Genomic DNA, 57,671 nt, shown 5'->3' on the forward strand with positions numbered 1-57,671 from the left:
CTGCTTTTGTCCGAATGGACTGGGCTTTTGAAGCGACTCCCTGAGTTTACATGGCCCGAACAGTGCTCGAACCGCGTGATCCAGAGAAGAGATTGTGTCGCCCGTCGCGGACCGGTGCCGAGTCTTCCCAGTGGAAGCTCGCCGTGCCGCAGCGACTTTTTCGAGTATAGGGAGGGTGGGGGCGGACGTCAAGTCAGAGCCCGGAGCCGATGTGGAACCGGCGCTCCGGGACCCTGTCGCCCCGTCCCGGGCGGCTTCTGAAGGCCCCTGACGTGCCCGGTTCCTGTTCCGGAACCGCGTGTCACGTCGCCTGTTGTGCCAGACAACGACGATCGTGCCCGGGAGATTCCCGGCCGAAACCCCCATGTGGCCGCAAAGTTTCGTGGACGGCCCGCCCCGGACACAGCCGTGGGCCGGCGCCCCTGGGGGCGCCGGCCCACGGCCACAGCACGTCGTCAGCCGTCGAGGACGACACCGCCGATGTTGCGCTTGCCCTTGCGCAGCACCACGTAGCGCCCCTGGAGGACGTCGGCGGTCCCGAGCCTGGCCTCGACGTCGGTGACCTTCACGTTGTTCACGTAGGCGCCGCCCTCCTGGATGGCGCGGCGGGCGGCGGACTTGCTCGGCGTCAGACCGCTCTGCGCGAACAGGTCCGCGACGAGCAGGCCGTCGACCGGTCCCGCGACCTCGGCCCTGGGCACCTCGGCCAGCGCCGCATCGAGCGTCCGGCCGTCCAGCTCGGACAGGTCCGCCCGGCCGAACAGCGCCAGGCTCGCCTCCCGGACCTTGCGGCACTCCTCCTCGCCGTGGACCAGCGCGGTGAGGCCCTCGGCCAGGGTGCGCTGGGCGGCGCGGGCCTGGGGCCGCTCCTCCGTCTGGCGCTCCAGCTCGGCGATCTCGTCCTCCGAGAGGAAGCTGAAGGTCTTCAGGTAACGGACCACGTCCCGGTCGTCCGCGTTGAACCAGAACTGGTAGAAGGCGTACGGCGAGGTCAGTTCGGGATCGAGCCAGATGGTGCCGGACTCGGTCTTGCCGAACTTGGAGCCGTCGGCCTTGGTGAGCAGGTTCGTGGTCATCCCGTGCGCCTGGCCGTGCGGCTCGTTGCCGTCCATCCGGCGGACCAGGTCCAGGCCCGCGGTGATGTTGCCCCACTGGTCGGAGCCGCCGGTCTGGAGGGTGCAGCCGTAGCGCCGGTAGAGCTGGACGTAGTCGTAGGACTGGAGCAGCACGTAGCTGAACTCGGTGTAGCTCATGCCCTCCCCGTCGAGCCGGCTCTTGACCGTCTCCCGGGCCAGCATCTGGTTGACGCTGAAGTGCTTGCCCACGTCGCGCAGCAGCTCGATGGCGTTGATCTCGCGGAGCCAGTCCCCGTTGTTGGCGAGCACCGCGTCGGTGGGCCCCGCCTGCTCGCCCTCGGGGGTGAAGCGCAGGAACGCGGAAAGCTGCCCGGCGAGGTTGTCCACCCAGCCCCGGACGGTGTCCACCGAGTTGAGCCGGCGCTCCGCACTGGGCTTCGGGTCGCCGATGAGCCCTGTGCCCCCGCCGACGAGCGCGATCGGACGGTGCCCGGCCTGCTGGAAGCGCGCGAGGGTGAGGATCTGGGTGAGGTGGCCCACGTGCAGGCTGCCCGCCGTCGGGTCGAAGCCGCAATACAGGGTGATCGGACCATCGGCGAGGGCCTTGCGGAGTGCGTCAAGGTCGGTCGTCTGCGCGAGCAGGCCGCGCCACTGGAGTTCGTCGATGATGTCGGTCACTGTGTTGCTCTCTGTTGTGTAGGCGGGCCCCGGGGCCCGATCTGCCTCGGAGTCTAGGCGGAATGCCGCTGGGCATCACGTGGATTTCCCCCTCCCCCACGCTATCGGCTGCGCCGGCGCCCCTGGTCGCACGGTCCGGCCGCCCCGGAGCGGGCCTCCCGGTGGGCCCGCACTCCCCGTTGACACCTTTGGCTAATGCCATTAGCTTTCTGGCTATGAAGATAAGCCATATTGGGAGGACCGTGCGCGGCCTTCAGCGCCCCCTCGGCGGGACCGCCTGCGGCATCCGCGGAGCCGGGAGCCTCAGTTCCCCCGTGGCCTTCGTGCCCGGCGTGTTCGACCACCGCCCCTCCGTCCGCCTCGTCGGTGCGGGCGCCGCCGTCGCGGCCTGGGAACGGCCCGGCCCGGTCGTGCCCGCCGTGGAGGCGCTGGCCGAGGGGGGCGTCGCCGGTGCCTAGGGCTGGGCTGACCCCGGCGGTGGTGGCCGAGGAGGCGGCGCGGCTCAGCGACGAGGAGGGTTTCGACTCCCTGTCACTGGCCGCGGTGGCCAAACGGCTCGGGGTGGCCACGCCCAGCCTGTACAAGCACGTCGACGGGCTGCGGGGACTGAGGCGGGAAGTGGCGCTGCTGGGCGCGAACGGCATCGGCGAGGAGGTGCAGCGCGCCACCGTGGGCCGGGCCGGTCCGGAGGCCCTTCGGGCGACGGCCGACGCCTACCGCCGCTACGCGCACGCCCACCCCGGGCGCTACGTCGCCCTCCAGCAGCTGCCGGTGCTGGCCGGGGCCGGGGCCGAGCCGGCCACCGACCCCGTACGGGTCCTGGCCGCGGTCCTGAGCGGGTTCGGTATCGCCGAGAACCAGGCCGTGCACGCGATCCGGGCGCTGCGCAGTGCGCTGCACGGGTTCGTGGACCTGGAGACGCGCGGCGGTTTCGGTCTGCCCGAGGACGTGGACCAGTCCTACGCGCTGCTGGTGGAGGGGTTCGTGCGCGCCTTCCAGGAGTGGCCGGCCACCTCGCCCGGCACGGGTGCGGTGCCCGAGGACACGAGGAGGGGGTAGGCGATGCTGGCCGGACACTTCGGAGTCGCGGGCATCGTCAGGGCGTTGCGCCCGGAGCTGCCCATGGGGGCGCTCCTGGTCGCAACGCAGCTACCGGACCTGGTCTTCCTTCCGCTGGCGGTGCTGGGGGTGGAGAGCGGAGAACCGGCCGGGCCCGGTATGAGCGGCTACGGGTCCCTTCTCATCTCGGCCCCCTACACGCACTCCCTGGTCGGCACCCTGGTGTTGGCCCTCCTGACGGGGGTGCTGGTGCACGTGTTCCTACGAGAACGCTGGGGGCGGTACGCCGGCCCGGTCCTGGGCGGGGTGGTGTTCAGCCACTGGGCGCTGGACCTCCTCGTGCACCGGCCGGACATGCCGTTCCTGCCCGGCGGCGCCGGAGACCTGCCCCTCCTCGGCCTGGGCCTGTGGGAACTACCCGCGGCGGCCGCGGCGGTGGAGGGCGCGCTGGTCCTGGCCGGGACCGTCCTGTACGCGTGGCGCACGCTCCGGGACCATCCGAACCGCACGCGGGCCCTGCTCTACAGCATCGGCACCGGTCTCCTCCTGGTGGGCTCGTTCGTGTACGACCTCACCGCCTCCTGAGTCCTGGGCCCCGGAACCGTCCCGGGTGAGGGATTCCTGACCCCGGACGGAGTTCCCGCAGGGTGGGGGCATGGGCCAAGCTGGTGGACACGACCGTTTCGCCCCCGTGTGGCGCCCGACCCGTTGTGGAGTCCCCTGATGCCCAAGAAGTCGTCGAAGATCGGCGGCGCACTGTCCGCCGTGGTCGGCGTGCTCGCCGTCGCCGCGTTCGTCCTGTACCAGCTGGGCGTGATCGACCTGGCGCCCGAGGGCGCCGCCGAGCCGCAGGGCGGCGACGCCACGGCCTCGGAGCCGTCCGTGGAGCAGGCCCGCTCCCAGCTGGAGGAGCTGCGGATCGAGGAGGAGAACGACCCGCCCGGGTACGACCGCGCGCTGTTCCCCCACTGGGACACCGGTGTCCAGGAGAACTGCACGACCCGCCAGGCGGTCCTGATCCGCGACGGCGACGCCGTGGAGACCGACGAGGACTGCAGGCCGGTGTCCGGGTCCTGGTACAGCGCCTACGACGGTGAGACCTTCACCGACCCGCAGGACATCGACATCGACCACATGGTCGCCCTGAAGGAGGGCTGGCGCTCCGGCGCCCACGCGTGGACGACCGAGGAGCGCGGCCGGTTCGCCAACGACATGGACTCCACCCAGCTGTGGGCGGTGAGTGCCTCGACCAACCGGTCCAAGGGGGATGCCGACCCCGCCGAGTGGATGCCCCCGCTGGAGTCCTCGCACTGCGACTACGCGGTGTCCTGGATCGAGGTCAAGCACGTGTGGGACCTGACGGTGGACCCGGACGAGGAGTCCGCTCTGCGCGACATCCTCTCCGGTTGCTGATCCGCCCGGACGAGGGCGCGGGGCCCCGGTCGACCGGGGCCCCGCCCGGTCAGCCGGAGTCCGTGCTCGGCGCGATGCCCCCGGCCGTGGCGAGGAGCTCCTCCTGGCCGACGAGGCCGGAGGAGTCGCGGACCTCCACCGCCACGCCCTTCGCGGGCGCCCAGAACACCTCGGTCTCGCCGCGCAGGGCGGTGTGGCCGTTGTTGTCGAACTCCTCGAGCGCCCAGTCGGGCGAGCGCTCGTGGTACTCGGTGAGGAAGTCGCGGACGGCGGACAGGTCGGAGAGCGCGGAGCCGCGCATGACCAGGACCTGGAGGAGGACCCTGACCCCTCCCCCCTCCATCGTCCTCTCCCAGACCCGGGTGGAGAAGGACACGTCGCCCCACTCGTAGTCGAAGTCCGAGACCGAGGTCCGGTCGTCGATCTGTGCGGGCAGGTGCCCGATGCTGAAACCGTCCAACTCTCCCCCTCGTGGGCTGGTGGCGGCCGGGGCCGCCGTGAGTGCGAGCGCGAGCGAGGTGGCGAGTGCCACCGCGATCCACCTGGCAACGGACATGTTCACCTCCGGCGACGGTCGTGGGACCGTCCCGGACCACCGCTGTCTCTCATGGTGGGGCGCTGCGGAAGCCGCTGCCAGAGCGTTCTCCGGCCTGTGGACAACCCGGGCCCGGCGCTCGCGGGAGCGGCGCCGGACCGGGTCGTGTCCTACCCGCGGGGCGGGTGCACGAACGTGTCCGTGAGGAACTCGGCGATCGCCAGTGAGGAGGTCGCCGCGGGCGAGGGGGCGTTGCGCACGCACACGACCCGGCCGTGCGTGTCCACCCGGAAGTCGTCGAGCAGGGCGCCGTCCCGGCCCAGCGCCTGGGCGCGCACCCCCGCCGGCGCCGGGCGCAGGTCGGCCGCCACCAGCTCGGGGAGGAGCTTCCTGGCCTGGGAGGCGAAGGCGGCGCGCGAGGCCGACACGAGGGTCTCCCTGGCCCCGACCGCCCAGTGGCGGCGCGCCAGCCGCCAGAACCCCGGCCACGACAGGGTGTTCGCGAGGTCGCCGGTGCTCAGGTCGCGGGCGCTGTAGCCCTCCAGTGCGGTGGCGAGGATGGCGTTGGGGCCCGCCATGACCTCGCCGTGGACGTGGCGGGTGAGGTGCACGCCGAGGAAGGGGTACCGCGGGTCGGGGACCGGGTAGAGCAGTCCGTTGACCAGGTGGCGGCGTTCGGGGACGAGTTCGTGGTACTGGCCGCGGAAGGGCACGACCCGCGGGTCGTCCGCCGCGCCGGCCATGCGTGCGAGACGGGCGCTGTGCAGTCCGCCGCAGGCCACGAGCCGGTCGAACCGGTGGACGGACCGCTCCCCGCGGGGGTCTCCCGTGAGGGCGCGGACCCCGTCGTGGTCCTGCCGCAGGTCGATGACGGGGGTGTTCAGCAGGACCCTGCCGCCGGAGCGGCGGACGTCGTCGGCGAGCTGTTCGGCGACGGCCACGAAGTCGGTGACGGCCGTGTGCGGTGAGTGCAGCGCACCGGTCCCCGCCGCGTGGGGCTCGATCTCGCGCAGGCCCCCGGGGCCGAGCCGCGTGACGCCCGGGACCCCGTTCTCCCGGGCCCGGCGCCCGATGTCGTCCAGGCGGGCCTCGTCCTCGGCGTCCACGGCGACGAGGACCTTGCCGACCTCCTCGTAGGGCAGGCCGTGCTCGGCGCAGTAGTCCTTGAGCAGCCCGACCCCGCGGCGGCAGAGTGTGGCCTTGAGGGAGCCGGGGCGGTAGTAGAGCCCGGCGTGGACCACCCCGCTGTTGTGTCCGGTCTGGTGCGCGGCCACCCGGTCCTCCTTCTCCAGGACGGTGACCCGGGTGCCGGGGCGGTGGAGGACGAGTCGTCGTGCCAGGGCGAGTCCGACGATCCCCGCTCCGATGATGCCGATGTGTTCGGTGCTGCGCATGGCGGCACGCTAGCAACCCCGGCCGGGGCCCGCGCGGGCGGGGACTGCCGCGCGGCGGCCCGCGAACTGGACGAGTCGGCCCTCCGGGGCCCGCGCGGGCGGGGACGGCCGGTGAACGCGTCCCCGCCGGGGACCGCGGGGCCTCCCGGAGGCCTCGCCGGCGGAGACCCCTCCGAGGGCCCGTGGTCAGAGCGAGCGCAGGCCGACGAGGACGGCGTGCAGGATCTCCCCGCTGCCGAGCGGCCGGGAGGGACCGCACCGCTGGAGCGCCCCCTCGGCGACCATGGCGGAGACCATGCACCTCACCTGGCCGACCGGCAGTCCCACCTCGGCGGCGAGCTCGACCACGGTGCGGGCGCGCAGGGCGTGTTCGAGGACGGCCTCGCGCTCGGGCCGCAGCCACTCGCGCCGACCGGGGGTGCGGGCCGCCATGACCAGTGTGAGCAGGTCGATCCCGTGCGCGCCCGGGTCCTCGAGGTCCCCGCCCCCGGGGTCCCCCGCCGCCACCGCGAACGGGCGCAGGAAGCGCTCCCCTCCGGGTTCGGTCACGCGGTCGGCGCACCCCGGCGACCGCGCCGGGCCCGGCCCCGGCCCGGGGGTCCGTTCGGCGGGGTGGCGGGCGCGGGTTCCTTCAGTGCTCACCGTGTCCCCCCGGCGGTGTCGGCACGGACATGCGGGGGTCGCCGGCGCCGTGGGGGCCTTCCTCCCGGCGCGGGGCCGACCGCTTGGGCAGCGCGGGCTGCCGGGGGCCGCCCGTCTGCGCCGGTTCGGGGCGCCTCTGCGGGAGGGGGCCCTGCGGCCCCGTCCGGACGCCGGGACCGTTCGGCCGCAGGCCGTGCTGGGGGCCGGTGGTCAGCGTCGGCGGAGCGGGGTCTCGGGGGGCTCCCCGGTCGGGGGCGGCGGCGGGGGCGCCCCCGCCGCCGCCCCCGGGCGCGGCGTACCCGGGGGCGCGGTCGGGGCCTCCCGGCGCGGACACCGGCAGGGCCGTCCGGGGGATCCCCCTTCCGCCGGGGTCGACCGGGTCCCACGGCCCGTCGGCGCGGTGGGCGCTCGGCGCCCCCCTCGGTCCGCGGTACCCGTAGGCGGGGTCGGCGTCCCTCATGCCGTCCGGGGGCGAGGGGACGACGCTCTGCGGACCGCTCCGGCCGGGGTCGGGGACGACACTCTGGGCGCCGGTCTGCCAGGGTGCGGGCACGGTGCTCTGCGGGCCGCTCGGCCCTGGCGGCCCGAAGCCGGCCGAGGGGTGTGCGCCGGTGTCACGGACCGCCTGCTGCGAGCCCGTGACCGTCACCGGGTTCTCGACCGGCTCCAGCAGCGACTCGGGGAGGAGCGCCGTGGCCCGGGTGCCCCCGTAGGGGGACGGCCTGAGCCACACCCGCACCCCGTGCCGCTCGGCGAGGCGGGCGACGACGAAGAGTCCCAGGCGGGGGTCGTCCGGAAGCGCCATCACGTCGAACTCGGGAGGACGGCTGAGCGTCCGCTCGGCCGCGGCATAGCCGTGGTCGGACATGCCCAGGCCGCGGTCCTCGACCTCGACCACCAGCCCCTCGGCGGTCGGGGTGCAGCTGACGTCCACGGGGGTGCCCGCCGGGGAGAACTGGGTGGCGTTCTCCACCAGCTCGGCGAGCAGGTGGACCACGTCGGCGACCACCTGGCCGTGCATGAGCACACGGGGGGCGGACGTCAGGCGAACGCGCTCGAAGTCCTCGGTCTCGGCGATGGCGGCGCGCAGCACGTCGACGAGCGGGTGCGGCTGCCGCCAGCGCCGAGCCGACTGCCCTCCGCCGAGGATGATGAGGTTGTCGGCGTAGCGCCGGGCCCGGGTGGCCATGTGGTCCAGGCGGAACAGGCGGCGCAGCGCCTCGGGGTCCTGCTCGTGGTACTCGATCTCGTCGAGGAGGCGCAGCTGCCGCTGGACCAGGTTCTGGTTGCGGAAGGCGATGCCGAGGAAGGCCCGGTTGGCGCCCCGCCTGATCTCCGCCTGGCGCACCGCGGCCTCCACCGCCGTGAGCTGGGCGCTGTCGAAGGCCTCCGCGACCTGTCCGATCTCGTCGTCGCCGCACTCGTCGAGCGGCGGCAGCTCCTCGTGGACGTCGACCTTCTGGCCGCGCTGGGCCCTGTCGACGATGTCGGGCAGGTCCTCGTCCCGCTCCAGGATCTGTCCGCGCAGGCGGAGCAGGCGCACGGTCAGGCGCCGCGAGGACCTGCTCACCACGGCGATGGCCACCACCCCGCCGGCGAGGACCGTCCCGGCCGCCGCGATGCCCAGCGACACGCGGAACAGGGCCGCGCTCCACGCCATGTCGACGGTGCGCTCCGCCTGGGCGAGGGCCAGGCCGTCCAGGGCGGCCACGGTCCGGGGGGACGCCTCGTCCCACTCCTCCGCGCCGACGTCGACGGAGGTGTTCAGTTCGGAGGACGCGGACTCCGCCTCCGGCACGTCGGGGTCCGACACGGTCTCCCTGAGCGGGGACCGTGTGACCACCTGGCGGCTGAGGTCCTCTGTGCGGGTCCAGGCCTCCGAGGCGGTCATGTCCTCGTAGTGCTCCCGCACGCTCGGGTGCATGACGGGCGCGGCCGACTCCAGGGTGTCCCGGTAGGAGGCGGTCAGGTAGGTGAAGTGCGCCGTCTCCTCGTAGCCCATCTCCCCCCGGGCGATGCTCCCGGCGAGCAGGGCGTCGGCGGTGGCGCTCTCGGCCCTCGCGCCGAGGAGCTCGCTGGTCAGGACCGCGTCGGTGAGGTTCGCACCGCCGTCGGTGGTGTGCACCAGGGCGGTGGTCGCGTCGGTGGTGACGTCGAGGATCTCGCCGAAGCGGAGAAGGGTCTCCTCCCGCACGGCGGCGTGCTCGTCGATGCGCGTGCGGATCCCGGCGAGGGACTCGGGGCTCTCCGTGACCGCGGACGCGCTGCGCCGGACCTCGTCGTCGCGGGTGCCGCGCAGGCGCTCGGCCAGTTCGACGGCGGAGGACAGTGCGGCGTCGGTGGCCGCCCTCTGCTCGTCGAGCGCGGCGGAGGCCTCCTCGTCGGGCCCGCTGTTCTCGAAGCGCCCCTGGTAGACGAGGGAGAGCCTGCGTTCGAGGCGCAGCTCCTCGGCCGCGCGCGAGAAGACCTCGGTTCCCTCGCGGGCCTGGTGGACCGCCCCCATCAGCTGGACCGCCTGGACCGTGCCCACTGCGGCCACGACGAGCCAGAGCGCCAGGAAGCACAGGCTCGGGATGAGCACGATGCGGGTGAGCTGCCCTCGGATCGTGGAAGCGTTGTCGCGGTTTCTGCGCATGGCCCCCTCCGGCCTGTGCGGATGCCGGGGCCCGGGAGGGCGCCTCGGCGGCTTTCGGCCCTGCCGAGGCTATCGAAAAATCGTTGCCGTATGCTGTCAAATGATCACTAGCAGTTGCCTTTTCTCTCGCGCGACATCCCGTCGGCTGTGCTAGCACAGCCGCCCGGGCTCGGCGAACCCGCAGGTGGGAACGGCGAAGGGGCCGCCCGTGGCAACGGGCGACCCCTTCGCGACCCTCTCCGGTGCCCGCGGGGGCACGGCGTGTCGCGCCCCTCAGGACTCCGGGCGGTGCCGGGAGCCCACGGGGGCGGGCAGCTCCTCGGCCGTCGGCGGCTGCTCCACGCCCAGCGAGTTGAGGACCTCGGCGTAGCGCAGGGCCGCGATCTTGCCGAGGAGGCTGTCCGCGCCGAGAGACGCGCCGAGCCGGGCACCGAAGCGCGCCGCGATCGCCTCCATCCTCTCGACGGACAGCTCGGGGCCGAGCGCGCTGGGGGCGATCACCGGGCGGCGGCAGCCCCCCTGGCGCAGCTGGCCGACGATCTGCTCCACCGAGGCCTCGTTCTCCAGGTCCGCGGGCAGCACGGTCAGGCCCAGCCGGGCGGCGAGCAGGACCGCGGTCACCCCCGCGGCCCCGACGGCGCCCTCGCCTCCGACGGCTCCCACCACGACGCCGTCCGCCATGGTGGTGTTGCGGGCGACCACGCTGATCAGCCTCATGCGGTCGGCCCGGACGTATCCGGCCTCGGCCAGGCGCAGGTGCAGGACCTCGGCGAGCATCGGGTGCGGCCCGAGCCCCTCGGTGACGCGCACGTCGGCGCCGGTCCGGACGGCCGCGTCCTCGATCGCGGCCGAGACCCTCCGGTGCGGAGCGGTCACCAGGGGGACGACGACGCCGCCCAGGGGCCTTTCGTCCGAGGGGCCGAGGTCGGCGAGCGCCTCGGCCAGGGTCTGTTCGTCGCCCTCGACGTGCCCGTAGCGGATGGTCACCTCGGGGCGGTAGGCGCGCACGAGGTCTGCCATCCGGGCACCGATCGACTCGCCGTCGGCGCCCCTGGCCTGTTCGGCCGTGCCCGGGACCGCCATGATCAGCGCGGGAGTGCCGAACCAGTTGTCGAAGGACAGCGGGTTGCGGTGGCGGCCGGAACGCCGCTTGGGCAGTTCGCGTGGGGGAAGTCGGTCAGAGTTTCGCATACCAGGATTCAGATGAGAGGCGGATTGGGGTGCCCAGTCGGAAGAGTGGTCGTCGGACGCGACATTGTAGCGTTCAACACCATATTCACGGGCGTGTCTCCTGAACGTATACCGAGGCGTCCCCCAGGTGGGGGGCCGGGGGGACGCCTCGCCCGGATCAGCCGCTCATGGCGGGGCTTCGGCCCTGGATCACGTGGGTGACCAGCTCCACCAGCACCTCCTTGCAGGATTCCCGGTCACGCGCGTCGGCCATGACGATCGGCACCTCCCCGGAGATGTCCAGCGCCTCGCGGACCTCTTCCCGGCAGTAGTCGGCGGACGCGTCGAAGCGGTTCACCGCCACCACGAAGGGCACGCCCCTGCGCTCGAAGAAGTCCACCGCGTGGAAGCAGGTGTGCAGGCGGCGGGTGTCGGCCAGGACGATCGCCCCCAGGGCCCCCTCCGCCAGTTCGTCCCACATGAACCAGAACCGGTCCTGGCCGGGGGCGCCGAACAGGTACAGGACGATGTCGGGGTTGATCGTGATCCGGCCGAAGTCCAGCGCGACCGTGGTGGTGGTCTTCTCCTCCACCCCGCCGAGGTCGTCCACCCCGTAGCTGGCCTCGGTCATCACCTCCTCGGTACTGAGCGGGGTGATCTCGCTGACGGAGGAGACCAGGGTGGTCTTCCCCGCGCCGAAACCCCCGGCGACGATGATCTTGACGGCCTGCGGGATCGCCTCCGGCGGCCGGTTCTCAGAGTCTGCGGATGCCATCGAGTACCGCCTGAAGTACTTTCTTCTCGGGAAGCCGTGTGACCGGCGCGGACGCGCGGGTGCGCACGTCGCCGGCGGCGACGAGGTCCCCCAGGAGCACCCTCACCACCGTCAGGGGAATGTCGAGCCTGGCGGAGATCTCCGCCAGCGATATGGGTCTGCGGCACAGACGCATGATCGCCTGGTACTCGGGTTCCAGGGCCCGCTCCTCCCGGTCCCGGGCGGCCACCACGATGGTGATCATGTCCAGTCGCGGCCCCGTGGGCGGCCGGGTGCGGCCCCTGGTCATGGTGTAGGGGCGCACCAGGGACCCGGCGGGGGCGTCTCCGACGCCCGCCGAGGGCCCCTCCGATGTCGGGTGCCCCCTCCCCCGGTTCCACGACGGCGCGGGTCGCCGGGGGAACGGACCGGTCGTCGGCCTGCCGGGGGCGGGACCGGTCCACCCCGTCCCGCGCTGTTCCTCGGAGGTGTTCACGAACCGGTACCTCCCATGAAGCTGAGCCGCCCCGGCCTGCGCGGCGCGGCGGTGAGGAACTGGCCCACCCTCTTGATCCGCAGGTTCATCTCGTAGGCCACCAGGCCCACATCGGCGTCCTCCCTGGCCAGTACGGCCAGGCACGCGCCCGCCCCCGCTGCGGTGACGAAGAGGTAGGAGTGCTCCATCTCGACCACGGTCTGACGGACGTCGCCGCCGCCGAAGTGCCGTCCCGTGCCCCGTGCCAGGCTCTGGAAGGCCGATGCCAGCGCCGACAGGTGCTCGGCGTCGTCAGAGGCCAACCCCCGCGAGCGTCCGAGCAGCAGCCCGTCGGCGGACAGCACGATCGCGTGCTCGGCGCCGACGACGCGGTCGACCAGGTCGTCGAGGAGCCAGTCCAGGTTGTCCGCGGCGTTGCTCTTGCCCACCATCTCAGTCGCTCTCTCCCGTGTGATCGTCGGCTCTGCCGCCGACCTGACCGTCACTGTCGTGTTCGCGGCCGTCGGCATCGACGTCCGCCTCCCGTCCTCGCCGGGTCCCGGCGCTGAAGGCGTCCATCATCCGGCGCGCCTGTTCGGGGCTCCTCTGTGTGGGGCCTGGGGCATCCGGGGTCTCCCGCTCCGGTTCGATCTCCTGTCTGAGCTGGGGCGCGAGACTGGCCTGGCGCCTGCGTCTGGGAAGCCCCTCCCGCTCGGGCCCGGCGCCCACGAGGCCGCCGTACGCGGCTCCCGGGGCCGGATCGGCGGCGGTCGCGGGCCGCACCGCCACGGGGCCGGACGGGTCCGGGTCGGCCACGGGCTCCGGGACCCGGCGCAGGGGCGGCGGGTTCCGCGTCCCCTGCTCGTCGGTGTCGCCGGCCCCGTCCCGGTGCGGGGGGACCGGCCGCAGGACGGGCCTGGCCCGGCGGGGCGCGTAGCCGGTGTCGAGCAGGTCGGAGTCCGCCTCCGACTCCTCCTGCCGGCGGCGCTCCCGGGCCGCCTGGCGCGCGGCGACCGGGGGCCGCTCCGGAGCGGCGGAGGAGGCGGCGACCAGCGTCCCCGGGATGAGCACCACGGCCCTGGTCCCCCCGTAGGGCGAGGGGCGCAGCTGGGCCTTGATGTCGTGCTTGACGGCGAGGCGCGCGACGACGAACAGGCCCAGGCGCGAGTCCGCGCCCGGGGCCATCACGTCGAACTCGGGTGCTTCGCTGAGTGTCCTGTTGGACGTGTTCAGCACGTCCTCGGGCATGCCGAGTCCCCGGTCCTCGATCTCGATGGCCACGCCCTTGGGCACCGACTCGGTGGCGATGGTGACCTCGGTGTGCGGCGGCGAGTAGGCGGTGGCGTTCTCCACGAGCTCGGCGAGCATGTGGATGACGTCGGCGACGGCCGCGCCCGCGAGCGCCAGGTCCGGCACGGACGTCAGCCTGACCCTGGCGTACTCGTCGGTCTCGGATATGGCGCCCCGCAGGATGTCGATGAGCGGCACGGGGTGGCGCCAGCGCCGTCCGGGCTGGGCCCCGCCCAGGATGATGAGGTTCTCGGCGTGGCGGCGGCCCCGGGTCGCCAGGTGGTCGAGCTGGAAGAGGCTCTCCAGCAGGTCGGGGTCCTCCTCCTCGCGTTCGACCCGGTCCAGCAGCTGGATCTGGCGTTGGAGCAGGGACTGGTGGCGGTGGGCGATGCCGAGGAAGACCCGGTTGACCCCCGCACGGATGTCGGCCTGCTTGACGGCCGCGCCGACGGCGGTGCGCTGGGCGATGTTGAAGGCGTCGGCGACCTGGCCGACCTCGTCGTCGCCGTGGTCCAGCTGCTTCAACTCGGTGTCGATGTCGACCTGGTCGCCCGCCTCCAGGCGGCGCACGATGCGGGGCAGGTCGCTGCGGGCGGATCCGAGGGTGTCGGCCCTCAGCTTGGCGAGCCGGTGGGTGAGGCGGCCCGCCGAGCGGGCGGCGACCCCGTAGGCGACGGTGCCCGCGAACAGGGAGGTGATGCCTCCGCCGAGGGCGAGCGTGAGCATCCAGGTGCTGGCGTCCTCGGTGGCCGTGACGACGGAGGCCGTCCGGGCGGCGGTGATGCCGGCCAGGTCCGCGTTGACCTGGTCCGCGACCTGGCGCCAGTCCTCGAGCCCCGCGGGGGGCTCGGGATCGCGGACCACCTCCGCGGTGAGGGGGTCGACGCTGACGGGCGCCTCGTGGAGGGCGAGGGTGTCGGCGATGCCGAGGGCGTCCTGCCACGCGCCGCTCCCGGCCAGGGCCGCCAGGGCCGGCGGTTCGCGGTCGTCGGGCGCGGCGCCCGGGTGGACGGTCTCGACGCGGTGGCGGGCGTCGGCGGTGAGCTCGGCGACCCGGGTCTGCTGGTCGCGGTCGAGGTCCCCGCGGGCGATGACGGCGCTGACGAGGGCGTCGGCGTGGCTGAAGCTCTCCTGGGCCCACATCAGGTCGGTGGCGGCCGAGGCCTCCGAGGAGGCCGGTCCGTTGTCGAGGGCGCGCGCCGTCCCGGCGTAGAGGCGGATGCCCTGCTCGATCGCCCCGGTGTAGGCGCCGACGGTGCTGTCGGCCCGCCCCGGGGCGGCGAGGGTGTCGGCGCGCAGTTCCTGGACGCGCGTCAGCGAGTCGAAGAAGTCCGCGGTGAGCGACTCGGTCGCCGGGTCGTCCAGGTCGCCGAGGGTGTCGCGCAGGTCCCGGACCCCTTCGAGGGCCTCGTCGGTCAGCTCGGCCTCCTCGACGAGGGCCGCCCGCGTGTCGGCCCCGGGCGCCGCGATGTACTCCGCGGTCAGGCGGCGCTCCTCCTGGAGGAGGCCCAGGGCCGCGGCCAGCTGGATCCCGGCGCGTCCCTCGCCGACGGCGGCTCTCAGGGAGACGGCCTGGGCGAGTGTGGCAGTGCTGAGCACCACGAACAGCACCAGGAAGGTGATGCTGGGGATCAGCACGATCTTGTTGATCTGCGCCCTGATACCGCGGCCGGCGCCTCCCGACTGCCCCATTGCGTTCCTCCCACGGACTGGTCGCGGGCACCGGTCGGGTGTGGCTGCGCCGCGTCCCCCGAGGCGTGCCCAGGGCCGCGTCATTCGGGGGTCGGTCACGGTGCGCGCAGGGGGGACCACGCATGGTGCCCGCAGACTCAGGACGCTACAGCACCCGGGCGGCGGGCGCGGGGGGAATGCCGAAATGGATATCCCGCGGTGGGAGGGATCGCGGAGGCGGTCGTGGAACGGGGACGCGCGAACGCGCGGGGGCGCGCACCGGGCGGGGAGGGGCAGCCGCCCCGGGGCGCCGAGGGCCGCGAACGCGCGCGGGCGCGCACCCCGGGGGGTGCGCGCCCGCCGGGACCCGGGGAGGCCGGGGGCGTGGTCCGTGGGTGCTCTCGGCGGGCTCGGCGCTCGCGCCGACCACCGCGAGCCCGGAACGCCCCGCGGACCGCGGCCTAGGGCCGGAAGGCCTTGCGGTGCTCCTCGACGCCGGCGCGCAGCTTCTCCAGCTGCTCGGCGACCCGGACCGGGGCGGTTCCGCCGCGCCCCGAGCGGGAGGCCAGCGATCCGCTGACGGTGAGGACCTCGCGCACCGCCGGCGTCAGGTGCGGGGAGATCGCGGCGAAGTCCTCGTCCGCCAGGTCGGGCAGGTCGATGCCGCGCTCCTCGCACACCCGCACGCAGGTGCCCGCGATCTCGTGCGCCTCGCGGAACGGCACCCGCTCGCGCACCAGCCACTCCGCGATGTCGGTGGCCAGGGAGAAGCCCTGCGGCGCCAGCTCGGCCATCCGGTCGGTGTGGAAGGTCAGGGTGGCGACCATGCCCGTCATCGCGGGCAGCAGCAGGTGGAGGGTGTCGACCGCGTCGAACACCGGCTCCTTGTCCTCCTGGAGGTCCCGGTTGTAGGCGAGCGGCAGGCCCTTGAGGGTGGTCAGCAGGCCGGTGAGGTCGCCGACGAGCCGGCCCGCCTTGCCGCGCGCGAGCTCGGCGACGTCGGGGTTCTTCTTCTGCGGCATGATCGACGAGCCGGTGGAGAAGGCGTCGTCCAGCGTGACGAAGGAGAACTCCTTCGTCGCCCACAGGATGACCTCCTCCGAGAGGCGGGACAGGTCGACGCCGATCATCGCGGTGACGAAGGCGAACTCGGCGACGACGTCGCGGGCGGCGGTGCCGTCGATCGAGTTCTCCACCGAGTCGGGGAACCCCAGCTCCTCGGCGACGGCGCGCGGGTCCAGGCCCAGGGACGAGCCCGCGAGCGCGCCGGAGCCGTAGGGGGACACCGCGGCGCGGCGGTCCCAGTCGCGCAGCCGCTCGATGTCGCGCAGCAGCGGCCAGGCGTGGGCCATCAGGTGGTGGGCGAGCAGGACCGGCTGGGCGTGCTGGAGGTGGGTGCGGCCGGGCATGGCCGCGCCGGGGTGGGCGCCGGCCTGGTCGGCCAGGGCCTGGACCAGGTCCAGCAGCTGGTCGGCGATCTCGCGGGCCTCCTCGCGCAGGTACATGCGCACGAGGGTGGCGATCTGGTCGTTGCGGGAGCGCCCGGCGCGCAGGCGGCCCCCGAGCTCGGCGCCGACCCGCTCGATGAAGCCGCGCTCCAGGGCGGTGTGCACGTCCTCGTCCTCCAGGACGGGCGTGAACTCCCCGGAGGCCACGTCGGCCTCCAACCGGTCCAGGCCGGCGATCATGCGGTCCAGCTCGTCCTCGTCGAGCAGGCCCGCGCGGTGCAGGGCCCGGGCGTGGGCACGCGAGCCGGCGATGTCGTGGCGGGCGAGCCGCCAGTCGAAGTGGGTGCTCAGCGACAGCCGTGCCAGGGCCTGGTCGGGGCCGCCCTCGAAGCGGCCTCCCCACAGGCGCAGCGCCTCGGGCTGGTCGGCCATGGTGGTCTCCTTGACGTGTGTGGGCGGGGGTGCGGGGCCGGGGCTCCGCACCGCCGGGGTGTCTCCTGCCGGGACGCGCGGTCCCGTCCGCGCGGTCGCGGCTACGGTCTGCGGTCCGCCAGCCGCAGGAGGGCGGCGGCCAGCTCCTCGCCCCCCTGGGGGTCGCGGGAGATCACCATGATGGTGTCGTCCCCCGCGATGGTGCCCAGGATGGCGTGGAAGTCGGTGTGGTCGATGGCCGACGCCAGGTACTGCGCCGCACCGGGCGGGGTGCGGACGATCACCATGTTGGCGGAGGCCTCCGCCGAGACCAGCAGGTCCTCGGCCAGACGGGTGAGCCGCGCGCCGGAGACCTGTTCGAGGTCGAGGCTGTCGGGGCGGGTGCGCTGGAGGCGTTCGCCCCCCTCGCCGGGGAGCACGTACGCGAGGTGGCCCGCGGCCGTGCGGAGCTTGACCGCGCCCAGCTCGTCCAGGTCCCTGGACAGCGTGGCCTGGGTGACCTGGACCCCGGCCTCGGCGAGGCGCCGGGCCAGCTCGCCCTGGGACCGGACGTCCTCCCGGGTGAGGACGTCGGTGATCCGCGCGTGCCTGGCCGCCTTGGTCATCGGCGCGCTGCCGCCGATCTCCCCCGTCATCGCTGTTCGGGGCCGGGCGCGTCACTGGATTCGAGCAGGAAGGCGAGGAGCGCCTTCTGGGCGTGGCGGCGGTTCTCGGCCTCGTCCCACACGACGCTGCGGGGGCCGTCGATGACCTCGGCCGAGATCTCCTTGCCCCGGTAGGCGGGCAGGCAGTGCAGGACGATCGCCTCGGGTGCGGCGGCGGACAGCAGAGCGGTGTCGACGATGTAGGGGCGGAAGGGCGCCTCGCGGTCGCCCGCCTCGTCCTCCTGTCCCATGGAGACCCAGGTGTCGGTGGCCAGGACGTCGGCGCCGTCCGCGGCCTCCCGGGGGTCGGTCGTGACCGCGACCGACCCACCGGTCCGCTCCGCGATCCGGGCGGCACGGGCGAGCACCCCGGGGTCGGGACGGTAGCCGTCGGGGGCGCCGACGCGGACGTGGAGTCCGGCGGTCGCGCCGCCCAGCAGGTAGGAGTGGGCCATGTTGTTGGCGCCGTCGCCGAGGTAGGCGAGGGTGAGCCCGGCCAGGCTCCCCTTGTGCTCGCGGATCGTCTGGAGGTCGGCGAGGATCTGGCAGGGGTGGAACTCGTCGGTGAGCGAGTTGACCACCGGGACGGAGATGTGGGCCGCCAGGGTCTCCAGGTCCTTCTGGGCGAAGGTGCGCCAGACGACGGCGGCGACCTGGCGCTCCAGGACCCGGGCGGTGTCCTCCAGGGGTTCGCCGCGGCCCATCTGGGTGCTGCCGGAGTCCAGGACGAGCGGGCTGCCGCCGAGGTCGGCGACGCCGACGCTGAAGGACAGGCGGGTCCGTGTGGACGGCTTGTCGAAGATCAGGGCGACGGTGCGCGGGCCGGCGAGCGGCCGGTGGCCGAAGCGGTCCTTCTTCATGTCGTCGGCGAGGTCGAGGACCCTGGCCTGCTCGTCCGGGGTCAGGTCGTCGTCGCGCAGGAAGTGGCGGGTCACTGCTGCTCCTTCGTCGCCGCGGCCTCCGCCGCGTCCAGGATGGTCGGCAGTGCCTCGATGAACACGCCGATCTGTTCGGGGGTGATGACCAGGGGCGGGGCGATCCGCACCGCGTCGGGGGCCACCGCGTTCACGAGGAACCCGCGGACGGCGGCCTGCTCCTGGACGTGCGCGGCGTGCGGGCCGGACAGCTCCAGTGCCCGCCACAGCCCGCTGCCGCGCTGTCCGGCGAGCAGGGGGTGGTCGATGCCGTCGAGCTGTTCGGCGAGCAGGTCGCCCATGACGGCGGTGTGGGCCAGCAGCCCCTCGTTCTCGATGGTGTCGATGACGGCGAGGGCGGCGGCGCAGGCGACGGGGTTCCCGCCGAAGGTGGAGCCGTGGTCGCCCTTGTGGAAGGCGTCGGCGTAGTCGCCGAAGCCGACGCACGCGCCGATGGGCAGTCCGCCGCCCAGGCCCTTGGCGAGGGTGAGCACGTCGGGCCGCACGTCCTCGGACTGGTGGGCGAACCACGCGCCGGTGCGGCCGATGCCGCTCTGGATCTCGTCCAGGACGAAGGCGGCGCCCGTGGCGTCGCAGATCTCGCGGACGCCGGCGAGGTAGCCCTCGGGCGCGGGGACGACCCCGGCCTCGCCCTGGGTGGGCTCGGTGAACACGGCGACGCAGGACCCGTCGACGGCGTCGCGGAGCGCGTCCAGGTCCCCGTGGGGGACGAAGCGCACGTCCATACCGAACGGCCCGAAGGGCTCGCGGATGGAGTCCTTGCCGGTGAGGGCGAGGGAGCCGGAGGTGCGTCCGTGGAACCCGTGGGACGCGGCGACGAAGTAGTGGCGTCCGGGGCCGGCCGCGCGCTTGACCAGCTTGAGGGCGGCCTCGTTGGCCTCGGTGCCGGAGTTGGCGAAGAAGACCTTGGCGTCCCCGCCGAGCAGCCCCACGAGGCGCTCGGCGAGTTCGACCTCCCGCTCGTGGACGAACAGGTTGCTGGTGTGGGCGAGGGTCGCGGCCTGGTGCGCGACCGCCTTGACCATGGCGGGGTGGCCGTGTCCGAGGCTGGACACGGCGATCCCGGCGATGAGGTCGAGGTACTGGCGCCCGTCGGCGTCGTAGACCTCGCAGCCGCGGCCGAGGGTGAGGACCACGGGCGGGACGCCGTAGTTGGGCATGAGCGAGGCGGCGAAGCGCTCGCGCAGGGTGGAACTGCTGGTCACTGTGCGCCTCCTGCGTTCGTGACGGCGGTGGTGGTTGCGGTGTCGGCGGTGTGCCCCGGACGCGGGACGTGTCCGTTTCCGGTGAGCCCGGCCTCCAGCCTCTCGTCGGCGACCATGGTGCCGACGCCCTGGTCGGTGAAGACCTCCAGGAGAAGGGAGTGGGGCACGCGGCCGTCGATGATGTGGGCCTGGGGGACGCCGCCCTCGACGGCGTGCAGGCAGGCCTCCATCTTGGGGAGCATCCCCGACGAGAGGGAGGGCAGCAGCTCCCTGAGCTCCTCGACGGCGAGTCTGCTGATCAGCTCGGTGTTGGCCGGGAAGTCGGCGAACAGGCCCTCGACGTCGGTGAGCACGATGAGCTTGCTGGCGCCGAGCGCGACCGCGAGGGCGGACGCGGCGGTGTCGGCGTTGACGTTGTAGACGCCGCCGTCGTCCGCGCGGGCGACGCTGGAGACCACGGGGATGCGGCCGTCGGCGATGAGCGCCGCGACGGCACCGGGGTGGACCTCGGTGATCTCGCCGACGCGGCCGATGTCGACCGCCTCCCCGTCCACCTCGACGCTCTTGCGCTCGGCGACGAGGAGGTTGGCGTCCTCCCCCGACATGCCCACGGCGAAGGGTCCGTGCTGGTTGACGAGTCCCACGATCTCGCGGTTGACCTGGCCGGTGAGGACCATGCGGACGATGTCCATGGCCTCGTCGGTGGTGACGCGCAGTCCGGCGGTGAAGGTGGACTCGACCCCGGCCAGGGCCAGCTGTGCGCTGATCTGGGGGCCGCCGCCGTGGACCACGACGGGGCGCAGGCCCGCGTAGTACAGGAAGACGATGGACTCGGCGAAGCGGACCCGCAGCTCCTCGCTGATCATGGCGTTGCCGCCGTACTTGACCACGACCGTGCGGCCGTGGAAGCGGGAGAGCCAGGGCAGGGCCTCGATGAGGTGGGACGCCTTGTCGATGGCCTGGGCCTGGTCCGCTGTCGGATGTGCTGAGCGCGCGATCATGTCGGGTTCTCGTCGGTGTCGGGGGTGTCGGCGCCGACCTGGGCGGCCAGCTCTGCGAGCACCTCGGTGAGCAGTGCGGCGAGGGTGTCCTCGTCGGGAGTGGTGCCGCTGGCGCCGCTGGCCATGAGCAGCACCGTGTCGTTGGTGGCGGTCAGCGGGCCGAGGGTCTTGCCCGCGGCGTCGGCGAGCAGGCGTCCGCACTGCTCACCGGTGATGTCGGCGTCGGTCGTCAGGACGTACAGCCCGGTGGAGAGGGAGGCGTCGGGGCCCTTGGCCATGGCGCCGACGGTGTGGCCGTCGGCACGCCTGAAGGCGATCTTGACGACGGTGTCCGTGGTGCGCACGGCGTCGGCGGCGTGCAGCCCTCCGCTCCGGCCGGCCTCGGCCACGGCGGCGGTGAGGCCCGTCCGCACGGCGTCCAGGGGGAGGCGGGCGCCGACGGGCCCGGCCGAGCACAGGACGATCTCGGCGGCGGAGTCGCCGAGCAGGTCCGCGGTGTGCTCGGCCAGGGCGTGGGCGTCCTGGAATCCGAGGGGGCCCGTGCCCGCGTTGGCCCCGCCCGAGTTGAGGGCGGCGGCGCGCACGCGTCCGCCGGAGACGACCTGGCGGGTCCACAGGACCGGGGCCGCCGGGTCGGCCGAGCCGGTGAGGACGGCTCCCGCGGCGCGGGAGGGGCCGTCGTTGATGACGACGGCGACGTCCCGGGCTCCGTCCGCCCTCACTCCGGAGACGACTCCGGCGGCGCGGAACCCGAGGGGTGCGGTGACGCTCACGGTGGTGTGGTCCTCGTCCTAGGGGGCGACCGCTGCGAGCGGCAGGCCGGCGGTCTCGGGCAGTCCGAGGGCGATGTTGGTGCTCTGGACGGCGCCGCCCGCGGTGCCCTTGGTGAGGTTGTCCAGGGCGGCGACCGCCACCATGCGGCCCGCCGCGGGGTCGACGGTGACCTGCACGAGGGTGGTGTTGGCGGCCAGTGTCATGGCGGTGCTGGGCCAGGTCCCCTCGGGGAGCAGGTGGACGAAGGGCTCGTCCGCGTAGGCGGTCTCGTAGGCGGCTCGGACCTGGTCGGCGGTGGTGCCGGGGCGCAGGGGCGCGGTGCAGGTGGCGAGGATCCCGCGGGGCAGCGGCGCGAGGACCGGGGTGAAGGAGAGCCGGACCGGCTCGCCGGTGACGGCGGTGAGGTTCTGGACGATCTCGGGGTTGTGCCGGTGGGCGCCGCCGACCCCGTAGGGGCTGAGCGCGCCCATGACCTCACTGCCCACGAGGTTGGGCTTGGGCGCCTTGCCGGCGCCGGAGGTTCCGGTGACCGCGACGACGGTCAGGTCCGGCTCGACGAGCTGCTCGGCCAGTCCGGGGAACAGGCCCAGGGTGGCGACGGTGACGTGGCAGCCGGGAACGGCGACGCGGCGGGCCCCGGCGAGCCGGTCGCGCTGCCCGGGGAGCTCCGGGAGGCCGTAGGGCCAGGTGCCGGCGTGGGGGGTTCCGTAGAAGCGTTCCCATGCGGCGGCGTCCTCGAGGCGGAAGTCGGCTCCGCAGTCGACGACGAGGACGTCGTCGCCGAGCTGCTGCGCGATGTCGGCGGACTGGCCGTGCGGCAGCGCGAGGTACACGATGTCGTGTCCGCTCAGCGCGTCGATGTCGGTGGGGGCCAGGACGCGGTCGGCCAGGGGCAGCAGGTGCGGCTGGTGTCGGATGAGCGGGGTCCCGGCGTTCTTGGCGGCGGTGACCGCGCCGATCTCGATCTCGGGGTGGCCGAGGAGCAGTCGGAGCAGCTCGCCCCCCGCGTAGCCGCTGGCCCCGGCGATCGCCGCGCTGTATCCCATGCCGCTCCCCCTCGTCTCGTCTGACTGGACTATCATGCATCCCACTGCAAATTTATGCAACCCAGTTCGGAGCGCCCCCCGGGAGGAGGAGCGGGACCGGGGGAAGGAACGGGACGCGGCACGGGGCCGCCGGGCGGCTCCGTGCGGTCTCAGCGGCGTGCGATGCGGGTGGCGATGCCCGCGAGGCGGGAGGTGTGCCCCTTGTCCTCGGTCCGGGACTCGCGGCGGTCCGCGGTGCGGTAGAGGCCGTGGACGACCCTCGTGCCCGCCCAGCGCAGGGGCTCGGGCTCCCAGCCCCGCACCTGGTGGCCGACCCACGGCAGGCGGGTCAGCTCCGTCCGGCGGCCCAGGACCAGGTCGCGCAGCGTGCGGCCGGCGAGGTTGGCCGCGGCCACCCCGCTGCCCGCGTATCCGCCGGCCCAGCCCAGGCCGGAGCCGGTGTCCATGTGCACGCTCGGGCACCAGTCGCGCGGGACCCCGAGCAGCCCGGACCAGGCGTGCTCGACGGGCACGTCGGCCACGTCGGGGAACATCCGGGTGAGTGCGCGCCACAGGTCGGCGATCTCCTGCGGCGGGGTGGAGCCGTCCTGGCCGGCTCCGGGGCGGTGCGGCACCCCGCGTCCGCCGATGGCGATGCGGTCGTCCGCCGTGCGCTGGGCGTAGACGTAGGCGTGGGCCGCGTCCCCCAGGACCTCGCGCCCCTCCCAGCCGATCTTCTCCCACAGTTCGGCGGGCACCGGCTCCGTGACGATCATCGAGGAGCGCATGGGGATCCACTCGCGGCGCTGACCGCGCAGGGCGGAGGTGAAGCCCTCGGTCGCGCGGACGACGTGGTCGGCGGTGACCGTGCCGTGGCCGGTGACGACCGCGGGGCGGGCCGCGCCCCGACGGGGCCGGATCTCCTCGACCGCCGTGTCCTCGAAGATGTCGACGCCCAGGCCGGCCACCACCCGGGCCAGACCCGTGACCAGCTTGGCGGGGTGCACGCGCGCGGCGTGCGGGGAGTGGGCCGAGGCGACGGCCCCGGCCACGGACAGCCGCGGCTCGTGGTCGTGCGCGAGGAGGTGGATGTCGTCGGGCCAGTAGCCCCACTCCTGGAGGTACTCGATCTCGGCCGTCAGGCGCTCCTGCTGCGCCGCGTTCGTGGCGACCAGGCGCATGCCGCCGCGCACGAGGTCGGCGTCGACCCCCTCGGCCTCCGTGACGGAGACCACCTCGTTCACGGTCTCCATCATGACCCGCTGGAGGGCGATCATCGAGGACTTGCCGTGTGACTGCGCGTAGCGTTCGCGGGAACCGGAGAACTCCGCCGAGAGCCACCCTCCGTTACGACCCGAGGCGCCGAACCCTGCGAACTCACGTTCGACGACGGCCACCCGCAGATCCGGCTGCGCCTTCTTGAGGTAGTAGGCGGTCCACAGGCCCGTGTAACCGGCTCCGACCACGCAGACGTCGTAGTCGGCGGCCCCGGGGAGGGACGGTCTGCGCTCGGGGAGCCCGATGTCCCGGAACCAGAAGGAAACGCCCCCGTTCGCGAATCGTGAGGACCGGGGAATCGGCCTCATCTGCGCCGCAGTGGTGAACGGTCTCATCATTCCCCCCGGAACCTTGCGTGCCCACGGCCCATCCCCGCGCGGGACCCACGAACTCCCGCCAACCTACACGGGAACGTCGATCCATGGGATGTTTCCCCTCCGCCCCGTGGACGCGCCCGCCCCGTGAGCAAGGCTTCGGTTACGCAGCGTTCTGACACGCGGTACTCATTCTCCACACGAGCTGTCACGGAGAGTACGCGCGATGACCGCGAGCTGCCGGACCCCCTCGGCTCCCAGAGGTGCGAGCACGTGTTTGCGGAGCCTCTCGACGTGCCTGGTCCGCGCCCTGCCGATGAAGTCCAGTCCCTGCTCGGTGAGCGCGGCGTAGACGACCCGGCGGTCGGAGGAGCAGTTCTCCCTCATGAGGTAGCCCTCGCGCTCCAGCCGGTCGGCGAGCTTGGTGAAGCCGCCCGTGCTCAGGCTGACCTCGCGGGCCAGTCGGCTCATCGGCAGGCGGTGCCCGGGGGTGCGCTGGAGCCGGATCAGGACCTCGAACCACGGCCCCGCCATGTCCTTGCCGTCCGGGGTTATACCGCCCAGGAGCTTGGGCTCGACGACGTTCATCGCCTCGTGGACCAGGCCCCAGGCGGTGATGAGGTCGTCGTCGCCCGGCGTGTCGTCGCCCGCGCCCGCCGCGGCGTCGATCGGCTGTGTCGTCATGGCCCACTCCCTGTCCGTCCCGGGGCGGACGCCGATGCGCATCTCACCCTCAAGAAATATCTTCCCAGTAAACATTACTCGAAGTCTGAGATGTGGCACAGGTTTTTTCCGCGGATACGCGTCACGCCCGGTACGTCGGCGCGACGTACCAGGCGTGGTGGTCGGGAACGGACCCCCTCGGGTGCGTCCCCCTCGTCTTCGACCGGGTCCCGCCGCACCCCCCGGATGGGGCGGGACCCGGTCCTCAGTGGCGGGCGGCCACCGCGTCCAGCGCGGCGGAGAGCGTGGAGACCAGGTGGTCGATCTGCTCCCAGGTGATGACCAGTGGCGGCGAGACCAGGAGCGACGTGGGGATCGCGCGCACGATGACACCCCGGGCCCGTGCCTCGGCGAACACCTCGGCCGTGGTGATCCCCCGGCCGCTCAGCGCCTCCTCCGTGAGTTCGACCGCACCCATCACGCCGACCCCGGAGCGCACCTCGGCCACCAGCGGGTGGGAGGCGAGCCCCTGCAGGGCGACGTCCAGGTGCCGCTCCACCTCCAGCGACACCGTGAAGAGGTCCTCGCGCTCCAGGATGTCCAGGTTGGCCATGGCCGCGGCACATGCCGTCGGGTGCCCGGCGTAGGTGGTCCCGTGCATGAACGCGTTGCCTTCGCCGTTGTAGAACGGGTCGGCCACGCGTCCGCCGACGACGATGCCGCCCAGGGGCAGGTAGCCGCTGGAGACGCCCTTGGCGAACACCACCATGTCCGGGCTCACCCCGAACCGCTCGATACCGAACCAGTTGCCCAGGCGGGCGAAGCCGCAGATGACGCTGTCGACGACGAACAGCACGCCGTACTTGTGGCAGATCCGGGCGACCTCGGTGAAGTAGTCCTCCCGGGGCGGGTAGACGCCGCCCGAGCCGATCACCGGCTCCGCGAAGTAGGCCGCGACCCGCTCCGGCCCCACACGCAGGATCTCGGCCTCCAGCGCCGCCGCCGAGTCGTGCGGCACCACCGAGGTGTCCTCGACCACCCTGCCGTAGCCGTGGCGGAAGCGGTCCATGCCGGAGATGCTCGTCCCGAAGCCGTGCAGCCCGTGGTAGCCGCCGGTCCGGCTGATGAGATGCGTGCGCCCGGGCTGTCCCGTGACCGCCCAGTAGCGGCGGGCGAGCTTGGCGGCGGTCTCGATGGCCTCCCCGCCCCCGGAGGTGAGGATCACCCGGGGGTCGGCGACCGGCGCGTGGGCGGCCAGTCGTTCGCTGAGCTCCACGGCGGGGCCGTTGGAGAAGTCCCCGTAGACGGTGTAGGCGTCCAGGGTGCTGATCTGGCGGTGGACGGCGTCCGCGATCTCGGTGCGTCCGTGCCCGACGTTGCAGTACCAGAGGCTGGCCGTGCCGTCGAGGTACCGGTCCCCGGACGCGTCCCACAGCCACACGCCCTCGGCGCGGGCCACCATGAATTCGGGGCCCCTGGCCACGGTGTTCATGTCGCAGAACGTGTGCCAGAGACGGCTGGGCTCCCCGTGTTCCTTGGGAGTGAGCGCGGACGAGACAACCGTTTCGGTCATATGGCGACCTCCGAGCCGTGTCATGCGCAAGCGCGCAGCGGAAAACTCAGGTTGATCCGACCTGCACCGGGCGCCCGGGTGCGGCAGGTGCTTGCAGGCTAAGCTTGCGACCCACCTCACAGCAAGAGCCAAAACGAAGATTCATGCCCCGAAACCCAAACTTCATTCCGGTTACCCGGGGGGATTGGCACCAAAACCCTTACTGGGCTGGAAAAACAGGGCTGAAAATAGTCTGGAATCCGGGCTCCCCCACGAGGCGTTTCGCCACAGGCGAGCCGCGGTGACGACGTCCCGCAGCACTGTCTTAACACAGAGGAGCGGGGCCGGTCACTCCCTTCACGGAAGTGGCCGGCCCCGCCTCCCGGCGCCCGGGAACGGGTCCGCCGACCCGGGCGCCGCGGTCGTCAGCCGCGCAGGACGGCGCCGGTGCGCTCGGCCGCCAGGGCCACGGCGGCGTCGCGGGCCGCGCCCGCCTCCTCCGCCGTCAGCGTCCGGTCCCCCGCACGGAACCGCAGGGTGAAGGCGACGGACTTGCGCCCCTCCCCGACCTGCTCCCCCGTGTAGACGTCGAACAGCCGCACGCTCTCCAGCAGCTCGCCCGCGCCCTCCGCCAGGGCCGCGCTGACGAGGCCGACCGGGACCGACGCGTCCACGGCCAGCGCCACGTCCTGGGTGGCGACCGGGTAGGTGGACACCTCGGGGGCGACGACCGGCGGGCGGGCGCGCTCGATCCGGTCCAGGTCGACCTCGACCGCAGCGGCCCGCTCGGGCAGCCCGAACGCCTTCACCGTGCGCGGGTGGAGCTCGCCCGCGTGTCCGACGAGCAGGCGCTCGCCCCCGACCCGCACGTAGAGCGCGGCGCAGCGGCCCGGGTGCCAGGGGGCGTGCTGGTCGGCCTCGACCTCCAGCTCGACCCCGGCGGTCCGTGCGACGTCACGGGCGGCCTGGACCGCGTCGGCCCACGTCGCCGCGCGGCCGGGCCCCCACCATCCGGCCCGCTCGAAGTCGCCGGCCAGCACCGCCCCCACACGGCGCGGCTGCTCGGGCACGGCCGCGTCGATCTCGGCGAGCTCGTCGGCCCCCGGACCGCGGTCCACCGGCAGCAGCGGGGCCCGGCCGGCCCCCTGGCGGGGCCGGTAGACCAGGCCCGTCTCGAACAGCGCCACGTCGGCGAAACCCCGTCCCACGTTGCGGGCCAGCGCCTTGAACAGGCCCGGCAGCAGCGTGGTGCGCAGCAGCGGCTCCTCCTCGTTGAGGGGGTTGGCCAGGCGCAGGGCGGCGCGGCGCCCGTCGTCGGCGGGGAGCTGGAGGCCGTCGAGGTCGCGCTCGCCCACGAACGGGTAGTTGAGCACCTCGTGGTACCCGGCGTCGGCGAGGGTGCGGCCGACCGCACGGCGCAGGCGCTGCCCGGCGGTGAGTCCGCGCCCGCTCCTGGCGCGCGGCGGGATCGAGGGGATGTTCTCGTAGCCCTCGAAGCGGATGACCTCCTCGGCGAGGTCGTTGGGGTCGGTGAGGTCGGGCCGCCAGGAGGGCGGGGTGACCCGGAGGAGGTCGCCCTCCTCCTCGACACGGCAGCCGATGCGCCGCAGCCACGTCCGGGCGGTGCCCTCGGGGTAGTCCACGCCGGCGACGGAGCCCGCGTGCGAGGCCCGCACGGTGACGGGCTCGCGCTCGGCGGTCCGGTCGATGTGGGTGTAGGCCGTCTCGACCGCGGCGCCGCCCAGCTCGGCGAGGAGTTCGGCCGCGCGCGTGGCCGCGACCAGCTGTACGGCGGAGTCGACGCCGCGCTCGAAGCGGCGGGAGGACTCCGAGGACAGCTGGTGGCGCCGCGAGGCGCGGGCGATGTGCATGGCGTCGAAGTGGCCCGCCTCGACCAGCACCTCCGTGCTGGTGGAGGAGATCTCCGTGGTCAGGCCGCCCATGACGCCGGCGATGTTGACCGGCCCGCTGTCGTCGGCGATGACGATGTCGTCGGGGTCGAGGGAGCGCTGGACGTGGTCCAGGGTCTCCAGCTTCTCCCCCGCCCCGGCGGCCCGGACCCGCAGCGGACCGCGCAGGGCGGCCCGGTCCCAGGCGTGCAGGGGCTGCCCGAGCTCGAGCATCACGTAGTTGGTGACGTCGACGGCCAGGGAGATCGGCCGTACGCCGCTCTGGTGGAGGCGGCGCTTCATCCACAGCGGGGTGGGCGCGCCGGGGTCGAACCCCGTGGCGCCGCGCAGGACGTAGCGGTCGCACAGCGCCGGGTCGACCTCGGCCGCCGGGCCCTCACCGGTGGGTGCGGCGACGGCGACGTCGGCGGGGTCGCGGAAGTCCACCCCGTAGAGGGCGGCGGTGTCGCGGGCGACGCCGCGCAGGGACAGCGCGTAGCCCCGGTCGGGGGTGACGGCGATGTCGAGAACGTCCTCGCGCAGGCCCAGGGGGCCGATGGCGTCCTCGCCCGGGGCGCCGAAGCCCTCGGGGAGCACGATGATGCCGCTGTGGTCGTCCCACAGGCCCAGCTCGGAGGCCGAGCAGATCATGCCCGCGGACATCCTGCCGTAGGTCTTGCGCGCTCCGATCCGGAACCCGCCGGCCAGCTCCGCCCCGGGCAGGCTCGTGACGACGAGGTCGCCCTCCGCGAAGTTGCGGGCGCCGCAGATGATCTCCTGCGGCTCGCCGGTGCCGTTGGCGTCGCCGACGTCCACGCGGCAGTGGCGGATGGGCTTCTTGAAGCCGGTGAGCTCCTCGATCTCCAGCACACGGCCGTAGACGACGGGGCCCTTGACGTCGGAGCCGAGCTCGTCGACGGTCTCGACCTCCAGGCCGGCCAGGGTCAGCCGGTCGGCGAGGGCGCGCGCGGTGACGTCGGCCGGGAGGTCGACGTACTCACGCAGCCAGGAAAGGGGGACGCGCATCAGTTCTCACTCCCGAACGCCGAGGTGAAGCGGATGTCGCCCTCGACCATGTCGTGCATGTCGCGCACGCCGTGCGCGAACATCAGTGTCCGTTCGATTCCCAGGCCGAAGGCCCAGCCGCTGTAGACCTCCGGGTCCACTCCGGCGGCGGTGAGCACGCGCGGGTTGACCACTCCGCAGCCGCCGATCTCGATCCAGCCCTCGCTGGAGCAGGTACGGCACGGTGCGTCCGGGTCTCCCACGGACGCGCCGCGGCAGACGAAGCACTCCATGTCCACCTCGGCGGAGGGCTCGGTGAACGGGAAGTAGGAGGCGCGGAAGCGGGTCCGCAGGCCCGCCCCGAACATGTTCTCGACGAAGGCGTCGATGGCGCCGCGCAGGTGCGCGAGCGTGATGCCCCGGTCGACGACCAGGCCCTCCAGCTGGTGGAAGACCGGACTGTGGGTGGCGTCCAGCTCGTCGGTGCGGAAGGTCTTCCCGGGGGCGACCACGTACACCGGCAGCTCGCGCGACAGCAGCGCGCGGACCTGCACCGGCGAGGTGTGGGTGCGCATGACCAGGCCGGACTCGCCGCCGTCGGGCCCCTCGACGAAGAAGGTGTCCTGCATGGTGCGGGCGGGGTGGTCGGGCTGGAAGTTGAGCGCGTCGAAGTTGAACCACTCGGCCTCGACCTCGGGGCCCTCGGCGACCTCGAACCCCAGGCCGACGAAGATGTCGGCCATGCGCTCGGCGACGGTGGTCAGCGGGTGGCGGGCGCCGCGCGGTGCGCGGTCCCACGGCAGGGTGACGTCGACGCGCTCCTCGATGAGGACCCGCTCGTCGCGCTCGGTCTCCAGGACGGCCTGGCGGGCCTTGAGCGCCTGGCCGACGTCGCGGCGGGCACCGCCCACGCGCTTGCCCGCGTCGGCCTTCGCGGCCGGCGGCAGGGCGCCGATCTCCCTGTTGGCCAGGGCCAGCGGGGAGCGGTCCGAGGCGTGTGCGAGCCGGACCTCCTTGAGTTCGGCGAGGTCTCCGGCCGCCTCGATGGCGGCCAGCGCCTCCTCGCGCATGCGGGCGACCTCGTCGGGGTGCAGGGGGGTCACCTCGACCGGGTCGAAGGAATTGTTCGGTGCAGACATGGTTGGTTGCCTCGCCGCCGTTCCCCGCCAAGGGGTCGGGCGGCAGTCACGGTCCGCGACGGGGCGGACGAAGCCGACAGAAGAGCACAGGCGGATGTCGAGCATGCCCGGGTAAGGACCTGTTGCCGGGTCCGGGACACGCCGTGGAGCCCACCGGGGGCGCTGGAGGTCTGAGGGCTCAGACGAACTCGGGCGTCCCGGCGGGCATGGTAAATCGGAACTCCGCGCCGCCGCTGGGGGCGCGTCCGACGGTGATCGTGCCGCCGTGGGCCTCGACGAGGCCCTTGACGATGAACAGGCCGAGGCCGGTCCCGCTCCGGCGCTTGCTGCGCCAGAACTGGCGGAAGACGCGCGGAATGGTCTCGGGCGCTATGCCCTGGCCTTCGTCGCGCACCGACACCGCTGTTCCTCCCTCGCACGGCTCGATCACGATACTGACAGTACCAGCGCCGTGCCGCACCCCGTTTTCGACGAGGTTGGACAGTATCTGGTGGAGTTTGTCGGAGTCGATCCACATCTGCGGGAGCTCTCCGCGGGCCTCGACCCGGAAGCGCTCCTCCGACTCGCCCGCCGCGACGTATCCGGCGACGACCCGGCGCACGGCGCCGGGGAGGTCGACGACCTGGCGGCGGATCTCCAGGCGCCCCGACTCGATGCGGGACACGTCGAGGAGGTCGTGGATGAGGCGGGTGACGCGGTCGGCGTCGGCGTTGACCGTCTCCAGCATGAACAGCTTCTGCTTGTCGGTGAGCCTCTCCCACTTGGTGAGCAGGGTGGAGGTGAAGCCCTTGACGCTGGTCAGGGGGGAGCGCAGTTCGTGGGCGACCTCCGACACCAGGTCCGCGCGGCTGCGCTCGGCCCGGGTGGAGGCGTCGCGGAGGGTCAGGACCAGGCGGACGAGCTCTCCGCCGGGCCGCGCCCGGACGTAGCGCGCGGCGACCAGTATCTCGCGCTCGTCCGGCAGGAAGAGGGCCCGTTCGGGCTGGCGGACGCGGTCGCGGGCGCCGCCGTAGGGGTCGCTGGCCTCCCACCAGTCCTGGCCGTCGTGGCCGACCAGGGGCAGGACCGCGCGGTAGTCGCGGCCCAGCGCCGCGTCGGTGGGGACGCCGGTGAGCTGCGCGGCCTGGGTGTTGAAGAGGACGACGCGGCCGGCGGCGTCGGCGACGACGACCCCGTCGGGCAGGTCGTCGGCGTGCAGGGGGGCTCCGGCGAGGCCCGCGGAGGCCCCGGCGACGTCCATGAGGGCGACGGAGGGGGGTTCGTTCCACGGTGCGGGGCCGGTCCGGGGGGAGGCTCCGCGTGCCGCGGCCGCCTCGGCGGAGGCGGGGTCGGCTCCCTGCCCGGGGTCGTCCGACGGGTGGGCGGCTCCGCCGCCCGAGTCCTCCGCCGGGTGATCCGCCTTCCGGCCGCTGCCCACGCCTCTCCCCGCTCCCCTTGAAGGTCCACGACCACAGGCTCCTGGGCCGAGGACCGCTGACCGGCCGTGTCCGCGAAACACCGCGGACACCACCGCAGGTTGTCTACCCTGCACTTCCACCCGGTACGCCTTGCGGCCCGGGTCGGGGCGTACGACGGGGGACGAGCGTACAAGCACCCTCCGCGAGCACCGCCGCCCGGGAACAGGCATCGTCGGCCCTCCCGTGCGAGGTCTGCTCACGCGGTGTCGTCAACCCTGCCCGGTGACGGCGTGCCGCACGGCGCCCCGCCCGCGGCGCGGACAGGGCGGCCCGGGTTCGCGCACGACGCGCACGAACCTCCGTGATCCTGGTCAGACCCTATCTGCACTCGGGCCCCGTGCACGTGCATTTCGGGTGGAAGGGGCAGACCGTGACCGCTCGCTCACAGGGAGCGGATGGGGTGGAACACCCGTCTTCGGCACCCCCGGGGTCGATTACCCGGAGTGATGAACCGGTGTATGAGCTGGCATGATCCGATGGCCCCGGGCCGGGGTCAGGAACGTCTCTGCTGCCGTGCGGTGGTGTAGAGGCACACCGCGGCGGCCGTGGCCAGATTCAGGCTTTCGGCCCCGCCGTAGATCGGAACGCTCACCGCTCCGTCCGTCAGGGCGACGATGTCCTCCGGCAGGCCCCAGGCCTCGTTGCCGAACACCCATCCGACCGGACCGTCCAGGTCACCGCCGTCGGCGACACCGTGGAGGTCCCTCGTTCCGCCGCCGTCGGCGGCCCACACCCTGGCGCCCCTGCCGTGGAGGAAGTCCACGGCGCTCGCCACCGGCACGCCCACGACCACGGGCAGGTGGAACAGGCTCCCGGCGGAGGCCCTCACGCACTTGCCGTTGTAGGGGTCGACGGAGGCGTCGGTGAAGATGACGACGTCGGCCCCGGCCGCGTCGGCGGTGCGCAGCACCGTGCCCGCGTTCCCGGGGTCCCTGACGTGGGAGAGGACGACCGCGAGCCGGACGTCGCCGATCTCGCTCAGGGGGACGTCGACGAACTCGCAGATCGCGATGATCCCCTGCGGGGTCACCGTCTGGGCCAGCTCCGACATCACGTCCAGGCTGACCCTGTGGGTGGGGACGCCCGCCTCCCGGGCGGCGTCCACCAGATCGATGTGGCGCTGCATGGCCTCCGCCGTGGCGTAGACCTCCACCACACCGGGGGCGGTCCCGCCCCGGGGGGACCGCCCGCCGTCCGCTGCGGCGAGCGCCTCCCGCACGGCCTGCGGCCCCTCCGCGAGGAAGCGCCGCTCACGTTGGCGGAAGGTGCGTTTGGCGAGCCGCCGAACCCCCTTGATCCTGGGTGACCGGATACTCGTGAACTCGTGGCTCGCCATCGCTACTCGCTGCTCAGTCCTGGACCGGTTACGCGGCGGCCTCGGTGGGGAGGGCCTTCTTGGCCGACTCCACCAGGGTCGCGAACGCGGCCTCGTCGTTGACGGCCAGCTCGGCCAGCATGCGACGGTCGACCTCGATGCCGGCCAGCTTCAGGCCCTGCATGAAGCGGTTGTAGGTGAGGCCGTTGGCGCGGGAGGCAGCGTTGATGCGCTGGATCCACAGGCGACGGAACTGCCCCTTCCGGTCCTTGCGGTCCCGGTAGGAGTAGGTCATCGAGTGGAGCATCTGCTCCTTGGCCTTGCGGTACAGGCGCGAACGCTGCCCGCGGTAGCCGCTCGCCCGGTCGAGAACGACCTTGCGCTTCTTCTTGGCGTTGAGAGCCCGCTTCACGCGTGCCACTGTGACTCCCTCGTTGTGTCTTCCGGCGCGCGCGGCGCGCCGAACGGCCCGGCTCTGAGAAGCCCGGCGGCCGTGTTCGCTTCGGGTTGTCCCCTCCCGGGGGCCGTCACCGTGCCGGCTGGACCCCGCACGTGGGCGCTTCCGGGAGGGAGGGGAAGGTCCTCGGTCCTACTTGCCGAGAAGCTTCTTGATGCTCTTGGTGTCCGCGGGAGAAAGCACGGCCTCGTTGCCCAGCTTGCGCTTGCGCTTGGAGGTCTTGTGCTCAAGGATGTGGTTCTTGTTGGCACGGCGGCGCATGATCTTGCCGGAGCCGGTGACCTTGAAGCGGTCCTTGGCCCCACTGTGGGTCTTGTTCTTCGGCATGTTCGCCGTGTCTCCTACTCCGTCGGCGTGCCACCCGCGCGAGGCGGACGGCACGGTTCTTCCGCTGCTACAGCGGGGACCCCTGCGCGCCGGTACTCCGACGCATCCTGGCCGTGTCCGCACAGCCCACCCCACCACCCGGTGCCTTCCCGGCGTCCGGGCGGTGGGGGACTACGTCCGCCGCTAGACGGCTTCGTCCTGCTCGCGGCGGGTCTTGTCCCCCGCCGCCGCACGGGCCTCGGCCTTGTGCTCGGACCGCCGCTTGTGCGGACCGATCACCATGACCATGTTGCGGCCGTCCTGCTTGGGCTGCGACTCCACGGTGCCGAGGTCCTGAACGTCCTCGGCCAGCCTCGCCAGCAGTCGGCGGCCCAGCTCGGGGCGGGACTGCTCGCGGCCGCGGAACATGATCGTCACCTTGACCTTGTCCCCGCTCTTGAGGAACCGGACGACGTGACCCTTCTTGGTCTCGTAGTCGTGCGGATCGATCTTCGGGCGGAGCTTGATCTCCTTGATGATCGTGTTCGACTGGTTCTTGCGCGATTCGCGGGCCTTGACCGCGGACTCGTACTTGAACTTGCCGTAGTCCATCAGCTTGGCGACCGGCGGGCGCGCGGTCGGCGCGACCTCGACCAGGTCGAGGTCGGACTCCTGGGCCAGACGCAGGGCGTCCTGCACGGAGACGATTCCGACCTGCTCACCGTTGGGTCCGACGAGACGGACCTCGGGCACCCGGATGCGGTCATTGATACGGGGCTCGGCGCTGATGAGACCCCTCCCTAGCTTTCTCGGATTACCTGGGACCGACCGTCCGCCAGGCGGCGGACGATCTGTTCGACCGGGCCGCCCGAGTCCGTCGGGCCACCCGATAGCGTCGGGGTCCCCGTAAAGCGAAAACCCCGCCAGCGTGTGCAAGCGGGGTGATCCGATCGGATATTCCCGGCGAGGGGCACCGCGCGCGCCGAACGCCCCGGACAAGGGCGTCCGACGAAAAGAGCGCGAGCTCTCCATCGCCAGAACCGGAACCTGCGCGAGCCGTACCCGGCAGGTGGGAGGATCATCTCCGCTTGCGGCTCCGGTGTGAGACACACCGGACCAAGTCGATTACGTTCCCAATATAGCAGCAGACGGAAGCCTGTCGTCCCGTGTGCGCGATCTCCCGGCCGGACGCCCTCAGGACGCCTTCCTGCGGGCCAGTTCGGCCTCGCCCGCTGCGCGCATGGCCTCCACCGGGACGTCCGCGGTCCCGGTCATCAGCCGGACCTGGGCGACGGCCTGGTGCAGCAGCATCGGGAAGCCGCCCACGGTCCGCCCGCCGCGCGAGGCGACCGCCTCGGCGGCGCCGGTGGGCCAGGGAGCGTACACGACGTCGAACAGGTCGGCCCGCGATCGGGCGAGGCGCTCGGCGTACCGGTCCGCGGCCCCGGAGGGCAGGGAGGAGACCACCAGGTCCGCGTCCAGGTACTCGTCGATCGCGGACAGCGGGGCGACCTCCACCGGGTGGCCGAGCCGCCGGGCCGCCGCGGTCACCTCGCCCGTCCGGGCGGTGTCGCGGGCCAGGACGGCGACCGCCGAGGCCACCCCCAGCAGGCGGAGCGCGGCGACGGCGGACGCCGCCGTGGCCCCCGCGCCCAGCACGACCGCGTTCCGCGGCGCGACGCCGGCCTCGGTGAGGGCGGCGGCGATCCCGGCGACGTCGGTGTTGTGAGCCTCCCAGCCCGCGCCCCGGCGGACCAGGGTGTTGGCGCCGCCGACCTGGCGTGCCAGGTCGGTGACCGTGTCGGCCAGGTCCAGCGCACGGCGCTTGAGGGGCATGGTCAGCGACAGCCCCGCCCACTCGCCGCCGAGCCCGGAGAGGAAGGGGGCGAGCCCCTCCTCCCCGCACTCGTACAGGCCGTAGGACCACCTCTCCAGCCCCATCTCCGCGTAGGCGGCGGTGTGCAGGACCGGGGAGAGGGAGTGCGCGACCGGGGATCCGAGGACTGCGGCGCGCACTACTCGCCGCCTCCCCAGGTCTCCTCGAACCTGGCCTTGAGCTCGTTGAACTCCGCCTCCGTGGAGGCGAACTCGGTGACCCCGTTCTCCGGGTCGGTGGCGACGAAGTACAGCCAGTCGCCCTCCGCCGGCTCGAGGGCGGCCTCGATGGCGTCCTCCCCCGGGGCGACGAACGGGCCGGGGGGCAGACCGCTCTTGTGGTAGGTGTCGAACCCGCTGGTGTCCGCCTCGCACTGGGCGAGCTGGTCGTTGTTCAGCGCGATGCCGTACTCGCCGATGGCGTAGAAGCAGGTGCTGTCCATGCCCAGGTTCATGCCGATGTCCAGGCGGTTGTAGATGACCCGGGAGATCATCGGCATGTCCTCGGCCTTGCCGCTCTCGGCCTGGATGATGGACGCCATCGCCATGATCTCGTTGGGGTCGTAGCCGGCGCCCTCGGCCCGCTCCTCCAGCTCCATCTCCTCGGTGACGTTGCGGTGGTGGGTGACCATGGTCTTCAGCATGGACATGGCCTCGGTGCCCGGGTCGAACCGGTAGGTCGCCGGGAAGAGGTAGCCGGCGGACCCCTCCGTCGCGTAGTCGGGGAGTCCGAGCTCGTCGGTCTGCTCGTGCGCCGCCTGGAGCTCCTCCAGGGGGACGCCGGTCCGGTCGGAGAGTTCCTGGAGCACCTGCTCGTTGCGCAGGCCCTCCCGGATGGTGACCTGTCCGCCCAGGCGGCTCTCGGGGTCGAGCAGTGCGGCCACGGCCGCCTCGCCGCTCATCCCCTCGGCCAGGGAGTACGTGCCGGGGACCAGGCCGTCGCCGATCTCGTCCTCGGGGACGGCGTCCAGGGCGTTGACGAAGGCCCGGGAACTGGCGACGACGCCCTGGTCGGCGAGGTTGCCCGCGATGGCGGAACCGCTCTCCCCGTTCTCGATCACGAACACGACCTCGCCGCTGCCCTCGCCGGAGAAGTCCTCCGGGAAGACGTAGGTGCGCATGACGACGTAGCCGCCGCCCCCGACCACCAGGATCAGGACGAGGACCAGGACGATCATCAGGCCCTTGCTCATGCCGCGGCGGCCCCTGCCCCTGCGGTTCGCGTTGGCGCGGGCCCGCTTGAGCTCCTTGGCCTTCCTGCGGCTGCTGCGGCCGCCGCCGTAGGCCTCGGCGATGTCGGCGAGCGCGGGCTCCTCGTACTCCTCGACCTCCTCCTCGGGCTCCTCGGCGCGGCGGCCGCCGCGCCTGCGGCGGCTCCGGCGGCCCGCGGGCTCCCCGTCCCCGTCGTCCACGCCGCGCCTGCGGCGGCTCCGGCGGCCGGCCGGTTCTGACTCGGGCTCCTCCTCAGGTGCGTCCGTCCCCGGGTCGGCGTCCTCCTCCCCGTCGGGGGCGGCGTCCGCCTCGGGGGGCGCCTCCTCCACCGGGGCGCCCCGCCTGCGGCGGCGCCCGCCGCGGCGGCTCCGGGGGGCCTCCTCCACCTCGTCGAAGGCGCCGGAGGACGCCGCCTCCTCCGGCTCGGGGTCGCGGACGGCGCCGCGGGTCTCCTCCTCGTCGCGCTCGGCGCGCGCACGGCGGGCGCCGCGGCGGCGGGTCGGCCCGGGCACTGCGGCGAACGCGCCCGTGTCGGCGGAACCGGTCAGGCCGGGGAAGCTCCCCGAGTCGAAGGCCCCGCTGTCCTCGGGCGCGTCGTCCAGGAACCCGCCGGTCGGCTCGTCGTCGCGACGACCGCGCTTGCGCCGGCCCCTGCGACCGGCCGGCTCCTCCTCCACCGGCATCGCACCGGTGTCGGCGGAACCCTCGTCCACGGGAGCGCCACGACGGCGCCGACCGCCCCGGCGGCCCGCGGGCGGCTCGGAGGCCGGGAGCGCGCCGGTGTCCGCGGGGCCCTCGGTACGCGACCGGCCCTCCGGGGCGAAGGCCCCGCTGTCCTCGGGCGCGTCGTCCAGGAACCCGCCGGTCGGCTCGTCGTCCCGGCGACCGCGCTTGCGCCGGCCCCTGCGACCGGCCGGCTCCTCCTCCACCGGCATCGCACCGGTGTCGGCGGAACCCTCGTCCACGGGAGCGCCACGACGGCGCCGGGGCTCGGGTTCGGACCCGGCCTGGCTCCGGCGCCCGCGCCGGGGCGGGGGTTCGTCGGCGGCGCGGTCCCGGGGCCGCGCGGGCTCGTCGGCGGGACGGGCGGGCGCCGAGGGCGCGCCCAGGTTGGCGAGCGCCGCGAGCGCGTCCTGGGTCGGGTCGGCGGCCGGACCGCGGTGCGCGCGGGAGGGGTCCTGCGGCTGTGCGCGGTCCCCGGTCCCCGGCTCGTCGGCGCCCCGCGACCGGTTGGCTCCGGAGCGCGCGGCCCGCCCTCCGCGCAGGGCGTCGGCGGCTCCCGTGCGGCGGGGCTGTCCAGGCGGGGGCTCGGCCGGCGGCTCGGCCCGGCGCCGGCGCCCGGGGGGCGGGGCGTCGGGGCTCAGCGGGTCGTACTCCCCGTCGGCCCGGGACGCGTACCCGTGCGTACGGAACTCGCCCGTGGAGTTCCCGGTACGGCGGAACCCGCCGGTGCCCGCACCGGGGTCGGCGGCGTCGGGAGCGGTGGGGGCGTCGCCCCGTGCCGGGGGCTCAGGACGCGCCCGCCGTCCGCGTGAGGGCGGCTGGGCGGGCAGCGGGTCGCTGAGCGGGTCGTAGTCGTAACCGCGCTCGCGTTCGTTACGTCCACGATAGGGATTATCGGGGTAGTCATCCCTGTCGTTCATCATTCTCCCTGGCTGGAGCGGACGATCTCGCCCGGGGGCTGGCCTGTTGACCGTTCCTGGTCCAAGGCGCTCTGGAGCAGGACGGTGGCCGCCGCCTGGTCGATGACCGACCTGCGGGCCCGACCGCCTCTGGCCCCCTTCTTCGCGAAGGAGGCGCCGGAGAGCAACTGGCTCTGCGCGGTCACCGTGGTGAGGCGCTCGTCGACCAGGCGGACGGGGACGGGGTACAGGTGTACGGCGAGTGCGTTGGCGAACTCCCTGGCGGAGCGGGCCGCGGGGCCCTCCTCGCCCGAGAGCGAGGCCGGGTAGCCCACGACGACCTCCCGCGCCTCGCGCTCGAGGACCAGCAGGGCGATGCGCTGCTTGTCGCCCCGGCCGCGCGGGATGGTCTCCACCGGGCTCGCGAGAGTACCACTGGGGTCGCTGGCGGCCACTCCGATGCGGGCGTTGCCCGGGTCGATGGCCAGTCGCACACCGTGCCTCAAGAGGACCTCTTCCCCGGACCGGGGTTGATGCGCGGGCGGGCCGTGCCGTCGGCGGCACGGCACCGCTGCTGGGGAATCCTCAACACGGTGGTCCTGTTCGTCAGCTGGATTGCGGGAAGCTCCGCACAGACAGCCGTGTGATCGGCTGTGACGCGCCACAGTATGCCCGATTCGATGACAGTGCGCAGCCTCGGCGGCGCTCGTGGGCGTCCGGGGCCGCTGCCCGTGCCGGCGGTCCCGTGCGAGGGGGTCACGACGGGGTTCGGGTCGGGCGCGTTCGCTTCGAGTGTAAATCACACTCGTCCCGCCGCGGGGCGCTGCGGGTCGCCGGGGCCCTCCCCCTCCTGTGCGCTCACCCACGGGTGGACCCCTCGCACGTCCCGCTTCCGGCGGTGGCGGCGCCGGAGGCCGGCGGGGCCGGACGGTCGGGGTCCGGGACCGCCACGAGGGGCCTCCCGACGGTCGGCGGAGCGGTCTCCGACGTGCCGGACGCGGCCGGTGAGCTGGGGCGGACCCGGGTTCCGGAGCCGGTCCCGGAACGGGTTCGGAAGCGGGGCCGGGGCCGGTCGGCGGCGCCGGCGGCACGGCCCTCGGCGGCGGTGGCGGGGAGCCGGGCCCCCGCTCCGGCCGGAGCGGCCGGGTCCGGGGCCGTGAGCAGCGCCACGGCCGGGCCGATCGGAACCTGTTTTTGCAGGACCATCCTCATAGTCACAAAGAGTTACATTACAGAGGCCTATGTGACTATGCGTGATTTCGCCGTCGTGTCCCGTCTGCGCCCCCGTCACGGGGCGGCGGAACGGAGCCGGGACGGTGCGCGGTACGGCGGCGGTTGCCGCGGGCCCGGGACGCGGTGCGCGGTACGGCGGCGGGCCCGAGCCGGTGCGCGGGGCACGGAGACGGGCCCCGGCGGCGGGCGCCGCGGGCGAGGGAACCGCGGGCGGCGCGTGGACGGCGGAGCCGCCCGGGGCCACGCGTGGACGACCGGGGGCGGTACTGGCGCCCGTGCGGTGCGGATGGCGGCGCGGGCACTGCGGCCGGCGCGGGGAGCCGGTGCGCGGCGGGGGTCGTCCACAGGCGCGGCCTGGGGGTTTCCCGGCCGCCCCGCGCGTGGTCCCCTGAAATCGGGGGGACCTCCGCGCGGGGCGGCACGGTCATGCCCTCCGGCCGCTCGGCCCGCGTCTCCTAGGCGCCGGCGACGCGCGCCTCCACGGCGCGCAGCGCCTCGTCGACCTTGGACGGGTCGCTGCCGCCGCCCTGCGCGATGTCCGGCTTGCCGCCGCCACCGCCGCCGAGCGCGCGTGCCGCGACGCCCACCAGGTCGCCCGCCTTGATGCCCGCCTTCTGCGCGGCCTTGTTGGTCGCGATCACCACGACCGGGCGGTCCTTGGGCACGGCGGTCATGGCCACGACCACCGGCTCCTCCTCGCCCAGGCGGCCGCGCACGTCCAGGACCAGCGTGCGCAGGTCGTCGCCGCTCGCGCCCTCGGGGGCGGAGGCCGCGACGACCAGCGCCGCCCCGTGGCGGCGGGCGCCCTCGGCGATGGACCCGGCCGCCTGGAGCACCTGGGCGGCCCGGAGCTTCTCGATCTCCTTCTCCGCGGCGCGCAGGCGGGAGACCATCGAGTCGATACGCTCGGGCAGCTGCTCGCGCGGCGTCTTGAGCTGCTCGGACAGCTGGCCGACCAGCGCCGACTCCTTGGACAGGCGCTTGAACGCGTCCACTCCCACCGCCGCCTCGACGCGGCGCACACCGGAGCCGATCGAGGACTCGCCGAGGAGCTTCACGATGCCGAGCCGGGCCGTGGAGGGGACGTGGGTGCCGCCGCACAGCTCGACGGAGTAGTCGCTCATCTCCACGACCCGCACGCGGTCGCCGTACTTCTCGCCGAACATGGCGAGCGCGCCCATCTTCAGCGCCTCCTCCAGGCTCTTCTCCTCGGTCCGCACCGCGATGTCGCCGGCCAGGACCGTGTTGACCTCCTCCTCGACCTCGGCCAGGCGGTCGCCGCCCAGCGCGGTGTCGGAGGTGAAGTCGAACCGCAGCTGGCCGGGCCGGTTCTCCGAACCGGCCTGGCCCGCCGACGGGCCGAGGGCGTTGCGCAGCGCGGAGTGGATGAGGTGGGTCGCCGAGTGGGAGCGCTCGATCGCGTGGCGGCGGCCCGTGTCGATGGTCGCGTGCACCACGTCGTCCAGGACGACCTCGCCGGAGCGGACCGTGCCGCGGTGCACGAACAGGCCCGGGATCGGCTTCTGCACGTCCTCGACGTCCACGACGCCGCGTCCGTCCACCGTCAGCGTGCCCGTGTCGGCGAGCTGGCCGCCGCTCTCGGCGTAGAACGGGGTGCGGTCCAGGACGATCTCGACCTTCTCCCCCGCGCGGGCCGCGGGCGCCGAGACCCCGCCGACGACGATGCCCTTGACGTGCGACTCGCTCTCGGCGTCGGAGTAGCCGAGGAAGTCGGTGGACCCGGCCCCCTCCAGGAGCTGCGCGTACAGCGAGATGTCGGCGTTGCCGAGCTTCTTCGCCTTCGCGTCCGCCTTGGCGGTGTCCTTCTGCTTCTGCATCAGCTCGCGGAAGGAGGCCTCGTCCACCGTCAGGCCCTGCTCGTCGGCCATCTCCAGCGTGAGGTCGATCGGGAAGCCGTAGGTGTCGTGGAGCTGGAAGGCGTCCGACCCGGAGAAGGTGGTGCCGCCCGCCTGGCGGGTGCGCTCGGCCGCCCGGCCGAACAGCGCGGTGCCCGCGCGCAGGGTGTCGGCGAAGTTCCTCTCCTCGGTGTCGATCACACCGTGGACGACGTCGGCCTTGTCGAGCAGGTCGGGGTAGATGTCCTTCATCGCGTCGATGCTGACCTCGGTCAGCTCGTGCAGGAGGAAGGCGTCGTCGCCCGACAGCAGGCGCAGGTTGCGGATGGAGCGGCGCAGGATGCGGCGCAGGACGTACCCGGCCTTCTCGTTGCCGGGCTTGACGCCGTCGGCGACGAGCATGACGGCGCTGCGCACGTGGTCGGCGACCACGCGGAGCATGACGTCCTGCTCGTGCTTGTCGCCGTAGCGCGTGCCGGTCAGCTCCGCCGCCCGGTGCAGGACGCGGCCCATGATGTCGGTCTCGTAGATGTTGTCGACGCCCTGGAGGACCGCCGCGAGGCGCTCGAGGCCCAGGCCGGTGTCGATGTTCTTCTTGGGCAGGTCGCCGAGGATCGGGAAGCCGGTCTTGTCGCCGCCCTCACCCCGCTCGTACTGCATGAAGACGAGGTTCCAGATCTCGATGTAGCGGTTCTCGTCCGCCTCGGGACCGCCCTCGGAGCCGAACTCGGGCCCCCGGTCGTAGAAGATCTCGGAGCACGGGCCGCAGGGTCCGGGGACCCCCATCGACCAGTAGTTCTCCTCCATCCCCATGCGCTGGATGCGCTCGGGGCGCACCCCGACCTTCTCGCGCCAGATCTGCTCGGCCTCGTCGTCGTCGAGGTAGACGGTCACCCACAGCTTCTCCGGGTCGATGCCGAAGCCGCCGTCCTCCACCGGGGTGGTGACGAGCTCCCACGCCAGCGGGATCGCCTGCTCCTTGAAGTAGGACCCGAAGGAGAAGTTCCCGAGCATCTGGAAGAAGGTCGCGTGCCGGGAGGTCTTGCCGACCTCCTCGATGTCCTTGGTGCGGATGCACTTCTGGACGCTGGTGGCCGTGGCGTAGGGGGGCGTGCGCTGACCCAGGAAGAAGGGCTTGAACGGGACCATGCCTGCGGGGACCAGCAGCAGCGTGGGGTCTTCGGCGATGAGGCTTGCCGAGGGCACCACGGTGTGTCCGTTCTTCTCGAAGAAACTGAGGAAGCGGCGCGCGATCTCTGCCGTCTCCATTGATGCCCTCCTGTGCTCGGCTCCGCCGCCGTGGGCGACGGGTCGTCCCTGCGCGGGACCGTCTGACGCGTGGTCGGTGGTGGCCCATGCTAGGGGGACCCGCCGGCCGGCGCGCGTGGTTTACGGGTGGCCGCCGGGGACCCGTCCTGGTGACGACAACGGCGGCGGCCTGGTTGTTCCAAGGCTATCGCCGCTGACCACCGCCGGGCCCCGTGCTTCCCCGCGCCCGGGGCGGACCGCGTGGCAGGAGGGCCGCGACACGGGTCCGGTCCCGCGGACGGCGGTCACGGGGCCGGGCCGCTGCGCGAACGCGGGGCGGAGCGCGGCACCGGACCTATTCCCCGGGCTCCCCGGGGAGCTCCCGCGCCGGTCGGCGGCGGGACGCGGGCAGGTCACGCTCACGGGCGGGGGCGTACCGGCGGAGGAGTTCCTCCTCCTGTTCGCGGACGGCGTCCGCGAGGTCGTCGTTGAACTCGCGGAGGGCGCCCCGGTACTCGGTGACGCGGCCCTCCATCCGCTCGGCGATCCCGCCGGGGGTGAGCGAGCGCCTGGCGCGGTTGAGGCGGTGGACCGCGTAGCCGCCGATGGCGGCGCCCGCGGCGAGGTAGAACAGCTTGCCGATCACCGGTTCGCCTTCCTTCTGCGGCCCCGGACCACGGCCAGTGCCCGGCGCCGGCCGAGCACGCGGCGCACCCCGTAGGAGAGCGAGGCGACCCGCACCAGGGGGCCGGTGACCACCGAGCGGGTCAGTGCCGTCATGGTGGAGACGTCCTCCGAGGACGCCTGCACGTTGGCGGTGATCTCCTCGACCCGTTCGAGCGAGGTGTTGGTGCGCTCCACGGTGGACGCGACGTCGTCCAGGAGCGGCGGGGTGCGGTCCCCCAGGTCCGAGACGACCTTGGTCGCCTCGTTGATGAGCTTGATCAGTTTGACGAGCGCCACGCACATGAACGTGGCCAGCACCGCCCAGACCACCGCGGCGACGAGCGCGGCGACCTCTCCTCCGGTAAGCATGCGGGCTCCGTGAGCAGATAGAGGTGTACTTCAAGTGTGCGGCGGCCCCCTCGCTCGCGCGTCGGGGCTGGGGGGCCGGCGTGCGGGGGAGCCGGTGACTGCGCCGGGTCGGGCCTCCCGAGTGGTGAACCGGGCCTCCGCGTACGGGCCGGGCCGGTTTCGGCCGACCCTATCGCGTCACGGAGGCGGGCGCGCGGGCACGCCCCCGTGTCGTGTGGGGTGTCAGGGGTCACGTATCGCGCCTCACCCCTCCCGCGGTGGCCGGTGCGGGACGCGGGGATCGACGCGGGGGCGGCCCTGCCGGAGAATCACCGGGGGGCGGGAACTTCACTACGATGTCCGGACACTCGGCTTCCCGCCTGCCCCTGAAGCGTCGACAGGACACCCATGAGCCCTCGTTCTCCCCGAGAGATCTCCGTACTGGTACCGCCGGACCTCGCCCCCCTCTATCCGGACGACCCCTCGCGGATCGGCCCCTACCTCGTCCTCGGGCGGCTCGGCCAGGGGGCCACCGGAACCGTCTACGCGGCCGTCGACGTGGCGTCGTCCACCGCCGGCGACCGGCTGGTCGCCGTGAAGGTGCTCAGGTCCCCCGAGTTGGACTCACCGGACGCCTACCCGGCCCTGGAGCGCCGCCTGCGCGCCCTGTCCAACGTGAATTCCAAGCGCGTCGTCGTGCCCTCGGCCTTCGACACCGACGCCAACCCGCCGTGGCTGGCCATGCCCTACCTGGCGGGCGAGCGGCTGTCGCACTACGTCACGAAGCGCGGCGGGCTCGGCACGGGCAAGCTCATCGCGCTGGCCACCGGTCTGGCCGAGGGCCTGTCCGTCCTGCACGCTCGGGGGGTGGCGCACGGGTCGCTGCGCCCCAGCGAGGTCCTGCTGGAGTCGCACGGTCCGCACATCATGGAGTGCGCCGTCGCCGCCTCCCCCGACCGGATGCGCGGGCTGGGCGCGACCTGGCTGAGCCCCGAGCGGTTCCGGGGCGGTGAGGCCACGCCCGCGTCCGACGTGTTCGCCTGGGGGGCGGTCGTGGCGTTCGCCGGGACGGGGAGGCTGCCCTTCGGCCCCGGGGAGCCCGAGGAGATCGCCGAGCGCGCCGCGAACGGGGACTTCGACCTGAGCGGGCTCGCCCGGGGCCTCCAGCCCGTGGTGGGCAGGGCCCTGGCCCCCGACCCCGGCGGGCGCCCCGTTCTGCGCGAGGTCATCGGGGCGGTCATCGCGGTGTGGCACTCCGAGCACGGCGGCGAGGCCTCCCCCTCCGGGGGCGCCCCGGCGGGCCGTGACGACCTGGCGCGCATCCTGGAGCGCGAGTGGCACGCCGTGGAACCGCCCGCGCGGGTGCCGGAGGTGATCCGCCTGGAGGGGCGGATGTCCAACCGGCGCCCCACGAAGGCTCTGCTGGTCGCCGGGAGCGCGGTGATCGCGCTCGCGCTGGTCGGCGCCGGCGTGTGGGGGGTGTCCCGCCTGTTGGGCCCCTCGGACGGGGAGGCCCTCGTCGCGGACGCGTCGGAGGAGGACCCGGCGGCGGAGAGCCCGGCGGCCGACGAGGAGCCGCGGACCCTGGTGGTGCGGTTCGACCCGGCCGAGCAGGAGGACCTGGCGGAGGGGCCGTGGGTCTACACCCCGGTGGACCGGGACGACGAGCCGGTCCGCGGCCAGGGCATACCCAGCCACTCGGCGTGGGCGGAGCAGTGGGACGAGGCCGGCGACCCCGGGCAGGCGACGATCGCGCCCGAGGCCGAGGTGCTGTGCGCGAAGTTCTGCGCCGCCCCCGACCACGTGTTCCTCGACGAGGAGGGGCGCGGCACCTGGGAGCTGACCGGGAGCGACTTCGTCGACTACCTGTCGTGGGGCCCGGTCGTGATCGTGGAGGTGACCTTCGCCGAGGGGGAGCCGGACGGGGGGCCACGGGAGATCGTGCAGATCACGGAGTTGTACACCGACTAGACGGACCGGCCTGAGCGGTCGGGGACGCGGGAGGCCCGCGGCGCGCGCCGTGGGACCGGTGGGGCCGTCGCGGTGCGACCGCCCCGTGTGCGCCTCCTGCCGCCCGTTCCACCGGGTAGCGGGCGCCGGCCCTCCGGCCGGACGGGGGGCGGTGGAAGCGCTCGTCCCCGCCGTCGGCCGGGCGGGGGCGGATCCCTTGCCCCCGGCCCTGTCGCACGGGGCCGGACGCGGGGGCGGACCCGCCCCCTCTACCCCCCGCTCTTGAGCACTCCCCTGATGCGCTCGAGCACCTCGGAGAACCTGCGCTCCGCCCCGTGCCGGGTGGGCCTGTAGTACTCGCGCTCGGTGAGCCCCTCGGGGGCGTGCTGCTGGGGGGCCACCCCGCCGGGGAAGTCGTGGGCGTAGCGGTAGCCCTTGCCGTGGCCGAGTTCGGCCGCGCCCTTGTAGTGCCCGTCCCGCAGGTGCGGGGGCACCGGTCCGGCGCGGCCCGCCCGCACGTCGGCCATGGCCGCGTCGATCGCGCTGACGACGGCGTTGGACTTGGGCGCCAGGCTGATGTGGATGACGGCCTGGGCGAGGTTGATGCGCGCCTCGGGCATCCCGATGAGCTCCACCGCCTGGGCCGCCGCCACGGCCGTCTGGAGGGCGGTGGGATCGGCCATGCCGACGTCCTCGCTCGCGTGCACGACGATCCTGCGCGCGAGGAACCGCGGGTCCTCCCCCGCCTCGATCATCCGGGCGAGGTAGTGCAGGGCGGCGTCGGGGTCCGAGCCGCGCATGCTCTTGATGAACGCGCTGATGACGTCGTAGTGCTGGTCGCCGGAGCGGTCGTAGCGCACGGCGTGCCGGTCGACGGCCCGCTCGACGTCCTCGGCGGTGATGGTCACCGGCCCGGCGCCGGACCCCGCCGCGTCGGAGCCGCCCTCCGGGGAGGGCGCCCCCTCCCCGGCCGGGGGCCCGCCGGAGGGGGAGGGCCCGGCCACCAGGGCGGCCGCCTCCAGGTAGGTCAGGGAGCGGCGCCCGTCCCCGCCGGCCAGGCGGACGAGGTGGTCGGTGGCCTCGTCGGACATGGCGTACCGGCCGCCCAGACCGCGCTCGTCCGTCAGCGCCCGGTCCACCAGGGCGCGGATGTCGTCGTCGTCCAGCGACTCCAGGGAGAGCAGGAGGGAGCGGGACAGCAGCGGGCTGACCACGGAGAAGAAGGGGTTCTCGGTGGTCGCCCCGATGAAGCTCACCCACCGGTTCTCCACGGCGGGCAGGAGCGCGTCCTGCTGCGTCTTGTTGAACCGGTGGACCTCGTCGACGAACAGGAGGGTGCGCGTGCCGTGCATGCCCATCCGGCGCTTGGCCTCGTCCACGACCGCGCGGACGTCCTTCACCCCGGCGTTGACCGCCGACAGCTCCACGAAACGCCGCTTGGTGACCCTGCTGACGACCGTGGCCAGGGTGGTCTTGCCGGTTCCCGGCGGGCCCCACAGGAAGACGGACATGGGCGCGTCGTCCTCGACCAGGCGGCGCAGCGGACTGCCCCCGCCCAGGAGGTGGCGCTGGCCCACGACCTCGTCGAGGGTGCGCGGCCGCATGCGCACGGCGAGCGGTTCCTGCCCCTTGGCGGCTTCCGCCCCGGCATCGTCGAACAGTGTTTCGGACACCTGCCCAGGGTAGGGCTGGCCGGGGACCGTTCGGTCCGGCGGACGGGGCGTGCGCTCGGCGGCCGTGTCCGGGCGCTCAGGGCGCGGGCGTCGCGGAGGTGGTCGTCGCGGGGGCGTCCGGCGCGGGCTCCGCGGGGACGGGGGTCATCCGGGTGATGAGCAGGGCGATGTCGTCGCCGCGTCCGGCCGGGGCCATCTCTGCGATGACGTGCGCGGCCTCCCCGGGGTCCTCGTAGTGCGCGGCGAGGGCTTCGCCGACCTGGGCGAGGCCGTCGCCCATGGGGAGTTCCGAGCTCTCCACCAGGCCGTCGGAGCACAGCAGCAGCGTGCTGCCGGGCGGGAGCATGCGGGTGGTGACGGCGTACTCGGTGTCGGCGAGCACCCCCAGGGGCGGGCCGGTCTCGGGCTCCCACAGCTCGTAGCCGCTCCCGGAGGCCAGGACGACGGGCGGCTGCCCGGCCCAGGCCGCCTGCATGACGCCGCTCTCGCGGTCGACCACCAGGTAGCCGCAGGTGGCGAAGACGATCTCGCCGGTCTCGGTGAGGAGCCGGTTGGTCTCCCCGAGGACGACGCCGGGGTCGGACTGGTTGGTGGCGTAGGCACGGAAGGCCACGCGGATCTGGCCCATGGCCGCGGCGGCCTCGACCCCGTGTCCCTGCACGTCGCCCACGAGCAGCCCGACCTTGTTGTCGGGGAGTTCGATGACGTCGTAGAAGTCGCCGCAGATCCGCCAGTCCGCCCGGGAGGGCAGGTACTTGGTGGCGATGTCCATGTCGGGGAAGCTCGCCACCTGGCGGGGCAGCATGCGGCGCTGGACGGCGTCGGCCAGTTCCAGTTCGGCCTGCTGGGCCTTGATGCGCTGGAGTGCCTGGCCGGCGAGCCCGGCGAAGGTGAGCATGAGCGCGCGCTCGTCGCGGCTGGCGTGGTGGGGGCGGTCCCAGACCATCTGCCAGACGCCGAGGGCGACCTTGCCGTCCCCGAAGATGGGCACGGTCGCCCAGGCCTGGCCGCGCACCTGGCGCATGAGCTCGACGGCCGCGGGGAAGCGGCTGATGATCTCCGCGCGGCTCTCGAAGAAGCGGGGCTGGCGGTCCTGGATGACCGCTCCCATGGGAAAGTCGGTGTCGTCGGCGCGGCGGCCGTCTATCTGGTCGATGTTGCCGCCCCGGGTGCGCGCGCCGGGCGACCCGCGCAGCACGCCGCCCTCGACGTACAGGGCGATGGCCTGGACCCCGCCGAAGATCGGCAGGAACTCCTCGCTGAGCAGGTCCATGACCTTGTCGACCGTGGTGGCCGAGACGAGCTTGGAGGACAGCTCGGTGACGAGGCGGCCGTGCTCGGCCTCGGTGCGGCGGCGGTCGGCGAGGCGGCGGACCAGCTGGACGTGCTCGGTGACGTCGTCGACGATGCCGACGAGCCGGTCGGGGTCTCCGGGGACGTAGCGGGCGCGCACGTGCAGCGAGCGCTCGTCCCCGAGCCGGTCGAAGACGCGGAAGCGCTGCTCGTAGTCGCGTCCGGTGAAGGAGGCGGACATGGCGTCGCGGACGCGGGCGATGTCGTCGGGGTGGACCCGTTCGAGGATGCGCTCGAGCTCCCGGTCGTTCCCGGCCAGGAGGGCGCCGAGCGGGGTGGGGCCGAAGAGCTCGCGCAGGCGGCCGCTGCCCAGTTCCAGGCTCCACAGCACGGAGTCGGAGTTGTCGGTGCGGAGTTCGCCCACGACCCGCAGGTCGGCCTCCTCGGTGGAGAGCACGTGCATCAGGACGACGACGCGGCGGTCCTCCTCCGCGGAACCCTCCCCGTCCGGCCCGGGGAGGGGGCGCAGTTCGACCTCGACCAGGCGGGACCCCTTGTCCGTGACGCCCAGGTGCAGGCGGGAGCGGCGGCCCCGGTTCCCGGCGGCCGCCTCGGCGTGGGCACGGGCGCCGCGCCGGACGTCGTCACCGTCGAGGAGGTCGTGCCACACCAGTCCGGCGAGGTCGGACTCCCCGCGTCCGAAGAGCTCGGTGAAGGCGTGGTTGGCGTGCAGGATCGCGCCGTCGGCCGTGGCCAGCACCATGGGCTCCGGGGCGTGGGAGAACGCCCCCGCGAGCGCGCTCTCGGAGCCGTCGCCTGAAGCGCGTTTTCCGTTCACGTATGACTCATCCTCATGTCGTCTCGGACGTCACACCCGCGTTCAGGCGCGGTCACCCCGGGAACGTTCCGATCGGCTCATTCTAGTGGCCGCGCCGGGGTCTGTTCCGGTGGTGGAGCTGGGCGGGCGGCACGGCCCGCACCGCAGGGCACCGACGGGACCCGGTCGGGCACGGACCACCATGGTCCACCAGCGGAGGGGGGAGGGCGCAGGGTTCCACGCCCGTGGCCGCATTCGTCCGGACACGGGGCGTGAATCGTTACGCTCGTGTGACTCAATGGCGCAGAATGCACTCCGCCACCACTCCGTACGCGAAAGGGGACATCCCCACTGACACATCGTGTTCACTCCAGGACACGTGTGGATCGCGGTACGGGAAGGGTGATTCGCCCCCAACGGTAGGGGATGGCGGCCCCCGGCGCATCCGCGCCCGGGCGGAGGGGCCGGGTTCGGCCGTCTTCGAACCGAACGGCTACGCCCGATAGTCGACGAATATCTCCGTGTGACCGTTTAGGAAGGTTCAAAGTAGGCCTAATCCGGGCACCGAACATGAAGTGTGAAATTCTCCGACCCCCTGAGGACATGCCCATGTACCTGGTGCTCAAGCGTGCCGTGGCGACGTTCAGGATCAGCGGCACCGTCTGGGACTGGGACTGCCGACTGTGCGGCAGCAGCAACTCCGACGGCGACCACTCCTGCTGGAGCTGCGGGGGCAGGAAGCCGTAGCCGCTCCGTCCCCGGGGCCGACACACGCCCGGAACCGCGTCGGGGGCGGTGCGCGTCCACCGCGCACCGCCCCCGTCACAGGGTCCTCAGGGCCCCTCCGGACCTACTTCCGGCCGGCCCCGGCCTGCGCCTCGGCCTCCGGGTCCGCGTCCACCCCGGCCTCGGCCCGCTGGGCCCCGGTGATGGGGGTGGGCGCCCCGGTCAGCGGGTCCCCGCCCGAAGCGGTCTTCGGGAACGCGATGACCTCGCGGATGGTCGGCTGTCCGGCCAGGAGCATGATGATCCGGTCCCAGCCCACGGCCAGGCCGCCGTGCGGGGGCGGGCCGAACTTGAACGCCTCGAGCAGGAATCCGAACTTGGACTCCGCCTCGGCCTTGCTCAGGCCGATCGTGTCGAAGACGCGCTGCTGCATCTCGGCACGGTGGATACGGATGGACCCCGAGACGAGCTCGTAGCCGTTGAGCACCAGGTCGAAGGCCCGGGAGTTGGTGGTGCCCGGGTGCTCCTGGAAGTCGTCCTCGTCCTCGACGGCCGGAGCCGTGAAGGGGTGGTGCACCGGCTTCCAGGAGCCCTCCTCGTCGGCCTCCTCGAACAGCGGCATGTCGGTGATCCACAGGATCTCCCAGAGGGAGGTGTCGATCAGGTCGCACCGCTTGCCGATCTCCAGGCGCGCGGCGCCGAGCAGCTCCTGGCTCTCGGAGCGCTTGCCCGCCGCGAAGAAGACGGCGTCGCCGGGCGCCGCGCCGACCTCGGCGGCCAGGCCCTCGCGCTCGGTGTCGGACAGGTTCTTGGCGACCGGGCCCCCCAGGGTGCCGTCCTCCTGGACGAGCACGTAGGCCAGGCCCTTGGCGCCGCGCGAGCGGGCCCACTCCTGCCAGGCGTCCAGCTCCTTGCGGGTCTGGGACCCGCCGCCCGGCATGACCACGGCGCCCACGTAGGGGGCCTTGAAGACCCGGAACGGGGTGTCCGCGAAGTACTCGGTGACCTCGACCAGCTCCTGGCCGAACCGCAGGTCCGGCTTGTCGGAGCCGAACCGGTCCATGGCCTCGGCGAAGCGCATCCGGGGGAACCGCTCGGGCAGCTCGACGCCGCGCACCTCGCGCAGGAGGCGGGTGAACAGCTTCTCGCCGACGGCGAAGATGTCCTCCTCGTCGACGAAGCTCATCTCCAGGTCGATCTGGGTGAACTCCGGCTGGCGGTCGGCGCGCAGGTCCTCGTCGCGGAAGCAGCGGGTGAGCTGGTAGTAGCGCTCCATGCCGCCGACCATGAGCAGCTGCTTGAACAGCTGCGGGGACTGCGGCAGGGCGTACCAGTGGCCCGGCTGGAGGCGGACGGGGACCAGGAAGTCGCGGGCGCCCTCGGGGGTGGAGCGGGTCATGTACGGCGTCTCGACGTACACGAAGCCGAGGTCGCGCATGACGTCGTGGGCGACGTAGGTGGCCTTGGAGCGCAGGCGCAGGTTCTCCGCCATCTCCTGGCGCCGGATGTCCAGGTACCGGTAGCGCAGGCGGGTCTCCTCCGCCACGTCCGCGGCGCTGTCCAGCTGGAAGGGCAGCGGGGCGGACTCGCTGAGCACCTCGATCTCGTCGGCGGCGACCTCGATCGCGCCGGTGGGGATCTCGGGGTTCTCGTTGCCCTCGGGCCGGACCCGGACCGTGCCGGTGACCTTGATGCAGTACTCCGCGCGGAGGTCGTGGGCCAGGTCGTCCTCGCGGACGACGACCTGGGCCACTCCGGAGGCTTCGCGCAGGTCGAGGAAGACCACTCCGCCGTGGTCGCGGCGGCGTGCCACCCAGCCGGCGAGGACAACGGTCGCGCCGGCGTGCTCGGCGCGCAACGCACCTGCCTCATGCGTGCGTATCAACGAACTTCTCCTTCAGCGTCTTGGTTCGTGTCCAGTGTGCCCGACCTGCGCTTTGGTACGGGCCGATCCTGTGCACACCGCCCGCGCGCACCCGGGCCCCGGGGCCGGGGACGGCGGTGTGGAAACCACCGGAACCCGCCTCAGGCGGGGCCGGTGCGGGTATCTCGTCCGTCGCGGGGCCGGGGGGTCGCGCTCGGGGCGTCGACGCCTCTGCGGTGTTCGGTGGTCATCACGTCGTTCCTGCGGGGTGGGTCGTCCGGGCGGGCTCAGCCGGCGATGTCGCGCAGGTACGGATTGGTGGCGCGCTCCCGCTCGACCGTGGTGGCGGGGCCGTGGCCGGGCAGGACCTGGGTGCCGTCGGGCCGGGCCAGGACCGCGTCGGCGAGGCTGCGCAGCATGGCCTCGTGGTCCCCGCCGGGGAAGTCGGTGCGTCCGATGGACCCGGCGAAGACGAGGTCGCCGGCGAACATGACGGGGACCCCGTCCTCCGTGGTGACCGTGTAGACGACCGACCCGGGGGTGTGCCCGGGGGTGTGCTCCACCCCGACCTCCAGGCCGGCGAGGGACAGGGTGTCGCCCCCGGCCACCTCGACCAGGTCCGAGGGCTCGGCGTGGGGGCCCTCCCCCAGCAGGGAGGACAGCCGGGCGGCGAAGCCGGGGTCGACCCCGGCGGCGGGGTCGGTGAGCAGGTGGCGGTCCCGGGCGTGCACGTGGACCGGCACGCCGTGGCGCCCGCCGAGTTCGGCGGCCGACCACACGTGGTCGAAGTGCCCGTGCGTGAGCAGGACCGCGACGGGCGTCAGGCCGTGCTCCGACAGCACCTTCTCGACCTGTTCGGCCGCCTCCTGCCCGGGGTCGACGACGATGCAGTCGCCGCCGGGGGCCGGTGCCAGCACGTAGCAGTTCGCGGCGAGGGGCCCGGTGGGAAGTGCGGCGATGAGCACGGCGGATGTCGTCCTGTCCTCGGTCGGGTGCGCGGTCGGAGGGGCGGGCCCGCGGTTCGGAACGCGCGAACCCTCAGGTGCAGAGCCTACCGAGGCACGGGAGGAGGGGCGACCCGTCGGGCACCTCGGCGAAAGCGTTTGATCACCATTCGATCACCGCGCGCGGCTCGCCTCTTTGCCAAACCGCGTGGTAATGCCATATTGGTCACCGTCGTCGTGTGCGCCGAGGCCCCGACCTGCGCCTCTTCCGGGCGGGTGCGCGGCCCGGAGGGACACACGGGGACGCGCGGACACGCATGATCTGCGCCGATGTGAATCACGGCGCGTCGCCGCCCGTCGAATCGTATGGATATCGTGCTGAGCACGGTGGTTCCCATCACGACGCGGCGCGCGAGCGGCGCGACGACCCGAGCCCGCCCCACGGCGGGGCTCATGACAGCAGGAGGACACGGTGACCACGGACCCTTGGGGCCGCGTAGACGACGACGGCACGGTCTACGTCCGCACGAGCGAAGGTGAGCGGGTCGTCGGATCGTGGCAGGCGGGGGCGCCGGAGGAGGCTCTGGCGTTCTTCCGACGCAAGTACGACGCCCTGGTCACCGAGGTGGAGCTGTTGGAGAAGCGGCTCCGCAGCACGGACCTGTCCGCCGCCGCCGCGATGTCGAACATCGACAAGCTGCGCTCCGCCGTCACCGATGCGAACGCCGTCGGCGACCTGGAGTCGCTGGGCAGGCGGCTGGACGCCCTCTCCGGCCGCGCCGAGGAGCGCAAGGTCGAGCAGAAGCAGGCGCAGGAGCAGGCCCGCGGGCAGGCCCGGGAGACCAAGGAGCGCATCGTCGCCGAGGCCGAGCGGGTCGCGGCCGAGACGACGCACTGGAAGTCCGGCGGCGAGCGGATGCTGCAACTCATCGAGGAGTGGAAGAAGGCCCCCCGGGCCGACCGTCCCACCGAGCAGGCGCTGTGGAAGCGGATGTCCGCCGCGCGCAACTCCTTCTCCAAGCGCCGCAAGACGTACTTCGCGAACCTGGACCAGGAGCGCGACTCCGTGCGCGTGGAGAAGGAGCGCATCGTCGCCGAGGCCGAGGCGCTGTCGGGCTCCGACGACTGGGGGCCCACGGCCCGCGCCTACCGCGACCTCATGCAGCAGTGGAAGAGGACCGGGCGCGCGGACAGAGCGAGCGAGGACAAGCTGTGGACGCGCTTCAAGGCGGCCCAGGACCGCTTCTTCGACGCGCGCAACGCGACCTTCGCCGAGCGCGACGCGGAGCTGCGGGTCAACGCCGAGGCCAAGGAGCGGATCCTGGCCGAGGCCGAGGCGGAGATCCCGGGGATCTCCGACCCGCGCCGGGCCCGTGCCCGCCTGCGCGACTTCCAGGAGGCGTGGGAGGAGGCCGGTGAGCTGCCCCGCGACGTGCGCGACCAGCTCGAGGGCGCCTTCCGCCGGATCGAGGACGGTGTGCGCCGGGCCGAGGACGCCGAGTGGGAGCGGAGCAACCCGGAGGCGATCGCCCGCGCCAGGGACACGGTGTCCCAGCTGGCGGCGGCGATCACCGACCTGGAGGCCAAGCTGGAGAAGGCCAGGGAGCGGGGCGACGACCGCCGCGTCAAGGAGCACGAGGACGCCCTGGAGGCGCGCCGCTCGTGGCTGGCCGAGGCGGAGAAGGCCCTCGGCGAGCTGAGCTGAGCAGGCCGGGCCACAGCGTGCGCAAGGGCCGCGCCCCGCGGGGCGCGGCCCTTGCGCGTGTGCGCCCGGTACGGCGCGTCCCGTCCGGACCGCTAGCGGTGCGCGTCCAGCTCGTAGACGTCGGCGCCGTCCGTGAGCGTCCTGACGTTCGCGGCGGGCTCCGGTGCGGGGCCGCCGGGCAGGTGCGGGAGCGGGTCGGACCGCCGGTCGCCCCGGTGGCGCGCGTAGCCGCCGACGCAGACCGCGGAGGCGACCAGGAGGAGCAGCCCCGCGACCACCCAGACGAGGGGCACCGAGCCGTAGACCCTGTGCACGGCGGAGGAGCACGCGGCCAGCGCGGCCCCCGGCTCGGGCCGCAGGCACACGGTGGTGACGGGGTGCTCGCCGCCCTCCCGGACCCCGGTGATCTCCCCGGTGACCCGGAAGTCCGCCCGTTCGCCCGACGCCAGGTCGTGGGTCCACGTCACCTGCCCCTCCTCGACCCCGGCCCTGGTCCCGGCCGAGCCCGAGACGTAGCGCATCGTGGACGGCAGGAACTGGACGATCTCGGCGTCCGGGAGGTCCCCGGCGCCGGAGTTGCGCACCCGGATGGTGTACTCGACGTGGTCCCCGGGGCTCAGCCGCTCCTCGTCGGAGCGCGTCCCCAGGGACACGTGCAGGGTGTCCGCCCCCGGTACGGCCGCGTCGTCCGCCGACGGGCCCGGGCCGGGTGCGTGGTGGGCGCCGGGCAGGGCGATCATGGCCGCCAGGCCCAGTGCCGACATCGCCGTGGTCACGGCCATGGTGCTTCCTCCGCGTGCGAGCACAGAAAATTACCTTGCGTGCATATGTCATAACACGGAGTAGTTGTTTTGACCGTGCGCCATGCGGGAGGCGGGCGCGGACACACCGGGGGCGGGCGGCCGCTCGGGCCGCCCGCCCCCGGGGCGGGCTCCGTCCGGGGACGGAGCGGGAGAGGTCGGGCTCAGACGCCCACGAACGACCGCAGCGCGGCGGCCCGCTCGGTGCTCTCCCATGTGAACTCGGGCAGCTCCCGGCCGAAGTGGCCGTAGGCGGCCGTCGCGGAGTAGATCGGGCGCAGCAGGTCCAGATCGCGCACGATCGCGGCCGGACGGAGGTCGAAGACCTCCTTGACGGCCTTCTCGATCAGCTCCGGGGCGACCGTCTCGGTGCCGAAGGTCTCGATGAACACACCGACCGGGTGGGCCTTGCCGATGGCGTAGGCCACCTGGACCTCGGCGCGCTCGGCGAGCTCGGCGGCGACGATGTTCTTGGCGACCCAACGGGTGGCGTAGGCCGCCGAGCGGTCCACCTTCGACGGGTCCTTGCCGGAGAAGGCGCCGCCGCCGTGGCGGGCGTAGCCCCCGTAGGTGTCCACGATGATCTTGCGCCCGGTCAGTCCGGCGTCGCCCATCGGGCCGCCGATCTCGAAGCGGCCGGTCGGGTTGACGAGCAGCCGGTAGTTGTCGGACTCCAGGCCGAAGGCGGCCACGACCGGCTCGATGACGTGCTCGCGGATGTCCGGGGCGAGCATCTCCTCCAGGTTGATGTCCGCGGAGTGCTGGCTGGAGACGACGACGGTGTCGAGGCGCACGGGGACCTGGCCCTCGTACTCGACCGTGACCTGGGTCTTGCCGTCCGGGCGCAGGTAGGGCACCGTGCCGTTGCGGCGGACCGCCGCCAGCCGCTCGGAGAGCGAGTGCGCCAGCTTGATCGGCAGCGGCATCAGCTCGGGGGTCTCCCGGTTGGCGTAGCCGAACATCAGGCCCTGGTCGCCGGCGCCCTGCCGGTTGAGTGCGTCGTCCTCGTTCTCGACGCGCGCCTCGTAGGCGGTGTCGACGCCCTGGGCGATGTCCGGGGACTGGGCGTCGATGGAGACGTTGACCCCGCAGGAGTCACCGTCGAACCCCTTGGCGGAGGAGTCGTATCCGATCCGGAGGATCTTCTCGCGCACGATGGCGGGGATGTCGACGTAGGTCTGGGTGGTGACCTCACCCGCGATGTGGACCTGACCGGTGGTGATCAGCGTCTCGACGGCGACCCGGCTGCGCGGGTCGTGGGTGAGCATCGCGTCGAGGATCGCGTCACTGATCTGGTCGGCCATCTTGTCGGGATGGCCTTCGGTGACCGACTCGGAGGTGAAAAGGCGGCGGGACACGTTGCGTGACTCCTTGCAGCGGCTGCTGGCTGACATGTGTCGGTGCGGCACAGCGCTCCGGCGGCCTGCCGGGGGCGGCCAATGCCGACCGACGCGGTTGGTTATCGGTCCACTGTAACCGGACTGGTGGGGACGGGCGTCCGGCTGCCGACCGCGTCGCATGTCGGCAAGGACACCCGTTCGCAGTGTGGCGTACTCGGCGGTAGGAATCCAGTCCTGGTGTCCAGGCTGTTCGTCCGCGGGCACCCCGTCTGCCTGTGCGAACGCCCACACAGGCGGGCCCGGGGCCGCGGAAGCCGTCAGGGGAGGCGTTCGACGACCAGGTCCCACACACGGTCGGCGAGGTCGTCCTTGGGCCCGGTCGGGATGTCCGTGACGGAACCGTCGGCGCCCAGGACGACCGCCTGGTTGTCCTCTGTGCCGAACGCGCGCCCTCCCCCGACCTGGTTGACCACGAGGAGGTCGCAGCCCTTCCTCTCCAGCTTCGCGCGGCCGTTGGCGACGACGTCGTCGGTCTCGGCGGCGAACCCGACGATGGTCTGCCCGGGCGCCTCCGACGCCCGGGAGGCCACCAGGCCCGCCAGGACGTCCGGGTTCTCGACCAGCTCGATGGGCCCGGGGGCCGCACCGGACTTCTTGATCTTGGAGGCGACGCTCCTGACCGGCCGGAAGTCGGCGACGGCCGCGCTCATCACGACCGCGTCGGCGCCGCGCCTCTCGGCCTCCATCGCCTCGGCGAGCTCGGCGGCCGAGCCCACCCGCACGACACGGGCCCCGGCCGGGTCCGGCAGGGAGACGTTGGCGGCGACGAGGGTGACGTCGGCCCCGCGCGCCGCGGCGGTGCGGGCCA

The 57,671-nt window shown here is 73.3% G+C and carries 47 protein-coding genes (1 of these 47 running past the window's edge); 7 read left to right on the forward strand and 40 right to left on the reverse strand.

Features of this window, described 5'->3' with window-relative positions:
• Positions 1-455: 455 nt before the first annotated feature.
• Entirely contained in the window at positions 456-1,754 is a 1,299-nt protein-coding gene (gene tyrS / locus ACFQBR_RS29365; protein ID WP_344186024.1) for a tyrosine--tRNA ligase, read from the reverse strand.
• A gap of 242 nt (positions 1,755-1,996) precedes the next feature.
• Here tyrS and ACFQBR_RS29370 point away from each other — a divergent pair, with 242 nt between their 5' ends.
• The 4 genes from ACFQBR_RS29370 to ACFQBR_RS29385 all read left to right on the forward strand — a co-directional run bounded on the left by ACFQBR_RS29370 (position 1,997) and on the right by ACFQBR_RS29385 (position 4,226).
• A complete protein-coding gene (locus ACFQBR_RS29370) occupies positions 1,997-2,212 on the forward strand; it encodes a hypothetical protein (protein WP_344186023.1) in 216 nt (71 codons plus the stop codon).
• A complete protein-coding gene (locus tag ACFQBR_RS29375) occupies positions 2,205-2,813 on the forward strand; it encodes a TetR/AcrR family transcriptional regulator (RefSeq protein WP_344186022.1) in 609 nt (202 codons plus the stop codon). Before ACFQBR_RS29370 ends, ACFQBR_RS29375 begins: the two co-directional genes overlap by 8 nt.
• Before the next feature lie 3 nt (positions 2,814-2,816).
• Positions 2,817-3,398, forward strand: a complete 582-nt coding sequence (locus ACFQBR_RS29380) for a permease (protein WP_344186021.1) — start codon at positions 2,817-2,819, stop codon at positions 3,396-3,398.
• A 138-nt stretch (positions 3,399-3,536) separates the two neighbouring features.
• The gene (locus tag ACFQBR_RS29385; RefSeq protein WP_267948956.1) at positions 3,537-4,226 is read left to right on the forward strand and encodes an HNH endonuclease family protein; all 690 of its coding nucleotides are present in this window, start codon (positions 3,537-3,539) and stop codon (positions 4,224-4,226) included.
• A 49-nt stretch (positions 4,227-4,275) separates the two neighbouring features.
• Here the strand turns inward: ACFQBR_RS29385 and ACFQBR_RS29390 are convergent, their stop codons facing one another.
• The 32 genes from ACFQBR_RS29390 to ACFQBR_RS29545 all read right to left on the reverse strand — a co-directional run bounded on the left by ACFQBR_RS29390 (position 4,276) and on the right by ACFQBR_RS29545 (position 43,712).
• Positions 4,276-4,686: a hypothetical protein gene (locus tag ACFQBR_RS29390; RefSeq protein ID WP_344186025.1), complete on the reverse strand. Its 411-nt coding sequence runs from the start codon at positions 4,684-4,686 to the stop codon at positions 4,276-4,278.
• Between the two features lie 245 nt (positions 4,687-4,931).
• On the reverse strand, positions 4,932-6,155 hold the full coding sequence (gene lhgO / locus ACFQBR_RS29395) for an L-2-hydroxyglutarate oxidase (RefSeq protein WP_344186020.1): 1,224 nt from the start codon (positions 6,153-6,155) through the stop codon (positions 4,932-4,934).
• Positions 6,156-6,341: 186 nt separating this feature from the next.
• Positions 6,342-6,797: a DUF742 domain-containing protein gene (locus ACFQBR_RS29400; RefSeq protein ID WP_378554908.1), complete on the reverse strand. Its 456-nt coding sequence runs from the start codon at positions 6,795-6,797 to the stop codon at positions 6,342-6,344.
• Entirely contained in the window at positions 6,787-9,432 is a 2,646-nt protein-coding gene (locus ACFQBR_RS29405; protein WP_352983335.1) for a sensor histidine kinase, read from the reverse strand. Before ACFQBR_RS29405 ends, ACFQBR_RS29400 begins: the two co-directional genes overlap by 11 nt.
• Before the next feature lie 273 nt (positions 9,433-9,705).
• Positions 9,706-10,623 carry a sirohydrochlorin chelatase gene (locus ACFQBR_RS29410; RefSeq protein ID WP_330157765.1) on the reverse strand — a complete coding sequence of 306 codons (918 nt, stop codon included), beginning with the start codon at positions 10,621-10,623 and terminating at the stop codon, positions 9,706-9,708.
• A 157-nt stretch (positions 10,624-10,780) separates the two neighbouring features.
• Positions 10,781-11,377: a GTP-binding protein gene (locus tag ACFQBR_RS29415; protein WP_267948950.1), complete on the reverse strand. Its 597-nt coding sequence runs from the start codon at positions 11,375-11,377 to the stop codon at positions 10,781-10,783.
• Positions 11,358-11,852: a DUF742 domain-containing protein gene (locus tag ACFQBR_RS29420; protein ID WP_267948949.1), complete on the reverse strand. Its 495-nt coding sequence runs from the start codon at positions 11,850-11,852 to the stop codon at positions 11,358-11,360. Before ACFQBR_RS29420 ends, ACFQBR_RS29415 begins: the two co-directional genes overlap by 20 nt.
• A complete protein-coding gene (locus ACFQBR_RS29425) occupies positions 11,849-12,283 on the reverse strand; it encodes a roadblock/LC7 domain-containing protein (RefSeq protein WP_267948948.1) in 435 nt (144 codons plus the stop codon). The genes ACFQBR_RS29420 and ACFQBR_RS29425 overlap by 4 nt, the downstream gene beginning before the upstream one ends.
• A 1-nt stretch (position 12,284) precedes the next feature.
• Entirely contained in the window at positions 12,285-14,813 is a 2,529-nt protein-coding gene (locus tag ACFQBR_RS29430; RefSeq protein ID WP_344183855.1) for a sensor histidine kinase, read from the reverse strand.
• 440 nt (positions 14,814-15,253) lie between these two features.
• Positions 15,254-16,672 (reverse strand): argininosuccinate lyase, encoded by a 1,419-nt coding sequence (gene argH, locus ACFQBR_RS29435; protein WP_267948946.1) that lies wholly within the window; start codon positions 16,670-16,672, stop codon positions 15,254-15,256.
• Between the two features lie 101 nt (positions 16,673-16,773).
• Positions 16,774-17,307: an arginine repressor gene (locus ACFQBR_RS29440; RefSeq protein WP_267948945.1), complete on the reverse strand. Its 534-nt coding sequence runs from the start codon at positions 17,305-17,307 to the stop codon at positions 16,774-16,776.
• A complete protein-coding gene (gene argF / locus ACFQBR_RS29445; protein WP_267948944.1) occupies positions 17,304-18,251 on the reverse strand; it encodes an ornithine carbamoyltransferase in 948 nt (315 codons plus the stop codon). The genes ACFQBR_RS29440 and argF overlap by 4 nt, the downstream gene beginning before the upstream one ends.
• Positions 18,248-19,456 (reverse strand): acetylornithine transaminase, encoded by a 1,209-nt coding sequence (locus ACFQBR_RS29450; RefSeq protein WP_344183852.1) that lies wholly within the window; start codon positions 19,454-19,456, stop codon positions 18,248-18,250. The genes argF and ACFQBR_RS29450 overlap by 4 nt, the downstream gene beginning before the upstream one ends.
• The gene (gene argB, locus ACFQBR_RS29455; protein WP_267948942.1) at positions 19,453-20,457 is read right to left on the reverse strand and encodes an acetylglutamate kinase; all 1,005 of its coding nucleotides are present in this window, start codon (positions 20,455-20,457) and stop codon (positions 19,453-19,455) included. The genes ACFQBR_RS29450 and argB overlap by 4 nt, the downstream gene beginning before the upstream one ends.
• Positions 20,454-21,230, reverse strand: coding sequence for a bifunctional ornithine acetyltransferase/N-acetylglutamate synthase (locus ACFQBR_RS29460; RefSeq protein ID WP_344183850.1), 777 nt, complete (start codon positions 21,228-21,230; stop codon positions 20,454-20,456). Before ACFQBR_RS29460 ends, argB begins: the two co-directional genes overlap by 4 nt.
• Before the next feature lie 18 nt (positions 21,231-21,248).
• The gene (argC, locus tag ACFQBR_RS29465) at positions 21,249-22,277 is read right to left on the reverse strand and encodes an N-acetyl-gamma-glutamyl-phosphate reductase (protein ID WP_267950313.1); all 1,029 of its coding nucleotides are present in this window, start codon (positions 22,275-22,277) and stop codon (positions 21,249-21,251) included.
• A gap of 149 nt (positions 22,278-22,426) precedes the next feature.
• Positions 22,427-23,872: an NAD(P)/FAD-dependent oxidoreductase gene (locus ACFQBR_RS29470; protein ID WP_378554909.1), complete on the reverse strand. Its 1,446-nt coding sequence runs from the start codon at positions 23,870-23,872 to the stop codon at positions 22,427-22,429.
• A gap of 165 nt (positions 23,873-24,037) precedes the next feature.
• Positions 24,038-24,532, reverse strand: a complete 495-nt coding sequence (locus tag ACFQBR_RS29475) for a MarR family winged helix-turn-helix transcriptional regulator (RefSeq protein WP_267948939.1) — start codon at positions 24,530-24,532, stop codon at positions 24,038-24,040.
• A gap of 244 nt (positions 24,533-24,776) precedes the next feature.
• Positions 24,777-26,003: an aminotransferase family protein gene (locus ACFQBR_RS29480; protein ID WP_344183861.1), complete on the reverse strand. Its 1,227-nt coding sequence runs from the start codon at positions 26,001-26,003 to the stop codon at positions 24,777-24,779.
• 485 nt (positions 26,004-26,488) lie between these two features.
• Positions 26,489-28,978 carry a phenylalanine--tRNA ligase subunit beta gene (gene pheT, locus ACFQBR_RS29485; protein WP_344183848.1) on the reverse strand — a complete coding sequence of 830 codons (2,490 nt, stop codon included), beginning with the start codon at positions 28,976-28,978 and terminating at the stop codon, positions 26,489-26,491.
• Complete coding sequence (pheS, locus tag ACFQBR_RS29490) at positions 28,978-30,096, reverse strand: phenylalanine--tRNA ligase subunit alpha (protein ID WP_267948937.1); 1,119 nt, start codon at positions 30,094-30,096, stop codon at positions 28,978-28,980. Before pheS ends, pheT begins: the two co-directional genes overlap by 1 nt.
• Positions 30,097-30,274: 178 nt before the next feature.
• Positions 30,275-31,513 (reverse strand): sensor histidine kinase, encoded by a 1,239-nt coding sequence (locus ACFQBR_RS29495; RefSeq protein WP_378554910.1) that lies wholly within the window; start codon positions 31,511-31,513, stop codon positions 30,275-30,277.
• A 533-nt stretch (positions 31,514-32,046) separates the two neighbouring features.
• A complete protein-coding gene (locus ACFQBR_RS29500) occupies positions 32,047-32,889 on the reverse strand; it encodes a TrmH family RNA methyltransferase (RefSeq protein ID WP_267948936.1) in 843 nt (280 codons plus the stop codon).
• Between the two features lie 28 nt (positions 32,890-32,917).
• Positions 32,918-33,289, reverse strand: a complete 372-nt coding sequence (rplT, locus tag ACFQBR_RS29505) for a 50S ribosomal protein L20 (RefSeq protein WP_267948935.1) — start codon at positions 33,287-33,289, stop codon at positions 32,918-32,920.
• A 168-nt stretch (positions 33,290-33,457) separates the two neighbouring features.
• Positions 33,458-33,652: a 50S ribosomal protein L35 gene (gene rpmI / locus ACFQBR_RS29510; protein WP_267948934.1), complete on the reverse strand. Its 195-nt coding sequence runs from the start codon at positions 33,650-33,652 to the stop codon at positions 33,458-33,460.
• A gap of 183 nt (positions 33,653-33,835) precedes the next feature.
• Entirely contained in the window at positions 33,836-34,420 is a 585-nt protein-coding gene (gene infC, locus ACFQBR_RS29515) for a translation initiation factor IF-3 (protein WP_276567191.1), read from the reverse strand.
• Between the two features lie 405 nt (positions 34,421-34,825).
• Positions 34,826-35,647 carry a shikimate dehydrogenase gene (locus ACFQBR_RS29520; RefSeq protein WP_267948933.1) on the reverse strand — a complete coding sequence of 274 codons (822 nt, stop codon included), beginning with the start codon at positions 35,645-35,647 and terminating at the stop codon, positions 34,826-34,828.
• Positions 35,647-38,361 carry an endolytic transglycosylase MltG gene (gene mltG / locus ACFQBR_RS29525; RefSeq protein ID WP_352983337.1) on the reverse strand — a complete coding sequence of 905 codons (2,715 nt, stop codon included), beginning with the start codon at positions 38,359-38,361 and terminating at the stop codon, positions 35,647-35,649. Before mltG ends, ACFQBR_RS29520 begins: the two co-directional genes overlap by 1 nt.
• Positions 38,361-38,846 (reverse strand): Holliday junction resolvase RuvX, encoded by a 486-nt coding sequence (gene ruvX, locus ACFQBR_RS29530; RefSeq protein WP_267948931.1) that lies wholly within the window; start codon positions 38,844-38,846, stop codon positions 38,361-38,363. The genes mltG and ruvX overlap by 1 nt, the downstream gene beginning before the upstream one ends.
• Before the next feature lie 1,182 nt (positions 38,847-40,028).
• Positions 40,029-42,698, reverse strand: coding sequence for an alanine--tRNA ligase (alaS, locus tag ACFQBR_RS29535; protein WP_344182844.1), 2,670 nt, complete (start codon positions 42,696-42,698; stop codon positions 40,029-40,031).
• Positions 42,699-43,032: 334 nt separating this feature from the next.
• Positions 43,033-43,323 carry a hypothetical protein gene (locus ACFQBR_RS29540; protein WP_344182846.1) on the reverse strand — a complete coding sequence of 97 codons (291 nt, stop codon included), beginning with the start codon at positions 43,321-43,323 and terminating at the stop codon, positions 43,033-43,035.
• Positions 43,320-43,712, reverse strand: a complete 393-nt coding sequence (locus ACFQBR_RS29545) for a DUF948 domain-containing protein (protein ID WP_267948928.1) — start codon at positions 43,710-43,712, stop codon at positions 43,320-43,322. Before ACFQBR_RS29545 ends, ACFQBR_RS29540 begins: the two co-directional genes overlap by 4 nt.
• A 387-nt stretch (positions 43,713-44,099) precedes the next feature.
• Between ACFQBR_RS29545 and ACFQBR_RS29550 the strand changes: the two genes are divergently transcribed.
• The gene (locus ACFQBR_RS29550) at positions 44,100-45,662 is read left to right on the forward strand and encodes a serine/threonine-protein kinase (protein ID WP_344182848.1); all 1,563 of its coding nucleotides are present in this window, start codon (positions 44,100-44,102) and stop codon (positions 45,660-45,662) included.
• A gap of 248 nt (positions 45,663-45,910) precedes the next feature.
• Here ACFQBR_RS29550 and ACFQBR_RS29555 read toward each other — a convergent pair whose 3' ends face one another.
• Both ACFQBR_RS29555 and ACFQBR_RS29560 read right to left on the reverse strand, forming a co-directional pair.
• Positions 45,911-47,314, reverse strand: coding sequence for a replication-associated recombination protein A (locus ACFQBR_RS29555; protein ID WP_344182850.1), 1,404 nt, complete (start codon positions 47,312-47,314; stop codon positions 45,911-45,913).
• Positions 47,315-47,390: 76 nt separating this feature from the next.
• On the reverse strand, positions 47,391-49,445 hold the full coding sequence (locus ACFQBR_RS29560; protein WP_344182852.1) for a SpoIIE family protein phosphatase: 2,055 nt from the start codon (positions 49,443-49,445) through the stop codon (positions 47,391-47,393).
• 582 nt (positions 49,446-50,027) lie between these two features.
• On the opposite strand from ACFQBR_RS29560, the gene ACFQBR_RS29565 reads away from it, so the two are divergent.
• Entirely contained in the window at positions 50,028-50,171 is a 144-nt protein-coding gene (locus ACFQBR_RS29565) for a hypothetical protein (protein WP_267948924.1), read from the forward strand.
• Positions 50,172-50,274: 103 nt separating this feature from the next.
• On the opposite strand, the gene aspS is transcribed toward ACFQBR_RS29565, so the two are convergent.
• Positions 50,275-52,035, reverse strand: a complete 1,761-nt coding sequence (gene aspS, locus ACFQBR_RS29570; protein WP_344182854.1) for an aspartate--tRNA ligase — start codon at positions 52,033-52,035, stop codon at positions 50,275-50,277.
• 266 nt (positions 52,036-52,301) lie between these two features.
• Entirely contained in the window at positions 52,302-52,979 is a 678-nt protein-coding gene (locus ACFQBR_RS29575) for an MBL fold metallo-hydrolase (RefSeq protein ID WP_267948922.1), read from the reverse strand.
• 451 nt (positions 52,980-53,430) lie between these two features.
• Here ACFQBR_RS29575 and ACFQBR_RS29580 point away from each other — a divergent pair, with 451 nt between their 5' ends.
• Positions 53,431-54,663, forward strand: coding sequence for a DUF349 domain-containing protein (locus ACFQBR_RS29580; RefSeq protein ID WP_267948921.1), 1,233 nt, complete (start codon positions 53,431-53,433; stop codon positions 54,661-54,663).
• Between the two features lie 92 nt (positions 54,664-54,755).
• Here ACFQBR_RS29580 and ACFQBR_RS29585 read toward each other — a convergent pair whose 3' ends face one another.
• The 3 genes from ACFQBR_RS29585 to coaBC all read right to left on the reverse strand — a co-directional run.
• Positions 54,756-55,445 carry a hypothetical protein gene (locus ACFQBR_RS29585; RefSeq protein ID WP_344182856.1) on the reverse strand — a complete coding sequence of 230 codons (690 nt, stop codon included), beginning with the start codon at positions 55,443-55,445 and terminating at the stop codon, positions 54,756-54,758.
• 182 nt (positions 55,446-55,627) lie between these two features.
• Entirely contained in the window at positions 55,628-56,821 is a 1,194-nt protein-coding gene (gene metK, locus ACFQBR_RS29590) for a methionine adenosyltransferase (protein ID WP_267948919.1), read from the reverse strand.
• 299 nt (positions 56,822-57,120) lie between these two features.
• Positions 57,121-57,671 carry the 3' portion of a bifunctional phosphopantothenoylcysteine decarboxylase/phosphopantothenate--cysteine ligase CoaBC gene (gene coaBC, locus ACFQBR_RS29595; RefSeq protein ID WP_267950309.1) on the reverse strand. The gene runs 640 nt beyond the window's last position, so 551 of the gene's 1,191 nt are visible here — the last part of the coding sequence; its start codon lies off the right edge, out of view; it ends in the stop codon at positions 57,121-57,123.

The organism is Nocardiopsis tropica (assembly GCF_042660575.1).
Taxonomy (GTDB): Bacteria; Actinomycetota; Actinomycetes; order Streptosporangiales; family Streptosporangiaceae; genus Nocardiopsis; species Nocardiopsis tropica.

What these genes read in the sequence shown, in the direction of transcription:
- ACFQBR_RS29475 (WP_267948939.1), bottom strand. Translation starts at nt 24,532, where the DNA reads ATGACGACACAGCCGATCGACGCCGCGGCGGGCGCGGGCGACGACACG.
- argB (WP_267948942.1), bottom strand. Translation starts at nt 20,457, where the DNA reads ATGATCGCGCGCTCAGCACATCCGACAGCGGACCAGGCCCAGGCCATC.
- ACFQBR_RS29410 (WP_330157765.1), bottom strand. Translation starts at nt 10,623, where the DNA reads ATGCGAAACTCTGACCGACTTCCCCCACGCGAACTGCCCAAGCGGCGT.
- rpmI (WP_267948934.1), bottom strand. Translation starts at nt 33,652, where the DNA reads ATGCCGAAGAACAAGACCCACAGTGGGGCCAAGGACCGCTTCAAGGTC.
- ACFQBR_RS29470 (WP_378554909.1), bottom strand. Translation starts at nt 23,872, where the DNA reads ATGATGAGACCGTTCACCACTGCGGCGCAGATGAGGCCGATTCCCCGG.
- ACFQBR_RS29545 (WP_267948928.1), bottom strand. Translation starts at nt 43,712, where the DNA reads ATGCTTACCGGAGGAGAGGTCGCCGCGCTCGTCGCCGCGGTGGTCTGG.
- ACFQBR_RS29585 (WP_344182856.1), bottom strand. Translation starts at nt 55,445, where the DNA reads ATGGCCGTGACCACGGCGATGTCGGCACTGGGCCTGGCGGCCATGATC.
- ACFQBR_RS29565 (WP_267948924.1), top strand. Translation starts at nt 50,028, where the DNA reads ATGCCCATGTACCTGGTGCTCAAGCGTGCCGTGGCGACGTTCAGGATC.
- ACFQBR_RS29500 (WP_267948936.1), bottom strand. Translation starts at nt 32,889, where the DNA reads ATGGCGAGCCACGAGTTCACGAGTATCCGGTCACCCAGGATCAAGGGG.
- argH (WP_267948946.1), bottom strand. Translation starts at nt 16,672, where the DNA reads ATGGCCGACCAGCCCGAGGCGCTGCGCCTGTGGGGAGGCCGCTTCGAG.
- ACFQBR_RS29415 (WP_267948950.1), bottom strand. Translation starts at nt 11,377, where the DNA reads ATGGCATCCGCAGACTCTGAGAACCGGCCGCCGGAGGCGATCCCGCAG.
- alaS (WP_344182844.1), bottom strand. Translation starts at nt 42,698, where the DNA reads ATGGAGACGGCAGAGATCGCGCGCCGCTTCCTCAGTTTCTTCGAGAAG.
- ACFQBR_RS29430 (WP_344183855.1), bottom strand. Translation starts at nt 14,813, where the DNA reads ATGGGGCAGTCGGGAGGCGCCGGCCGCGGTATCAGGGCGCAGATCAAC.
- ACFQBR_RS29380 (WP_344186021.1), top strand. Translation starts at nt 2,817, where the DNA reads ATGCTGGCCGGACACTTCGGAGTCGCGGGCATCGTCAGGGCGTTGCGC.
- lhgO (WP_344186020.1), bottom strand. Translation starts at nt 6,155, where the DNA reads ATGCGCAGCACCGAACACATCGGCATCATCGGAGCGGGGATCGTCGGA.
- pheS (WP_267948937.1), bottom strand. Translation starts at nt 30,096, where the DNA reads ATGTCTGCACCGAACAATTCCTTCGACCCGGTCGAGGTGACCCCCCTG.
- ACFQBR_RS29425 (WP_267948948.1), bottom strand. Translation starts at nt 12,283, where the DNA reads ATGGTGGGCAAGAGCAACGCCGCGGACAACCTGGACTGGCTCCTCGAC.
- mltG (WP_352983337.1), bottom strand. Translation starts at nt 38,361, where the DNA reads ATGAACGACAGGGATGACTACCCCGATAATCCCTATCGTGGACGTAAC.
- ACFQBR_RS29440 (WP_267948945.1), bottom strand. Translation starts at nt 17,307, where the DNA reads ATGACGGGGGAGATCGGCGGCAGCGCGCCGATGACCAAGGCGGCCAGG.
- ACFQBR_RS29405 (WP_352983335.1), bottom strand. Translation starts at nt 9,432, where the DNA reads ATGCGCAGAAACCGCGACAACGCTTCCACGATCCGAGGGCAGCTCACC.
- pheT (WP_344183848.1), bottom strand. Translation starts at nt 28,978, where the DNA reads ATGCGCGTCCCCCTTTCCTGGCTGCGTGAGTACGTCGACCTCCCGGCC.
- argC (WP_267950313.1), bottom strand. Translation starts at nt 22,277, where the DNA reads ATGGGATACAGCGCGGCGATCGCCGGGGCCAGCGGCTACGCGGGGGGC.
- ACFQBR_RS29480 (WP_344183861.1), bottom strand. Translation starts at nt 26,003, where the DNA reads ATGAACACCGTGGCCAGGGGCCCCGAATTCATGGTGGCCCGCGCCGAG.
- ACFQBR_RS29550 (WP_344182848.1), top strand. Translation starts at nt 44,100, where the DNA reads ATGAGCCCTCGTTCTCCCCGAGAGATCTCCGTACTGGTACCGCCGGAC.
- ACFQBR_RS29385 (WP_267948956.1), top strand. Translation starts at nt 3,537, where the DNA reads ATGCCCAAGAAGTCGTCGAAGATCGGCGGCGCACTGTCCGCCGTGGTC.